Source organism: Amycolatopsis speibonae (assembly GCF_042647925.1).
Lineage (GTDB): Bacteria > Actinomycetota > Actinomycetes > Mycobacteriales > Pseudonocardiaceae > Amycolatopsis > Amycolatopsis speibonae.
Genome location: NZ_JBHRWK010000049.1, coordinates 1 through 55319, shown reverse-complemented (window position 1 = coordinate 55319; position 55319 = coordinate 1). Strand labels below are relative to the sequence as shown.

The window sequence follows — 55319 nt, the reverse complement described above, 5'->3', positions numbered from 1 at the left end:
GAGGCTCGTGAACAGCCCGCCGGGTTTGAGCAGCAGGACCACCATGAGGATCGCGAGTGCGGCGAGCGGCACCAGTTCCGCGCCGACGTAGCCGCTGACCAGGCTCAACGACAGACCGAGGACGACGCCGCCGACGACGGCGCCCACCGGGCTGTCCAGGCCGCCGAGCACCGCCGCCACGAATCCGTACACCACCACACCGTCCATATAGGACGGATGGACGAGTCCGCCGCCCGCGATCAGCAGGCCCGAAAGCGAACCGGCGAGCGCGGCCAGCGCCCAGCCGAGCGTCAGCATCCGCCCGACCCGCACTCCCAGCAGGCGCGCCACTTCCCGGTCGAAGGCCGCGGCCCGCATCCGCAGGCCCAGATCGGTACCGCGGAACAACAAGACGAGCCCGAGGAGCACGACACCGACGGCGGCGATGGTGAACACCCCGAATCCGGTCAGCGCGATCGTCGTACCGCCGACCTGGAACCCGGTGAGCCCGAACGGCGCCGGGAACGACCGGTATCGCGAGCCGAACACCAGCGCGGCCAGCGCGTGCAGCACGATGAACAACCCCAGGGTGAGGATCACGGCGTTGATCTCGGGTTTGCCGGAGACGAACCGGACCACGAAACGTTCCACCAGCGCGCCGAGTACCAGCCCCGAAAGCAGGGCGACGGTGAAACCGAGCCAGTACGACCAGCCCGCGTCGATCAGCACCAGCGCGACGTACGTGGTGATCATCGCCATCGGCGCCTGGGCGAAGTTCACGATCCGCGTCGCCCGCCAGATCAGCACCAGCGCCAGGGCGAACGCGGCGTAGACCACGCCCAGCGTCAGCCCGGTGAGCGCGGTGGTCAGCAGTTGCTGCACGAGGTTCCCTTTCAGAAGCCGAGGTAGGCGTGCCGCAGGTCGTCGTCCGCGACCAGGTCGGCCGCCGCCCGCCGGACGACGACCTCGCCGAGGTTGAGCACGACACCGTGGTCGGCGATGGACAGGGCGCTGCGCGCGTTCTGCTCGACCAGCACGACGGCCAGGCCTTCGTCGCGGACGAGCCCGCGCAGGAGGTCGAAGATCCGCGCCACGATCCGCGGTGCGAGGCCCAGCGACGGCTCGTCGAGCAGGAGCACCTTCGGCCGGGACAACAGCGCGCGGCCGATCACCAGCATTTGCCGCTCGCCGCCGGAAAGGACGTGCGCGAGCCCGCTCTTACGGTCGGCGAGAACCGGGAAGAGGTCGTAGATCCGCCGCAGCTGACGCGCTGTCGCACGGCTTCCCGAACCGAGGGCGCCGAGCCGCAGGTTCTCCTCGACGGTCAGTTCGGCCAGTACGCCACGGCCTTCGGGCACCTGCGCGAGGCCGAGCGCGGGTAGGTCCTCTGTGGACACTCGGGCCAGGTCGCGGCCCGCGAGCGAGACGCTGCCCGCCGTCGGCCGGACGAGCCCGGAAATAGCACGCAGCAAGGTGGTCTTTCCCGCGCCGTTCGCGCCGAGGACCGCGGTGATCTCACCGGGAGCGGCGGACAGGCTCACGGAATCGAGCGCGCGGACGGGGCCGTAGCTCACGGAGAGGTTTTCAACGGTCAGCACCGGCCACCTCCTCGCCGAGGTAGGCCGCCCGCACCGCCGGGTCCGCGCGGATCTCGTCCGGTGTGCCGCGGGCGATCACCTTGCCGAAGTCCAGTACGACGATCTCGTCGCACACCCCCATCACCAGATCCATGTGGTGTTCCACGAGCATCACCGACATACGTTCGGTCAGGCCGCGCACCAGCGTGCCGACGTCGGCGATCTCGGCCGCCGACAGCCCGCCCGCCGGTTCGTCCAGCAGCAGCAGATCCGGTTCGCCGACCAGGGCCCGTGCGAGCGCGACCCGTTTGCGGACCGGATAGGGCAGACCGGCGGGGTAACGGTGGGCGACGTCGGCGATGTCGAAGTCTTCGAGGTAGGCCATCGCGCGTTCGGTCAAGGCCTTCTCGTCTCGCGTCAGTCCCAGCATCGACGGCCAGAAGCCGGCCTTCGCATGCTTTCCCGCGCCGACGAGCACGTTGTCCAGCACGGTCATCCGGCCGAACAGGCCGAGTTCCTGCAGGCTCCGGGCGATGCCGAGGCCGGCGAGGTGATGCGGGCGCAGCCGCCGCAGTTCCGTGCCGCGCCAGGCCAGCGTGCCCGCGTCGGGCCGGACGAAACCGCACGCGACGTTGAAGAGCGTGGTCTTGCCCGCGCCGTTCGGGCCGATCACGCCGAGCACCTGACCCGGCTCGACGGTCAGGGAGACGCCGGACAGCGCGACGAGGCCACCGAAGGTCACCGACACGCCGGACATCTCGAAGGTCGACAGGGTCACGCAAGAACTCCCAACGGTGAAAGGGGGCCCGGCGCGGGTGCGCCGGGACCCGGTGGACTCAGGCGTGCGGGCAGGTGTCCCGGTAGTCGCTGATCGCCCGGTCGTCCGGGGCGGGGCAGAGGAACTGCTCGTAGCGGGTGTCGTTGTCCACGAACCGCTTCAGCCAGGAGATCGTGTACTTCGCCATGGTCGTGTTCGCCGTGTTCGGGAAGAAGTGGCTCGCGTTGCCCAGTTCCATGTACGCCTTCTCCGACGAAGCGGGAATGCTGGTGTAGAACGGGATCGCGTGCGAAGCCACCGGCGCGACCGCGTCGGCCTCGCCGCCGATGACGAACGTCGGCACCCGCAGCGAGGACCACGACTTCTGCGTGTTCCACGGCGCGAGCGGGACAGCGGCCTGCAGCGACGGCCGGTCCTGCGCGGCTTCGAGCGAACCGCCGCCACCCATCGAATGCCCGGCCACCGCCAGCCGGGAGGTGTCGATGCGGGAACGCACGGTGCTGCGCTGGGTCAGGTAGTCCAGTGCGGCCAGCAACTGATCGCCGCGGCTGCCAGGTTGGTCGTAGATCGTAGTGGTGTCGATGGTGAACACCACGAAGCCCTGGGACGCCAGCCGCGGGCCGATCCACGCGATGCTCGACTGGGTCGCGGTGTACCCCGGCGAGATGGCGACAGCGCCGAAGGTGCCCTGCGCGGTGCTGGTGGGGTAGTAGATGGTGCCGCCGCCGAAGCCGGTGACGGACACCCGCGAAACCGACGTCTCCGAGACCGCGAACGAGCCGCGGGAGGCCTCGATGCTGCTCTCCGTCGGGGCGGGGCCCCGTTCGTACGGGTTCTCGGCGGCATAGGCCGTCGGTGCGACAGCGAGTGCCGCGACGGTGGCCAGTCCACAAAGGATCCGGGTCGTACTACGCATGGTGCCCTCTCCGTTCGCCGGTGAACACGGTCCGTGGTGCTGGACTGTGGCAAACGGACGTACCGGGCTGCATCGGCGAAATCGCCAGTCTTCGTCCGCGGGCACCCTCGCCGGACCGGGCGCCCGTACGATCGGCGATCGTGAATCCCTCAGCCGAGGACCTGGTCCGCACCGCGGCGCGGTGGATCGAACGCGGCGTCCGCGTCGACACGTCCGCCTTCGCCCAGGACCTGGGCATTTCGCGCAGCACCCTGTTCCGCCGCGTCGGAAACCGGGAAGACCTGCTCGGTGATGCCCTCTACTACCTGTCCGAGCGCACCCTGACGGCCGCCGCGCGCACCTGGGAGCGCGATGAGGGCGACACGGTGCGCAACGCGGCCGGTGAACTGCGCTGTCTCGCGATCATGCGCGAGTACCGGTCCGTCCTCGCGGCGAGCGCCGGGTTCCGCCGCTTCCTCGACGACGAACCGGTGCTCGCGATCCGGCTGCTCACCGACCCGGACGGACGTGTCCAGCCGAGGGTGATCGCGGCGCACGTCGAGTTGCTGCGCCGCGACGTCGACGCCGGCGGTTTCGCGCCCGCGGTCGGCCTGGACAGCCTCTGTTACGCGATCGTCCGCTTGGGGGAGGCGTTCCTGTACTCGGACGTCCTCGCCTCCCGGACGCCGGATCTCGACGCGGCGTCGACGCTGCTCGGGGCACTCGTGGAAGGACGCGTACCGAGCAAGAGCTTGTGAAACACTTCCGCCTGGTGTTTCATCGAAAGGGATTTCGAGGAGGCGCCGATGCCTGTCCGGGACGCCGTGCACCCGCTGCGGGGCAGGGACGACCTCTTCGGCGGGCTGCGGTCGATCGCCGGGCGCGCCGTGTTCGTCCGCGGCACGGAAGGTCTCGGCAAATCAGCCCTGCTCACCGCGCTGTTCACCGCTCTGGGTGCCACGGACGACGTCCGCCTCGTCGGTGTCCGTGGCCTGCGGGCCGAGCGCGCGCTGCCCTATGGCGCGCTGCATCAGATGTTCGGCGGGCCGGTCTCCGGCGGCGCGGAGGCGTGGGATCGGCTCGGCAGCGTCTCGGCGCCGACGGTCTGCTGGGTCGACGACGCGCAGTGGGTCGATCCGGAATCGTTGGCGGCACTGGGTTTCGCGGCCCGGCGACTGGCCGGGGTCCCGGTCGGGATGGTGCTCGCGTCGCGATCCGGGTCCGACGAGTTCGATTCCGTCGAGCTGACGCCGTTGACCGATTCCGCCGCCGATCTGGTGCTGCGCGATCGCGGGGTGCCCGCCGGGATACGCCCGCAGCTGGTCGAACTGGGCGAGGGGAATCCGGCCGATCTGATCGCGCTTGCGGCTTCCCTGACCCCGGCGCAGGCGGCAGGGCGGGAGCCGGTGTCACCGATCCTCCAGGAGCGCCTGCCCCGCTACGCGGCCGAGCTGGACGCGATGCGCTTCGACGACCGCCTCCGGTTTCTCGCCGCCTGTATGGACTTTTCCGCGAGGAAGGCGACGTGGTACGCGGCGGCGTCACCGGCGGACCGCCGGGCGGCGCACGCGCGCCTGGCTTCCGTCGAGGAAGGGCCCGACGCTCTCTGGCATCGCGCGATGGCGGCCGCCGCCCCGTCCGCGCCCCTCTCCGACGCTCTCGCCACCGCACCGGCGGTGGATCACGCGGCCGCCGCGCGGCAGCTCGAACGCGCCGCCGCCCTGACCGCCGACCCGTCCGTGCGGGCGACCCGGCAGCTGGCCGCGGCGGACGCGGCCTGGCAGGCGGGCAGACCGGGGTGGGCTCGGCTGCTGCTGTCCAGGGTCGACGCCGAACCGGGCGCGGTGGCGTTGCTGCACGGGGAGATCGAGCTGCGCGACGGTGATCCCGCCGTCGCCACCCACGAACTCGGCACGGCGGCGGAACTGCTGCCCGATCCGGCCGCCGCGCTCCTGCTGGCCGGCGAGGCGCGGCGGCTCGGCGGCGACTTGCACGGCTACCGGGTCCTGGCGCGGACGGTCCCCGCCGGGGACGACCTGGCCTTCGCGCATTTCCGCGGCTTGACCTCGGTCTACGCCGGACGTCACGACGACGCCGTCGCTCCGCTGAAGGACGCCGTCGACAAGGGGATGGCCGACGGCGACGTCGCCGGAGCCGTCTGGGCCGCCGAAGCGGCCTTCGCCCGCGGGCAGGCGGAACGGGCGCACGAGTACGCGGCCGCGGCCGTGAGCCGCGCGCGACCCGGCGAACGGCACGCGGAACTGCCCTGGGCGTTGGTCTACCTGTCGCTCTCGGCCATCGCGCTCGACCGGATCCCGTGTGCGCGAGCGGCGTCCCGCGAAGGTTTGCGAGCGCCCCGAAACCTGCGGCTGGAGCACCTGACGTTGCTGGGGCTGGCCTCCGCGCTCCTCGGCGACCGCGTACCGGAACTGGACGAGGCGGCCGAAGGCATCGCCGAACGCGGTCTCGGCAGGCCCGCCGCGGTCGCGGCGTGGGCGAACGCCTGTCTGGACCTGGCCGAAGACCGGCCCGACGACGCGCTGAGCAGGCTCGAAGATCTCGCTTCCGGTGTTTCCGGCGACCAGCCGGTGATCCGCGTGCTGGCCACCCCGCAGCTCGTCGAGGCGGCGGTCTGTTCCGGGCGGCCCGAACGCGCGCGGGCCGCGCTGGCGGTGTTCGACCGCTGGACCCTGGCCGGTGCGGAGCCCTGCTGGCTCGCACTGAGCCACCGCTGCCACGCGCTGACCGCGCCGGATCCGGCGGTGGCGGAACGGCGTTTCCGGCTGGCCATCGAGGCACACCGGCGGGCGGGCGGCGCGGGGGAGCTCGCCAGGACGCGGTTCGCCTACGCCACCCTCCTGCGACGGCACCGACGGACGCGGGACGCGCGTGAACAGTTCCGGGATGCCTTGCGCGGCTTCGAAAACGTCGGCGCGACCCGGTTCGCCGAACGTGCCCGCGCCGGGCTGCGGGCGACCGGCGAGACCGTCGACGTGCCGCACCGGTCGCTGGCCGGGCTCACCCCGCAGCAGGACGCCATCACGAGGCTGGTGGCGTCGGGGGAGACGAACAAGGAGATCGCGCGGCGGCTGGTGATCAGTCATCGGACGGTGGATCACCACCTGCGGAACATCTTCACCGCGCTGGGCGTTCGGTCACGTGTCGAACTCGCCCGCCGCGTCGCGGCCGGTGAGTGAAGGCCTCCGGGAATAACCGGCGGGCCGACGGGGTCGTGCTGATCATGGACTTCGGTATCGCGACGTCAGTGACCGACGAGGGAATCCGGCCGCACGTGCTGGGAGCGGCGTTGGAGGAGAAGGGCTTCGACTCCCTCTACCTGCCCGAACACTCCCATATCCCGGTCAGCAGGGAGACCCCGTACCCCGCCGGTGAGCTGCCGCGAGGCGCGCTGCGCAACCTCGACCCGTTCATCGCGCTGACCGCCGCCGCGACGGTCACCTCGAATCTCCGGCTGGGCACCGCGGTCGCCCTGATGATCCAGCGCGACCTGTTCTACACGGCCAAGGAGATCGCCAGCCTCGACCTGCTCTCCGACGGACGGGTGATCTTCGGCGTCGGGGCGGGCTGGAACATCGAGGAGATGCGCAACCACGGCGTCGACCCGCGGACCCGTGGCGCGCTGTTGACCGAGCAACTCCAGGCGCTCAAGGAGATCTGGACCGAGGACGAGGCGGAGTTCCACGGCAAGCACATCGACTTCGACCCGGTCTACGCGTGGCCGAAGCCGGTGCGGAAACCGCATCCGCCGATCTACGTCGCCGGTCAGGGCCCCGCCGGGCTCAAACGGCTCGCCGAGCACGCCGACGGCTGGCTTCCGCATTTCGTGACGCCGCCCGAGGAACTGCGCCGCGTCCGGTCCTGGCTCGCCGACCAAGGCCGCGAAGACGTCCGGATCAGCGTGTTCGGCGCTCCGGCGGACCCCGACCTGCTGCGACGCCTCGCCGATGCCGGGGTCGACGAGGTCTCCCTCATCCTGCCGACGCTGCCCGAGGCGGAGACCTTGGAGCGCCTGGACGAACTGGCGAAGACCATCGAGCCGTTGCGCGCCTGACAACAGCCTCGTGAGTGGCGTCTGCGGTCGATCGCAGGTTCGGTCCGTGAAGGCCTCCTTGCCTACCCTGAAGGTAGGGAAGGAGGCCTTCACAGCGTTAGGCGCAATGAAGGGGGCCCAGGACCTCGTGAGTGGTAACGACGGTTAGAACCGTCCGTACCACTCACGAGGTGACGTCACGGGCAGGCGAGCACCGGGGCCTGCGGACGGCCACCGCCGTGCAGGTCGCTCAGCGGAATCCTGGCCAGGCCGAGGATCGCCTGCGCGGTCGCGCGCGAGGCGGTCGCCGGGTTGAGGCCGGTGGCGTCGTAGGCGATCGCGCCGCGGTCCGCTTCGGCACCGGTGCAGCCGGTCTGCAGCGACCGGAGGAATTCCCGCGCCTTGACCGCGGCGGCGGGACGGTGGCCTGCCAGCGCTTCGGCGGCGAGGCCGGTGCTGTTGGCGTTCGGAGCGTTTGTGCCGACGCCGAAGCCGCCGTTCGCGTGCTGCTTGGTGACCAGCCAGGAGGTGCCCTCGCCGGCGTTCACCGCGTCACCGGTGGCGCGCAAGGCCTGCACGACCATCGCGGTCGAGTCGACGTCGCTCGCGCAGGTCGCTTCGCCGAAGTTCAGCGGGAAGCCGCCGTCCGCGCACTGGGTGCCCGCGAGGAACGTCACGGCCGCCGCGGGGGCGCCGGCGGGGGTGCGGTCCAGCGCCAGCAGCGCGAGCGACTGCGAGAAGGCGTTGGAGTAGTCGCCGTATTCGGACCGGTCGGAGAACCGGCCGGACGGTGTGAGCAGCGAGAGCAGTCCCGCCTTGAGGTCGACGCCGCCGAACGACGCCGGGTTCTTGCCCCGGATCTGCGCGGCGAGCAGCAGCTTGGCGTGCGCGCCCGCGTAGGCCTCGGTGCCGCCGCCGACGTAGCCGGTGGTGATCTCCGGCTTCGCCAGCCAGGTGATCGCCTTGCCCGCGTTCGTGTCCGACACCCCGGCGGCGGCGAACGCGAAGATCGCGTCGATCGTCAGGCCCTGGTCGGGGAACTTCTGGCCGCCGAAGTCGGCCTCGAACCTTTCCCCGTCGGTCAGCTGCCTGGCGAGCCAGCCCGCGGCGGCGTCCGCCTTGTTGTGGGTGGCCGCGTTCGCCACGGGGGCGGCGACCAGCCCGATGCCGCACAGCATGGCGACAGTGAGGACCAAACGTCTCATGAGAACCCTTTCCCGCATTTCCTCGACAGGAGTCGGTGACACCGCGCGACGTGGGTGACCGGGCTCGCCTGGAGGGCATACCGTTGCGGGACAGCGCCGGACTCTCACCGGACTTCCCCCACGACCGCGCTGAATCGGACGACCCGAAGAATCTCATCCCGGACCGGCGCCGGGGTACCGCCGGGCGCGAGTGACGATGTGATCCTGGCAACCGACCTGGTCAGCGGTGCCTGCCGCAGGTAATCGGGTGTTAACCTCGGCGGGCTCGACAACTTCAACACCGCCGCCCGTGACGGGGAAGCCGGTCGAAATCCGGCGCTGTCGCGCAACCGTGGGCCCTTCACCAGGGCGAGCCGGGGTACCGCACGGGCGGATGAACCAACCAGAAGTCCGGACCACTGTCGCGATAAACAGGGGTGACTGCGGCGTCCCGCGCCTGTCCTCCGTCATGCCGCAAGGAGGAGCCATGCGCCGCGGGTACCTGGCCGCATCGGCGTTCGCCGTCAGCGTCGGCGTGGTCGCCGCGCTGCTCACCGGAACGGCGACGGCCGCGAACGACCCCGGCGCGGCGAAGTCGAACTCCCGCTGGCTCGCGACGAAGCTGAAGCCGGACGGCACGCTCGAGAACCCCAACGGCGGCGAACTGCCCGACCACGGCCTGATGATCGACGTGCTGTTCTCGATGTACGCGTCGGGTGACGGTGCGAAGGCCGAGCCGATCGCGAAGTTCCTCGACGACCAAGGCCACGCCACCGACTACTTCACCTGGGACGGTCTCGCCCCCGGTGCCGGGTACGACAAGGTCATCGTCGGCGGTGCCGCGGCCAAGACCCTGGTCGCCGCGCAGGTCTCCGGCCGGAACCCCCGGAACTTCGACGGCTACGACATGGTCGCCGAGACCCAGGGCGCGATCATGCGCAAGGGCCCGGACAAGGGCCGGGTCAGCGACTACTCGAAGGATCCCGACCTCGCCGGTTCGGTGAGCAACAACGCGAACATGTTCGGCCAGGCCCTCGGCGTCATCGGCCTCGCCGCGACCGGTGAGAACGACCAGCTCGCGATCGACAAGCTGCTGACCCAGCAGTGTTCCGAGGGCTACTTCCGCGTCTTCTTCGCCTACATCCCGACGAAGGAGACCGGCGACCACGTCACCCCGGACGGCCACAAGGTCTCGACCTGCGACGAGGGCAAACCGCTCGACCTCTCCCCGTCCGACGGCGACGCCACCGGTCTGGCCCTCTCGGCGATGCTGGCCGCGAAGAAGGCGGGCGCGGCCGGTCTCGACGCCCCGATCGCCAAGACCGTCGCTTGGCTCAAGGGGAACCAGACCCCAGGCGGCGGCTGGGGCGGCGGCGTCGGCACCGAAGCGCCGAACACCAACAGCACCGGCATGATCCTCCAGGGACTGGCCGACGCGGGCGGCGCGGACGCGGCGGTGGACAAGGGCGTGCGGTTCCTCAAAGCCGCGCAGGCGAACGCCGCGGCCGACTCCGGCAACAAACTCGCGGGCGACCTCGGCGCGATCGCCTACAACCCGGCTTCCTACGAGGCCGCTCGCGCTTCGGGCATCAGCGGGCTCGACACCTGGATCCGCGCGAGCGCCCAGGCTTCGCTCGGGTTGTCACAGGTCGGCTTCTACACGCTCGCGAAGGGCGGCGGCCTGCCGCCGACGAGCAGCGCCTCGGAAACACCGACCTCGACGTCGTCCGAACCGAGTACGACCACCGGCACACCGACCTCGACCACGAGCGACCCGGCGCCGACCAGCAGCACCACCACCACAACAACAACGACGACGACCACAACGACGACCACGACCACCACGACGACGTCGGTGACGCCGACGCCGGGCACGTCCTCGTCCCCGGCGACCAGCCCGCCCGCGCCCAGCACGGTCACCGTCACGAGCACCCCGCCCGCGGTCAAGCCCGAGCCGGGCAAGCCCGCGCCGAAGACCCCCGCACCGAAGACCGTGACGCCGAAACCCAAGAAGACCGTCACGCCGAGGGCGTCGACCGGCGCCCGTGTCCCGCCGCCGACCGCGATCGCCACCCCGGTCGCGATCCCGGACACGGCCAACGCGGCTTCCCGGCTCGGCGCGTACCTGACGAACCGGCTCGTCGGCGGCGACCACGTCGAGGTCACCGAGGACGGCAAGACCTACGTCGACTACGACGCGACAGCCGATCTCGTGCTGGCCTTGCGGGCGCTGGACGAGCAGCCGGACACGGTCGCCCGGGCGTCGAAGTTCCTGCTCACGCCGGAAGCCGTGCAGGCCTACGCCCACGGCGCGCCGTACGAGCAGAGCGGGGCCTCCTACGCCGGACCGCTCGCGAAACTCGTGCTCGTCGCCGAGTTCGCCAAAGCGGACATCGCCGGGCAGTTGCGCGCCGACCTGGTCAAGCTGCGTGGCGTGGACGGAAAGTTCACCGACGTCGGGGCCTTCGCCGACGCCGACGAGACCGTCGAGCGGCACGCCTGGGCGGTGCTCGCCACCGCCGCCGACCCTGGCCCCGCCGTCGAACTGCTCCTCTCGCGCCAGTGCGCCGACGGAACCTTCCCGAAGCACCTGGACACCGCGGAGTGCGGCTCCGGCGACCTCGCCGCGACGGCCGCCGCGGTCACCGCGCTGGCCGTCCGGTCGCACACCGACGCCGCGCCGTCGACCAAGCGGCCCGACGGCTGGACCGAGCGGCGCGTGTCGGCCTTCGTCTCGGCGGTGGGCGCGCTCGGCGTCCGGCCGACCGGCGAGGGCATGGTGACCGGTGAGGGGGGCGAGCCGGACGTCGTGCTCAGCGCCGCCGTCGCCGTCGCGCGGCAGACCGCCGGCCTCGACGCGAGCGGAACCGCGCGGTCGCTGGGCAAACTGGTCCAGCCCGACGGTGGTCTTGCCAAGGGAGCTGTCGCGGCGAGCGACGGGAAGACCGATTTCCCGACGAGCCTGGCCGCCGCGCAAGGGGTCGCGGGCCGCTCCTGGCTCACCGCCGCGGACTCGCCGCTTTCGCCCGCGATCCGGCTCCCGCTCACCGAGGCGAACGCCGCCGACGCCGTCTCCGGCGCACAGGTGCAAGCTGCCGCCGCCCAGTCCACCCGGCCCGCGTGGGTGCTCTGGGGACTCGTCGGCCTGGCCGGGATCCTGCTGGCCGCCGCGATCGTGCTCGTTCTCCTGCTTCGCCGTTCCATCAAGTCAAAGGGGGCAACACCATGAGAAAACTGCTCACCGTCACGTCCGTCCTCATCGGACTGATCGGGCTTTCCGCCGCACCCGCGAACGCGGTCGATCCCACCAAGGGCTACGCCGGGATCTGCGCCGGAAGCGACGCGCTCACCGGGACGACCGTCGTCGTCGACTTCCAGGAACTGGACGGCAACGGCGGGACCGCGGCGCCGACGATCACCCGCTGCTCGCCCAACGCGAGCCCGGGTACCGCCCGCACGGGGATCAAGGCGCTGCAGGACGCGGGGATCGCGGTCGCCGGAACCGCCCGCTGGGGCCTCGGTTTCGTCTGCCGCCTGGAAGGCCGTCCGGCCGCGACGGAGACCATCCCGCTGTCGAGCAACCCGAGCTACAAGGAGCCGTGCGTCAACACCCCGCCCGCCGGCGCGTACTGGGGTTACTGGCACGCCGACGGTTCCGGTACCACCTGGACCTACAGCAGCTTCGGAGCGCTCAACCGCACCGTCGTGCCCGGCGGGTTCGAAGGCTGGTCGTTCTCGCTGAACAAGTCGGCCTCGACCAACCCGGTTCCCGGTGTCACGCCGAGGAACCCGGCCATCCCGTGAGGAGGCTCCTCGGCGTGGTGGCGGCGATCTTCCTGATCGCCGCCACGGCGCCGTCCGCGCACGCGGTCGACCAGAGCAAGGGATATCCGGGGTTCTGCAAGGACGCCACCGGGGTGACCGTCGTCGTCGACTTCCAGAAGCTCGGCGGCACGACCATCGTGCGCTGCAATCCCCAGGCCACCCGCGGCACCGGACTGGACGCGCTCAAGGGCGCCGGTTTCCAGATCGCCGGGGTGCAGCGGTGGGGCGAGTCGTTCATCTGCCGGGTCGAGAACCGCCCTTCAGCGGCTGAGAACGTCCCGGTCACCGGCCGCGGGAACTACCGGGAGCTGTGCTTCGACACGCCCCCGGCGCAGGCCTACTGGTCCTACTGGCACGCCTCGAACAACTGCGCGTGGGACTACAGCCAGTGGGGCATCAAGAACCGTGACTTCATCCCCGGCGGTTTCGAGGGCTGGTCGTTCTCCCTGAACGCCACCGCCCAGACCAACCCGGTGCCGCGGGTCTCCGCCGTCCGGCCGGGCACCGAGGGCCAGCCCTGCGTGCCGCGCGAGGAGGCCAAGCCGGTCACCGACGATCCCAACGAGCGGCAGCAGCAACCGCAGGCGGGAAGCGGACAGCAGGCCGGCGACAGTCCTCAGCCGACGGAAGAGGCTCAAGCCGGAGAGGCGCCGGTCGCGGGGGCGAGTTCCGGAGCGTTGCCGCCGCCCAAGCCGCGTCCGAGCGCTTCGGCGAGGCCACAGGCGAAGGACCCGTCGATGAACGTCGCGTTCACCGGCGGCGAGAACGCCGAGGACGTCAACGCGGTGATCGAACGCGAGTCCGGCTCGAGTGATTGGGCGCCCTGGGCGGCCGGTGGCGCGGTCCTGGCGTTGTGCGTGGCAGGATTCCTGGTGGCACGCAGACGCAAACGCGCACAAGGAGCTTGATGACGTCCTACTTCCTGCCGCGCGACCTGCATCCGGCCGCGTGGTGGGTGTGGGCGCTGGGGCTCGCCGTCGCGGCGACCCGGACGACGAACCCGTGGCTGTTGCTGACCATCGTGGCCGTCGCGGGTTACGTCGTCGTGGCCCGGCGCAGTGAAGCGCCCTGGGCGCTGGCTTTCCGGCTCTACCTGTACCTCGGCGCGTTCATCGTCGCGATCCGCGTGTTCTTCCGCGTCGTCTTCGGTGGTGCCGAGGGCTCGACGATCCTCTTGAGGCTGCCCGAAATCCCGCTGCCGGAATGGGCGGCGGGTATCCGGCTCTTCGGCGACGTTTCCGCGGAATCGTTGCTGGGCGGGCTTTACGACGGGATGCGGCTGGCGGCGATGGTGATCTGCCTCGGCGCGGCCAACGCGCTGGCGAACCCGAAACGGCTGCTCAAGGCGATGCCGCCGGCGCTGTACGAGGTGGGCACCGCGGTGATCGTCGCGCTGTCGGTGTTCCCGCAGCTGGCCGAAAGCGTGCTGCGGGTCCGGCGCGCCCGCAAGCTGCGCGGCGGCTCGGGCAAGAAGAAGGTGCAGGCTCTGCACACCGTCCTCATCCCGGTGCTGGAGGACGCGCTTTCCCGTTCGCTGCAGCTCGCCGCGTCCATGGACTCCCGTGGTTACGGCCGCGCGGGACTGGTCGAGGCGCGGGCCCGGCTGATCACGGGAACGCTGATGATCGTCGGCCTGATCGGGGTCTGCGTCGGTGTCTACGCCACTTTGGACGGTTCGACACCCAGATATCTCGCCGCACCGGTGCTTTCCGTGGGACTCGTGGTCGGGCTGGTCGGGTTCTGGACGGCGGGCAAGCGGGTCCAGCGCACGCGCTACCGGCCGGACCGCTGGCAGCTGCCGGAGATCGTCGTCGCCGCGAGCGGGATCGCCGTCGCGGCCGTCCTGTTCGTGACGTCGGAGGTGAATCCGATGAACATGAACCCTTCGCTGATCACCCTGTCCTGGCCGTCGTTGTCGTGGGGGCCGTTGCTCGGGGTGCTGATCGGCGTGCTGCCCGCCTTCCTGACCCCGGTCCCCGAACCTCCGTACGCCGCGCTCGAAGAAGCAGCGCACGAAGAAGAAGTGCACGCATGATCGAACTGAATCAGGTCTCCTTCACCTACCACGGCCGCTCCGAACCGGTGCTGGCCGAGGTGACGCTGTCCATCGGTGAGGGCGAACTCGTGCTGTTCGCGGGCCAGACCGGCGCGGGCAAGTCGACGCTGCTCGGCACGATCAACGGCCTCGTCCCGCATTTCACCGGCGGTCACCTCGAAGGGACGGTCTCCGTCGACGGCGTCACGACGCGGTCCCGGCCCCCGCGCGAGTTCGCGCATCTGGTCGGCGTCGTCGGCCAGGACCCGCTGGCGGGCTTCGTCACCGACACCGTCGAGGACGAACTCGCGTACGGCATGGAGCAACTCGGCCTGAACCCGCAGGTGATGCGCCGCCGAGTGGAGGAGACCCTCGACCTCCTCGGCATCGCGGAACTGCGCAGGCGCGCGTTGCGGACGTTGTCCGGCGGGCAGCAGCAGCGGGTGGCGATCGGCTCGGTGCTGACCACTCATCCCAAGGTGCTCGTGCTGGACGAACCGACGTCGGCGCTGGACCCGACCGCGGCCGAGGAGGTGCTGGCGACGCTGGCCAGGCTGGTGGAGGACCTCGGCACGACGGTGCTGATGGCCGAGCACCGGATGGAACGCGTGATCCCGTTCGCCGACCGGATGATCTTCGTCCCGGGCACCGGGGTAGTGATCGACGGAACCCCGCCGGAAGTCCTGAAGGACATGCCCATCGCACCGCCGATCGTCCACTTGGGACGGCTGGCCGGCTGGGATCCGCTGCCGATGACGGTCCGGGACGCCCGGCGGCGCGCTTCGTCGCTGACGCTGGGGGCCCCGCTCGCGCGGGAAACGACCACGGGCGAGGAACTGCTGACCGCGTCCGGGGTCGTCGTGCGGTACGGGCCGAAGGTCGCGGTGCGGGAGGTCGACCTGACCCTGCGCGCCGGCGAGGTGCTGGCGATGATGGGGCGCAACGGTTCCGGCAAGTCGTCGCTGCTGTGGGCGGTGCAGGGATCCGGCCCCCGGCAAGGTGGCAAGGTCACCGTCGATGGCAAGGATCCGAAGACACTGGGCAGCGCCGCGGCGCGGAAACTCGTCGGCATGGTGCCGCAGACCGCGAGCGACCTGCTGTACCTGCAGACCGTCGCGGCGGAATGCGAGGCCGCCGACACGGAATCGGGCGCCCAGCCGGGTTACTGCCGAGGACTGCTCGACAGGCTCGCTCCGGGGATCGATTCCGCGTCGCATCCGCGTGACCTCTCGGAGGGTCAGCGGCTCGCGCTCGTGCTCGCGGTGCAGTTGTCGGCCGCGCCGCGGATCATGCTGCTGGACGAACCGACCCGCGGCCTCGACTACACCGCGAAGGCCGCGCTGGCACAGATGATCGCGGCGCTGACGGCCGAGGGCAGGGCGGTCGTCGTGGCCACCCACGACGTCGAGTTCGTCGCGACGATCGCGCACCGCGTGCTCGTTATGGCGGAGGGGGAGGTCGTCTCCGACGGCCCGACCGGTGAGGTGCTCGGCGGCTCCCCGGCGTTCGCCACCCAGGTCGCCAAGATCCTCGGCGAACCGTGGCTCACCGTCGACGACGTCCGCTCGGCGCTGCCGCAGGAGGTCCGGTGACCACGGCGCCGGCTGTCCGGCTGGGCGCGCGTTCGGCGACGGTGCTCGGCCTCGCGTCCCTGGCGGGGCTGATGATGTTCATCTGGCCGCTCCTGGTCCGCGTCGAACCGCAGTCGATGCAGCACGGCCCGGACGCGCCGTTCGTGTTCATCGGGATCCTGCCGATCCTGATCGTCATCGTGCTGGCCGAGATGTCCGAAGGGGGCATGGACTCCAAGGCCCTCGCGATGCTCGGCGTCCTCTCGGCGGTCAATGCCGCGATGCGCCCGCTCGGCGCGGGGACCGCGGGGATCGAGACCGTGTTCTTCCTGCTGGTGCTGGCCGGGCGGGTGCTCGGGCCCGGCTTCGGTTTCGTGCTGGGCTGTACGTCGCTGTTCGCTTCGGCGCTGCTGACCGCCGGGGTGGGACCGTGGCTGCCGTTCCAGATGATGTGCTCGGCCTGGATCGGGATGGGCGCGGGACTGCTGCCGCGCCGAGTCACCGGCAAGGCCGAGATCGCGATGCTGGTGGGCTACGGGATCTTCGTCGCGTACGTGTTCGGGTTCCTGATGAACCTGTGGTTCTGGCCGTTCATCACCGACGCCGAGGTGCCGTACCACGACGGGCACATCTCCTACGTTCCCGGCGCCCCGCTGCTGGAGAACCTGCACCGGTTCGCCGTCTTCACGCTGCTGACCTCGACGGCGGGCTGGGACACGGGGCGCGCGATCACCAACACGGTGGCGATCCTGGTGCTGGGGCCCGCCGTGCTCGCGACGTTGCGCCGCGCTTCGCGGAAGGCGTCCTACGGCGTGATCCCCTCGTTCACCGACGGCACGCCCCGCGTCTAGTCCTCTACTTGCGTGTGCGCACGTGGTACGCGACCGCGAACGCGACTCCCACGGCGACGATGATCGCGGCGAACACGGGATGCATGTCCTTCGAAAGGCTCTGCGCGCGTTCGGGGCCGATCGCCCAGAGTGCCAAGGGCGTGGCGTAGGCCGCGGTGAGAGCGACCGCGCCCCATCTGAGCGCCTTGAGCCTGGCGTCACGCAGGGTGCCGATCAGGACGAAGGCGACCGGGACGACGGCGAGCATCGCGAACTGGCCGAGGACCATGATCGGGACGGCCCAGGCCGAGATGATGACGGAGCGCGGGGCGCGGCGGACGGTGGTCTCACGATCGAGCGTCTGGGTGGACATCGTTTCCTCCTGAAAGTTTCGGGTGTGGTCAGCTGTGGGGATCAGCAGTGGGCTTCGGCGGTGGTCTTGAGGTCCTTCAGCCAGGCTTCGAGGCCCATGCCGAGGAACTGGGTCGAGGTCGGCACGTCGGCCTCGACCTGGGCGCCGGACCAGTTCTCCTCGGTACGGACGAGCACGCCGCCCTTGACCTCGGTGAAGTTCCAGACGTGGATCCCGTTGTCGATCCGGAGGCCCTCGCCGATCGCGGGGCCGCTCCAGCGGATGCACTTGCCGCGCTGGATCTGGTGGACGGTCGAGGTGATCGACAGCGTGGTGGCGGGGGTCGTGGCCGTGGCAGGCACCGGGGTGGTCCACCGGAAGCGCGAGTTCTTGTGGAGCGGGCCCCAATCCAGGCGCTGGTTGGTCAGCACCGGCTCCTGCCAGGACGGCCAGCGCTCGACGTCGGTCTGCAGCCGCCAGATCTTGCTCAGGGGAGCGTTGATCAGGGTCTCGGTCCGGTAGTGGATCGGGGCCTTCGTGTCGATGGTCTTGCCCTGGCAGGACAGCGGGGCGGGGGACGCGGTGGTGGCGGCCTGCGCGGGTGTCACGGCGCCGCCCAGCAGGCCGAGGGCCAGCGGGAGGGCGAGCGCGGCGGCGCGGGCGGCGGTGCGGCGGCGGGGCTTGGTGTCCGTCATGGTCCGGCTCCTCGGGTTGTTAGTGCTTGGTGCGATAGTTATAAGCTATAACCACAATGAGGTGAGTGTCAATAGGGAAAGTGATAGCCTCTAACTGAACGGCCAGGGAGGAGCGCTGATGGACACGGACGGGAAGACCTCGCGTGAGCGCTACCGGGCTCAGGTGTGCGGGGAGATCAAGCGGTACGCGTGGGAACAGCTGGCCACGACGGGCGTGTCCGCGTTGTCCCTCAACGCGATCGCCAAACACGTGGGCATGAGCGGTCCCGCGCTGTACCGGTACTTCCCCAGTCGCGACGACCTGATCACGGACCTCGTCCGCGACGCCTACCGGAGCCTCGCCGACGCCGTCCAAGCCGCCGGATCAGGCGGCCTGGCCGAAGTCGCCCACGCCATCAGGGAGTGGGCGCTGGCGGACCCGCAGCGCTACCTGTTCGTCTACGGCACGCCGATCCCCGGATACCGCGCGCCCGGTGACACCACGAAGATCTCGAACGAGATCATGGTTGTACTGCTCGAAGTCCACGCCGCGCTCCCGGACGACGGACGGGTCACGCCGTTCGGCGCGCATCTCGACGATCACCGCGAGTGGGCGGGCGGCCTGCCGGTGTCGTCCGAGGTCCTGCGCCGGGCCGTGACGTTCTGGACGCGGCTCCACGGCGTCCTTTCCCTTGAACTGGCCGGGCACTTCGCCGGCATGGGATTCGATCCCGCCGTGCTGTTCGCGGCCGAGTTGGACGACCTGCTGGCCTCGTGAGTGGCAAGTGTCGTTCTAACGACACAAAACACTCACGACCACCCCGACCCGTCGCTCACCGCCGCTTGGGTGACTTGCGGATGCCAGAGCCCAGTAAGTACCTGAGGCGCCAGTGGTCCGGACCACCGTGAGAATCCACAAAGGACGGTTCCCGCTGAGTGGGGCATCAGGGGCCGCTTTCCCGCTGTGGCGCCGTTTTCGGTGACCGTTGTGCTAGCTTCCGGGAATGCGCGGAGGATCCAAGGTTCCTTTCAGTCGTACGCTCGCGGTGATCGCCTCGATGCTCCTGGCCTCGCTGATCGGCCCCGGAGCCGTGGCGAACGCGGCCCCGTCGCGGCACGTCTGCGAATGCGCCACCCCGTCGATAGACCGGTTGCAGCAGTGGCTCGCCTCCGGTGAGGGCACCACGGTTCCGGCGACCGGCAGCCTGCTCGTCCGCGAACGCGGCGGGTACGCGGCGAAGGTGGCCTTCCTCAAGGCGGAATGGCACGTGGTCGTCGTCTGGCTGGGGAACAAGTTCGAAGCGCAGGCCGATCTCTCGAAGTCCGCCGGTTTCTGGATGACCTACAGCGCGACGGACGACCTCTACGTCCAGCTTCGCCCGGCTTCGCACTGGAGCGGCGGCGACAAGTGGCTGACCAAGGTGCCGTCGACCGGCGGGAAGATGGTCAAGAAGTTCTTCAGCTTCGCCCCCGACGCTTGGACGACGCTGCCCGAACTGGGCAAGCCCGACTACTCCTTCGCTTCGGCGCTGACCGAGGCGCGAGGTCTGGTCTTCGTCGGCAAGACGCCCAACAAACTCGACTTCCGCGGCCTCGCGATCGACCGCTATCAGCCGCCCTGTCTCTGAACACTTCTCGGTGGTTCACCTGTCCGGAGTGATCGCGATTGCGCACCGTGCCCGATTTGTCCTGTACGGTGAACTTTCAGCCGCCTCCGCACGACCGATCCGAGGAGTACCCCAGATGAGCCTGTTCGACTCGCTGAAGGAAAAGGCCGCCGAACTGCTGGGCGGCGCGGGCGACAAGGTCGGCGAACTGACCGGCGTCGACCTTTCCGGCGCCGCCGACCAGGTCACCCAGTCCGCCGGCGGACTGGCCGAGACCGGGCAGGGTCTCGCCGAGAACGCCACCGCCGCGGGTCAGGACGCCGTCGATTCGGCCACCGCGGCCGGTCAGGGTGCCGTCGACTCCGCCGGTGCCTTCGGTGACGCCGCCACCGGGCTGGCAGGCGGCGTGATCGACCCGAACGCCCGGGGCTGACCACCCCCGGAAACTCCCCGGTCCCGCGAAACCGCGCGGAACCGGGGATTTCGTCATTTCCGAGCAATGTGATCAGGGGCACTTTCCGGTCTGGCCCGCCGGCTCGCCGGTCCGCCGGGCAAGACGCCTCCCAGATCGTGTGAGAGCTGTCGAGGCAGACCAGCCCGGGTACTCCGGCGGGACGACGTCCGGGTTTCGGCATGACGATCTTCCGTTTTCCCTGTCCCGCACGGGGATTCTCGCCGGACAGGCGAAGCGGGCAACGGTTGTGGTAACCCGGTGACCGCCGGGAATCTCAGTTCGTGATCGTCAACCGACTGAGGCCGATCGGCCTGTGCGCCGCGCTCACCGTGCCCGCGCTCGTCCTGAGGTTCTCCGGTGCCGAACCGGGGGCGGTGGCCGGTCTGCTGCTGTTCGGCCTGGCCGTCGTCGCGGCGTCGTTCCTCCTCGCCTGGGCCGCGGAAGCCGCGCAGGTGGACATCTCCGGCGGGCTCGCGATCGCCGTGCTCGCCGTCATCGCGGTGCTCCCCGAGTACGCGGTGGACCTGTACTTCGCTTACACGGCGGGATCGGATCCCGAATACGTCGCCTACGCCGCGGCGAACATGACCGGCTCCAACCGGCTGCTGCTCGGTCTCGGCTGGTCGACCGTCGTGCTGATCGGGCTCGCCGTCGCGAAGAAACGCAGCGGTGCCACGGTCCGGGAGCTCGTCCTCGATTCGCCGTACCGGATCGAACTCGGTTTCCTCGCGATCGCCTCGATCGTAGCGTTCGTCATCCCCGGGACCGGGCAGATCTCGCTGGTCCTCGGCTTCGCACTGCTCGGGTTCTTCGTGTTCTACCTCTGGAAGGTCTCGCGCGCCGAGCCCGGCGAACCCGAACTGGTCGGCCCGGCGGCCACCCTCGGTGCGCTTTCCAAGCGGCCTCGCCGGATCCTGGTGACCGCGCTGTTCGTGTTCGCGGCAGTGGTGATCCTCGCCAGCGCGGAACCGTTCGCGCACAATCTGATCGCCGTCGGGACGGAACTGGGCATCGACCGGTTCCTGCTCGTGCAATGGCTCGCGCCGCTGGCGTCGGAGGCGCCCGAGTTCATCGTGGCGATCCTGTTCGCGCTCCGCGGCAAGGGCGACGCGGCGATCGGCACCCTGCTTTCCAGCAAGGTCAACCAATGGACGCTGCTCGTCGGCAGCCTGCCGATCGCCTACCTCTTCGGTGGCGGAGGGACCGCGCTGCACCTGGACTCCCGCCAGGTCGAGGAATTCCTCCTCACCGCCACCCAGACCCTGCTCGGCGTCTCCGCCCTGCTCGCGTTGCGTTTCCCGCGCTGGGCCGCCTGGACCCTGCTCGGCCTGTTCGCGGTGCAGTTCGCGCTGCCCGGCCAGACCGCGCGCTACGTGCTGTGCGGCGTCTACGCGGTCATCGCGATCGCCGCCCTGATCCGCAACCGCCGCCACCTCCTGCCGACCCTGGCCGCCCCGTTCCGCCGGGCCCCCTATACCTCCGGGAGTAGCCGCGAGGAGCGGATTTCGGCCTGAGGACAGAGGTTTCCGTGATTCTTCGCGCTTAGCGTCCAGGTATGACCAAGACAAGACGAACACTCGCCGCGGGTCTCACGATCGCGCTCTTGGCGAGCCTCGCACAGAGTCAACCGGCTTCCGGGGCGCAGCGGATCGGCTGGCACGACTGCCGGACCGGGCCGGACGACGCGACCGGGCAACGACTCGCGGCGGCCGGAGCGACCTGTGGTGAGGTCATCGTTCCGCTGGACCACGCCGATCCGGGCGGCCGGACCCTTTCGGTGGCCGTCGCACGCCGTGCCGCGACCGACCCCGCGCGACGCCTCGGCACCTTGGTGGTCAACACCGGCGGCCCCGGCCCGTCCCGTGACGGGGTGACCCTGCTGGCGCAAGGCCTGCCACCGGAGGTTCCGTCCGGAGCGCCTTCACTCGCGGCGCGGTACGACCTGGTCGGGATCGACCCGCGGTTCTTCGGGCTCAGCGCGCCGTTGGAATGCGGCTGGCCCACCGGGCGCTACCTGAACAGTGCCCAGCTGGCGAGTCCGGACAGGGCCTCCTTCGAACGCGGTGTGGCGGTCGCGCGGGATCTCGCGGCGCGGTGCGCCGGCCGGGGCGACCTCCTCGCGCACGCGTCCACCCGCGACATCGCGCGCGATCTGGACGTCGTGCGAGCCGCTCTCGGGGAACCGAAAATCTCTTACCTGGGCTGGTCTTTCGGCAGCCATCTCGGCGCGGTCTACCGTCAGCTCTTCCCTCGACGCGTCGAGCGGATCGTGCTCGACAGCGCCGCCGCTCCCGGGGCCGCCGGTCCGGCGCTCACCCGTGAAACCGCTCCGGCGGACGCCGCGGCCTTGCGTGACTGGGCACGCTGGGCGGCCGTCCGGGACGGCCGCTATCACCTCGGCGCCACCGCCGACGACGTGCTGGCCGGAGTGGACCGGATCGCCCGCGAACCGCTGCTGCTCGTCGGTGGCCACCGCGTCGACGCGGCGATGATCCCCGGGCTGCTGCTCACCGTCGACGACAGCGACGCGTTCTACGCGGAGTTCAGCGCCCAGGTCGTCGTGCTGCGCGATGCCGCGCGAGGTCTCACCGTCACACCGACACCCACGCAGGACTGGAAGCTTTCCCTGTACACCGACCCGAAGGTGGAGCCGTCGTTCGGGTTCAGCGCCACGGTCGCGAACCAGTGCGCGGACCGAGCCGCTTCCCGCGATCCCGAAAGCTACTACCGGGACATCCAGGCGCACCGGGCCGCCGAGCCCTTGTTCGGCCCGCTGGCGCGGCACATCACGCCCTGCGCGTTCTGGCCCGTCCGGCCGGCGGAGGCGCCCGTCGAGATCGGCGACGACCTTCCCGCGCTGCTCGTGGGGGCTTCAGGAGACCCGGTCACGCCGTATGCCGGACAACGGGCTCTGCGCCGCGCCTTGACGGGATCCCGCATGGTCACGCTGGACGGCGCCTTCCGGCACGGGGTCTATCTCTTCGACTCGGCGCCCTGCGTCACCGAAGTCGTCGAGTCGTACCTCCTCGGCGGCCCCTTGCCCCGGACCGACGTCACCTGTGCCCGTCACCGCTCGCCGGGCCGGACCACTCCCGCTTCGTAGGCGAGGACCACCGCCTGCACCCGGTCCCGCACCCGCAGTTTGGCGAGGATGTTGCCCACGTGGGTCTTCACCGTCCCCGGCGCGACCACCAGCCACTCGGCGATCTCGGCGTTGGACCAGCCGCGGGCCATCCCGGCCAGCACCTCCCGCTCGCGTCCGGTCAGCGTCTCCGCCGACCTGGCCGCGAGCGGGTCGAGCGGGGGCGCCAGCCGGTCCAGCAACCGGCGGGTGGTGGAGGGGGCGATCACCGCGTCCCCTTCGTGCACCGTCCGGAGCGCGGCCAGCAGTTCCTCCGGGGTGGCGTCCTTGAGCAGGAAACCGCTCGCTCCGGCCCGGATCGCGGCCAGCGCGTGCTCGTCGAGGTCGTACGTCGTGAGCATGACGACCTTCGGCGCGTCAGGCAGGGTGAGCACCCGTCGTGTGGCCTCGATGCCGTCGAGCACCGGCATCCGCACGTCCATCAGCACCAGGTCCGGCTTCAGGCGCTTGGTGTGCTCCACCGCGGCGAGACCGTCACCCGCCTCGCCGACCACGGTCAGGTCCGCCTGCGACTCGATGACCAGCCGGAACCCGGACCGGACCAGGATCTGATCGTCGGCCAGCAGGACACGGACCGGCTCCCCGGTCACGCCGGACCGTCCCGCAGGACACCGAGCGCCCGCCGGAGATCGCCCAGTGCCTGCCGGGCGCATTCGCCGATCGTGACCAGCGCGGACCGTCCGGCCTCGGGCGAGGTCGCGTACCGGCCACCGTCGGCCTGCGCGATCACCACCGCGAGCGAATGCGCGACGATGTCGTGCATCTCGCGGGAGATCCGGTTCCGCTCCGCGAGCACGGCGAGCTTCGCCTGTTGTTCGCGGTGGGCGATCCGCACCCGGCGCAGCGCCCCGGTCGCCCAGGCGGCCACCACCGTGCTGGCCAGGAAGGCGCCGACGAGCAGATGCGCTGTCGCGGACGACGGCAGCATCGGCCAGCTCAGCCCGCCCAGCACAGAGCCGGTGAGGCCGACCGCGAGCGTGACGCCGCCCGCCCACCGCGGTCCGTAGGCCGCCGCGGCGTGCACCGCCAGCGGTACGGCGAGGTCGGCGGGCAGGGCGCCGATGTCGTTCCGGATAGACAGCCACTGGACACCCGCGATTCCCAGCACCAACGCCGCGCACACACCGGCGTTGCGTCGCCGCGAAGCCAGCGGAAGTGCAAGGAGCAGGGAGAACAGGGTATAGACGGGATCGGCGTCGACGAGCAGTCCGAAAAGGACACAGCAGGCCGCGAGCAGCGACGCGGTCAGGACGTCGACGAGCGACTGATGTCCGCGCAGCCAGGAATCGAGTCGTTCACCGGGCACGCCGTCACCTTATGGCGGCGGGCCCGTCGCCACGTCGCCGTGTGGGCTGAAACCGGCTACGCCCGCCGGGCTAGCCCGAATGGAGCAAGAAAGCGAAAGCGGCCTGTTGGAAATGTCGTTCGTCCGATCCCCGCGGTCACGCTAATCTGGTGGAAACGACTTCATCTGCGGGGGAGCGGACATGGTCGGAATCTGGATAGCGCTCGGGGTACTGGTAGTGGTGATCGGCATCGCCGTGCTTACCGATCTGCGTGATCGGGGGCGAGGCGGGACCCGCAAGATCATGTTGCCGGGCTGGGCCTCCCGGCGCGCGGACTACACGGAGAACGATCTCGTCCACGGTCGCTGGACGGAGAAGCCGCCGCGTGAGCAGGACGAAGAACTCCAGCGCCGGTACAAGGGGAGCGACGAGTAGGCGCCTCTACGCGGCGGGCCTGCTCCAGCGCCACGCGGCGTGCAGGATGGCGATCAGGGCTTCGTCGTCGGCGAAAGTGGGTTCTTCTCCGACAGGGACCCACTTTCGGTCGACGATCTCGCCCTGCCGGCGGCACACCACGGAGATCCCGGGGTAGGACAGCTCCACGCGACCGTCGTCGGCCACGTGGCGGGGCTCCCAGCGCAGCTGGACAACGCGATCAGCGCTCATCGACCACAACTTTCCGTACTTGCGTACCGGGTAAGTCGTTTGTCGGGGCCCTGATGTTTCACGCGCCCCTGTGACGAGCACCGCCTTCGGTGCGGATTCCCGTGCGGGAATCGATTCTTCCGGTGAATTCCGCGGAAGAATGGTGTCACGCCAAAGGTGGTGACCCCGATCACAATGGCCTCTCGGATCGTGAGAACATGGGGCATTCGGCTGCCGGATCCCGGAGGGTGAATGCTCCGCAGAATGCGTCGCTGGCTCGAATTGCTCAGTCTCGGCGGTTTGGCGGTGGCCGGCTTCGCGGTCGGGATCGCGGAACAGCTCGGCCTGCTGGACAAGATCGCGCCGAAAGGCGTCACCACGCTGACCCTGATCATGGTCAGCGGTGTGGTCGTGGTGCTGCTCGTCGAGCTGACCCCGTTGCGCGCCTTGGAAGACATCCGCGATCGCCTCGCCGGTCTCGACATCGACACCATCGCCTCGACCCTCCGCCGTTCGCACTACGGCGGTGTGGTCGAAGTGCACAAACGGTTTCCGGACGACGCGTTCGCGGCACGCGTGGCGAAGGCCAAACAGGTGACGATCCTCAACACCTGGATCCCGAACCTGCAACTGCTGGAGCGGGAACTGGAGGCCGCGATCCTCGACCGTCGCGCCGAGGTGCGGATCATGCTGCTGCACCCGAACTCGATGCTGGTGGGGCTGCGGGAGGCGGCTCTGGGCCGGACCGACGGGGCGGGCAACGCCTTCGTGAGCACGGGGATCACGGACTGCCTGGAGACGCTGCACCGGCTGCACCGGCGGCTGGCCAGGCGCCAGGGCAACCTGAAGGTGCGGGTGTTCAACTCGCAGGCCTCGGTCTCGGTGTACCGGGCCGACGGGCGCTACCTGGTCAGCATGTTCCTGCACGGTCAGCTGGCGGTCAATTCGCCGCAGTTCGAGATCGAGGGCACGCACGACACCGTGCTCGGCGAGCAGATCCAGCGCGAGCTCGACACGTTGTGGGACATCGGCCGCGACGTCGACCTCGGCGACTGGAACCGAAGCATCGACATGATCCGTTTCTGAGCGAGTTCCGAGCAAGAGGTGTAGTGATGCGAGACCTTGACGAGTTCGAAGACGGTTTGATCGAGGGGTTCCGGAACCACCCGGCGCTGCGGGGCGTCACCGAACTCTCGCAGGAAGACCTGCAGACCATCCTGCTGCAGCGCCGCTTCCTGTCGCTGGCCTTCACGATGGCTTACGACCTGGCGATCGACCTGCTCACCGACGAACAGTCCGTCAGGATCGCCCGCGTCATCATCCGGGAGGAGTACCCGGACAGCTCTTCCCCCGGCAGCACGCCTTCGCACCGTGAGGACCTGATGGCGGACATCCTCGCCCTCGGCGTTCCCCGTGAGGCATTGGTGCGGTCCCGGCGGTCGCTGGCCACGACGGCCTGCGTCGACACCACCATGGAGCTGATCGCCTCGGCGGGCGACTCGAAGCACGCCGACGTCGAACTGCTGACGATCCTGCGGTTCTGGGGCGAGGTGCTGGTCTCCGTGGAGTACGGCGAACTGTGGCGCCGGATCGGCCCGGTGCTCGGTGACAAGTCCGTCTTCTACTACCCGCACCACGTGCACGACGCGAAGTCCCGCCCGCTCGCCGCCGCGTCCCCGCTCTCGCTCACGCATTCCGACCAGCTCGGGCTGCGGCTCGTGCAGCTGATCGGCTCGGACGAGGCGCGAGAGAGGTTCCGCGAGACGGAGATGGCCGTGGTGGCGGTCAAGACGGCCTTCTATGACCAGTTCAGAGCCTCGTGAGTGGCGATTCGGGTTCTGGCCGTCCTTGCCACTCGCCTGAAATCCGTGAAGGCCTCCTTGCCTACCTTCAGGGTAGGCAAGGAGGCCTTCACGGACCGAACCTGCGGTCAACCGTAGCCAGAATCCGGTAGGTGCCTAAGACGCCCTTGACTCTAACCCGAATCGCCACTCACGAGTCACTCGGCTACGAGACCGGAGAACCGGCCCAGCGTCTCCTCGCGCCCCAGCGCCTGTGTGATCGAGTGCAGGTCCGGGCTCCGGGTCGACCCCGTGATCGCGATCCGGATGATCTGTGAAGCCTCGCGAATGGAGCCGGGGAAGCCCTCGGGGTTCTTCTTGAGCTCCTTGGCGTTCTTCGCGAAGCCATGCTTCGCGGCGACGTCGCGGATCTGCTGGAACCACTCCTGGCCGTCGTCGAGCTGCTGGTAGTTCCCGACGAAGTCACGCACCACGGCCTGGACGACCTCGCGGTCGACACCGAGGGCGGTGATCCGCTCGTCGTCGGGGCCGGCGACGGCGGCGTGCAGCTGCGGGAAGAAGAAGCCGTAGACGGCGCGGAACTCGCTCCACTTCTTCAGGTCCTTGCGCGGGTTCTCGGCACCGTCGCGTTCGACGGCGAGCGCCCGGAGCGCCAGTTCCGGCTCGGCGTCGAGGACGGTGACCAGCGCGGGGTCGAAGCGCTCCGCCCACACGCGGACCTCTGCGAGGATCTCGGCGCCGGACAGCGTGGCGATGTGGTCGGCCGAGAGGTCGTCGAGCTTGACCAGGTCGACCAGCGGGCCGGCGACACCGCATTCGTCCAGGTTGATCGGCTCGGCCAGAGCCTGGTCGAGCGGCATCTCGGCGAGCCGTCCGTTGGCGAGGCCACGCAGGTAGTAGAGGACGGCCTTGGTGGGGTAGCCGGACTCGATGTAGAAGTCGACGCTCGCTTCCGGGTCCTTGCGCTTCGACAGCTTGCGCTTGCTGCCGCCCTCCTGCTTCATCAGCGGCGCGATGTGCGCGTAGGTGATCGGCTCGAAGGCGAGCGCGTCGAACAGCTGCTGGTGCACCGGCACCGACGAGATCCACTCGTCGCCGCGGATGACCAGGTTGACGCGCATGAGGTGGTCGTCGACGGCGTGCGCGAAGTGATACGTCGGCAGCCGCGGGCTCTGGTCGGAGCTCTTGAGGATGACGACGTCGTTGCGGTTGGCCTCGGCCTCCAGCGGGCCGCGGATCGCGTCGGTGAACCGGGCGCGGGCGCCGGTGTCGTCCGGCGCGCGGAACCGCACGACGTACGGGTCGCCGGCGTCGAGCTTGGCCTGGACGTCGGCGGGGGCGGCGTCGCGCCAGATGGCCCACGAGCCGTAGTAACCGGTCGGCAGCTTCGTCGCCTGCTGCCGGGCGGTGATCGCCGCCAGTTCGTCCTTGGTGGCGAAGTCGAGGTACGCGCGGCCTTCGCGGAGCAGGTGGCGCACGTAGGTCAGGTAGATCTGCTCGCGCTCGGACTGCTGGTACGGGCCGTAGTCGCCGCCGCGGTGGATGTCCTCGTCGGCGGCGAGGCCGAAGTAGGAGAAGCCGCGCTCGAACTGGTCGATGGCGCCTTCGACCTCGCGGGACCTGTCGGTGTCCTCGACCCGGACGAGGTAGCGGCCGCCGCTGCGGCGGGCGACGTCCTGGTCGATGGTGGCGACGTAGACGCCGCCGATGTGGACGAACCCGGTCGGCGAGGGGCCGAACCGCGTGACCCGGGCGCTCTCGGGGAGTTCGCGGGCGGGGTATCGCTGTTCCCAGTGCTCGGGCTCGGGCAGGTCGGCGGGGAAGAGGGCGTCGATGACTGCTCGGTCCAGCATGGTGGTTCAGATCTCCCGGCGTCGTGGTGCATGGCGGTTTTCGCCACCGAAGAGAATAGCCGTCCGGCCGCCGGGCCTGGTGAGGGCGGGTCCCGAAGCCGAATCGAGACGTGCTTTTCCGTCGGTGGTCCCCGGTAAAATGGGCTTGCCGGACATTCGGGGAGGAAATCGGTGACCACCGATAGCTCGCTTCGTGAAGAACCCCAGCTCACCATCAGACCGAAACCCTCGGCGTTCTTTCTGCGCCGCCGTTTTCTTCGCAGTTTCGGGCCCGCGCTCGCGCTCGCCGTGAGCGGGCTGATCTTCCTGCTCCTGAGCGGGACGATCGTGGTGCCCTTCGAACAGACACTGGTCCTGCGCGGCAAGATGTGTTCCTGTCCGGGGAGCCCGCCGCGGGTCTCGTCCGGCGGGCCAGGGCGGACCAGTGGACGGGCAGCGCGCGACAGCCGTTCACCAGCCCGATCGTCCTCGCGACGTATCGCCGTTACGCGGAAACGCCGGCGGGCAAAGGGATCGCGTCGAAACCACAGGGGCAGCAGGAGCCCTTGTACTACACGCTGGATACCGAGAAATTCATCGAGACCATGCGGCGGGGACAGACCTGGGACTCGCTGGGCGTCCGGGGTTTCGGCGCGGCGAACGGGAACCGGGTGCTCGCCCAGACCTCGAACATCTGCGACTCCAACTCGGGCGCGACGTACCTGATCCTGCTGGCCTTCCTGGAGAACGGCCGCCAGGTGCCGGTCGTCGATCCGCGCCCGGCCGGCGCGCCCGCCGGGCCACCGGGCCTCTCGGCCGCGCAGGTGCTGGCGAACCGGATCAAACCGCTCGTGGCGGCGCAGGGTTTCCCGTCGTCCGACCTGTCGGAGTCCTACGCGAACCAGGCCGAGGGCGACAAGCCGATCGTCGTCATCTACGAGCATCGGTATCTCGCCATGCAGCTGCGGGCCAAAGCGCAGAGCGGGCAGCCCGACCTCGATCGGGTCCTGCTGTACCCGAAGGACAACATCCTGACGAAACCCCAGTTCCTGGCCCTGAAGCCGGAAGCGGAACGGCTCGGCGAACTGATCACCTTCGACCCCGATCTCCAGCGTCGTGCGATGGAGCTCGGGTTCGGCGTCGCGACCCCGCGGGGAGCACGAAAAGCGCACGGCTGTACGACTTCCTCCGCGAACAGGGGTTGACGGCGCCCGAGATCGCGGACAACGACAGCACCACGCCGCTGCCGGACAACCTGGTGCTGGAGCAGATGATCAAGACCGTCGGGGACTGCCCGTGAAGCGGCTCCTCGCGGTCTTGTGCTGCCTGCTTCTGGTGGTGGCCGCTTGCACGAGCGGTAGCGAGAAGGTGAAGCTGCGGGTGCTGGCCAGTCCTGAACTCTCGGATCTCGGGCCGATCCTCGACGACCTTCGCGAGGAAACGGGAATCGAACTGGAAATGGATTTCCAGGGAACCGTCAACGAAAGCACGGCTCTCATCCCGGGGAGGGCCGCGCACGACCTCGCCTGGCTTTCCACCGACCGGTTCTTCCAGCTCGACTTCCGGCGGGCCGCGGACAAGGGGAGTGGCCACTGGCCACCAAGACCATGATCTCCCCGGTCGTCGTCGGATTGACGCCGGCCAAGGCGGCGGAACTGCGCCGCGGCGAACCGGACAGGAAGCTGTCCTGGGCGGATCTGGCGGACGCGGCGGCGAGTGGCGGGTTCCGGTTCGCGATGGCGGATCCGGCCAAGACGACCAGCGGGCTCACCTCACTCGTCGGGGTGGCGACGGCCGCCGCCGGCACCGGCGCCGCGCTGCGGCTGGAGGACGTGAAATGCGATAAACTCCAGGGCTTCCGCACCGGGCACACGCGTACGGCGGACACCTCGGCCGCGCTGGTCGACAGCTTCGCCGAACGCCAGGACGCCGACGCTCTCATCGGCTACGAGTCCACTTTGCTCACCCTCAACGCGAGCGGCAGGCTCAAGACGCCACTCGAACTGGTGTACCCGCGTGACGGCATCGTCCAGGCGGACTACCCGATCCTGCTGCTCGACCCGGCGAAACGGGAGGCCTACGACAAGGTCGTCTCGTGGGTCAAAAGCCCGGCGACGCAGAAGAAACTGATGGACAATACCCTTCGTACTCGACTTCTCCGGTTCGATGAAGGGGCGAGGATCGCCGCGCTCTGGGCGACCTTCGCCGGGCTGAGCGGCGGCCCGGACGGCGGGTTCGACCGCTTCTACCGCGGTGAGCGGCTCACGGTCCTCCGCTTCGGCGGGAAGATACTGGGGGACAAGGAGTTCACCGTCAACGGGCCCCGGGATCTCGACGCGCTGCGGGCCTTCATCGCCGCTGACGACTTCGATGGCAACACGGCTGTCTGGACGGCGCTCGGCGAGGCCTACACGAAGGCCGGCGCTCAGCGCAGGGCCGAACCCGATCGGGCCGTTTCGATCGTGCTGATGACCGACGGCGAGAGCAACACCGGCCCGGTTATCGACGAATTCCTGCGCACGCCAAGGGGTCCTGGCGTGCATACATACACCATCCGGTTCGGCGAGGCGAATCCCGCAGAACTGGGCCGGGCGGCCGCGGCCACCGGTGGCCGGATGGTCGACGCGAACACGACATCCCTGCTCGACGCCTTCAAGGAGATCCGTGGCTGCCGATAATCTGTGGTGGGAAGTCTGGGGAATGTGGCTCGCGGTCTGGGTGCTGACTGTCGCCGCCTTCCTCGTCGCGGCCGTCGTCTTCGTCAAACACTGGCGCCGCACGCGATCCGGCGGTGATCAGGGGATGATCCGGGGCATCGGCTTCTACCTGAACACGAAATCCGTGATGGGCCTCTACCAGTTGCATCGCTACAACGAGGCGCTGGAACAGGAGGTGGAGAAACGCCGGAGCCGGGGCCGCCGCTTCGGTGGATCGGGCGGATTCGGCCCGCTGCAAGGGGAATCGGAGCACACCGACACCGACGAGGAGTTCCGGCGGTACATCCGCAAGGCCGAGCCGATCACCGTGATCGGCATCGTGATGAAGGTGCTGGAGAAGCACCACGACATCATCTACGTCGACCTGGCGAAGCAGGAACTCGCCCACAATCGCGCGCTGGTCAAGGAACTCGGCTGGGCCGATGGTCCCGAGAGCACTCGCCAAGCCCAGACCCGGCTGCGGGGCGTCGAGGCGTTCGTCTCCGTCAAGGGCCTGTTCCGCAAACGCTCCCAGACCGATGCCGAGACGGTTTTCTACGCACCGTAAGGAAATCCGGACGATCCGGCGCGGAGCAGGCGGATCCGCTTCGCCTGCGTGACCAGTGATCTGCGGGACACCGTGCCCTCGGGTGCTTTCCGGGCACGGTGCCTCGGCAAGGTCGAGGACTGGGACCCCGAAACCGGCGAACTCGTCGTTCATCCCGTCGCCATCTTCAAGTGACGTTCCCTGCTCCACTTGGCGCAGTCGAAAGCCACGTCCCGCCCGTGGCGCTTCGCACTGTCGGCCGACAGGGGCGAACCTGCACGATTCCAGTATCCAACACCGCAGGTTCAGAGGGGATTTCCCATGAAGAACGTCGTTTCCGACGATGTCCGCCGCTTCTTCGCCGACTCCGGCATCGACGTCACCGCGGCCGGGCAGGCCGAAGTCGACGTCGTGATCGATCACTTCGACAACTGGAAGAACACGTCAAGCGGAGGTGCCTTCGGCTGCTTCACCGGCGCCTGCTGTCTCATGGCCTGAGTGGTCCGCGCAGAAGCAGCCGACGCCCTTCGCGATCCAGTCCTGGCCTTCCCATTCGGGGTGGCGTTCGATCATCAGCGCTTCGACCTCCGCGGCGATGATCTCTTCGGGGAGAGCCGAGTCGCGTCGCTTCCAGGTCTCGTCGCGCAGCAGTTCGAGGTACTCGCGGACGTCGGTCAGGATCCGGCGTCCGGAGACGTCGCCATGGCCTGGGACGACGATGTCCGGCCCGGTGGCGGCCAACCGGCGCAGGACTTCGATCCAGCGTCGTCCCGAGACGTCGGTGTCGTACGGCGGGAACCACGGGAAGATCGAGAACTGGCCCGCCTCGACCAGGTCCCCGGTGAACAGCACGCCCGCGTCGGGCACGGTCACCACCTGATCGCCCTTGCTGTGGGCGCGTCCGGTCGCCTCCAGCCAGACGACCCGTCCGCCGAGATCGAGGTCGTACGCGTCGTCGTAGACCAGGTCCGGGGCGATCAGCTCGACGCCGTCCAGGGCCCGGGCGACCGGCGTGCCGAGGCCGCGGAACATTTCGAGATAGCCCGGTCCTTTGTGGACCAGGTCCGCGGCCTGGGCACTGTTGACGAGATAGGTCGCCTCGTCCGCGAAAACCTGCGCGCCGAAAGCGTGCTCGGGGTGGAAATGCGTCGTGGTCAGATACAGCTTGCGGCCGCGAGCGTATTCGGCCGCGAAGGCGAGCACCTTTTCGGCGTTGCGAGGCCCCAGCCCGGTGTCGACGACGAGCACCGAGTGTTCGCCGCCGATGACCCCGATGTTGGGGACGAGGTCGACCCCGAGATTCGGGATCACCACGAGGTCGCGGGCGATTTCGCGGACCTTGCCGGTGTCGACGGCAGGCTCGTGGGTGAGTGGTTCGAAAGGCATGACCCCACTGTCGCGCCGCGTTCCGCCCGCCGTCCAAGACCGATCTCATCGGCCCGATACCGGCTGGGTATCATCGCTGGTGATGGAGCTACGTCTGCTGCGCTACTTCGTGACCGTCGCCGAGGAGAGACACTTCGGCCGGGCCGCCGCGCGGCTGCACATGACCCAGCCGCCGCTGAGCCGGGCCATCCGGCAGCTGGAGAACGACCTGGGGGTCGTCCTGCTGCTCCGCTCGGCCGCCGGCGTCGAGCCCACCGCGGCCGGGACCACCCTGTACGTCGAGGCCCGTACCCTGCTGGACCAGGCAGACCGCGCCCGCGCTCGCGTGACGGCGGCCGCGACGTTCACCGTCGGCACCCTCGCCGACGGAGCGGGGGAGGCGGGCAGCCGGCTGGCCGCGGCGTTCCGGCGGCGTCATCCCGAGGTCTCGATCCGGTTCCGCGAGGCGGATTTCACCGATCCCACCACCGGCCTGCGCGCCGGGCTGGCCGACGTCGCGCTGACCCGGTCGCCGTTCGACGAAACCGGGATCAGCGTCCGCGTCCTGCGCACCGATCCGGTCGGGCTCGTCCTGCGCGCCGGCGACCCGCTCGCCGGACGTGAGTCGCTCCGGCTGGCCGACGCCGCCGATCGGCCCTGGTTCCAGCTGCCGGAGGGGACGGATCCACTGTGGCGCGCGTATTGGAACGGGGCGGCGCCCCCTGGCGATCGGCCCGCCGGTCCGGTGGTGCGCACGGTCAGCGAATGCCTCCAAGCCGTCCTGTGGAACGGTTCCGCGGGCATCGCGCCGCTCGGGCACGCCCTTCCCGACGGGCTCACCTGGGTGCCCCTGTCCGACATGCCGCCGAGCCCGCTGGTCGTCGCGTGGGTGACCGGGCGGGAGAACCCGCTGATCCGTTCGTTCGCCAGGATCGCGGTGGAAAGTCACCGGTGAGGGGGTGTAGAACGGCCGGTCCCGGGGAATTCACCGGCATGCCGGACTCACTTTCAGAACCCGACGACGCGACCGTCGACGCCGTCGGAAAGCTGGTCGCCGCACTGGAAACGGTCGAGCAGGCACGGGGACATCTGTACGCCTTCCACCATCTGACGGGAAGCGCCGACTTCGCGCTCGACGAGGCCGCCGAGGCGCTCCGGAAGGCAGGGCACGCCGAGTGGGCCGAGCGGATCCGGACCGAGCTGATCGGGCTCAACGTGCTGCCGGAACGGTGGACCTTCCAGCTGATCGAGGAGTACGACGACGGCTACTACGCGGCCTTCCGCGGGATGACGCGGGAAGTCACCGGCGACCTGACCGGGGGACGGCGGCATCTGCACGAAGAACGGATCAAGCGGCGGCGCCGTACCGAGGGGCGGCCGGGGCACGAGATGGGCGAGCCCAGCACCTGAAGCTCAGAAGATCGACCAGCCGGTCAGCGTGGTGAACCGGTCCAGCGCCGCGACGCCCGCGACGGAGTTGCCGCGCGCGTCGAGCCCGGGGCTCCACACGCAGACCGCGCACCGGCCGGGGACGATCGCGACGATGCCGCCGCCGACGCCGCTCTTGCCGGGAAGTCCGACCCGGTAGGCGAATTCGCCCGCCGCGTCGTAGGTGCCGCAGGTCAGCATCACCGCGTTGACCCGCTTGGCCGCGCTCAGGTCGAGCAGTCTGGTGCCGTCGTTGCGAACGCCGTGGCGGGCGAGGAAGACCGCCGAGCGCGCGACGTCCCGGCAGTTCATCGCGATCGAGCACTGGCGTACGTACTGGTCGAGGACGGCGGGCACCGGCTGGCGCATGTTCCGGTAGGAGGCCATGAAGTACGCGAGCGCGCGGTTGCGGTCGGCGTGCCCGGCCTCCGACGCGGCGACCTCGCCGTCGATCCCGATGTCCATCCGGCCGCTTTCGTCGCGGAGAAACCGAAGCAGTGTTTCCGCCGCGTCGCCGTGATGCGCCAGTTCGTCGGTCACGACCAGCGCACCGGCGTTGATGAAGGGATTGCGGGGGATCCCGTCCTCGTTCTCCAGCTGCACCAGCGAGTTGAACGGGTTGCCGGACGGCTCGCGGCCCACCCGCGCCCAGACGCCGTCGCCGTGGGAGAGCGCGAGCGCCAGGGTGAAGACCTTCGACATGCTCTGGATCGAAAACGGCACTTCCCAGTCGCCGACCCCGTGCACCCCACCGTCCACTTCGGCCACCGCCATGCCGAACTGTCCGGGCGCGACCCTGGCCAGAGCGGGGATGTAGTCGGCGACGGCCCCGCGGCCGATCTCGGGCGCGACGTCGTCGGCGATCCGGTCCAGCAGCCCTGCGAGGTCCACGGCCGTAGCGTAGGAGGCCGTCCGCGCGCGCGAAGATCCGGGTTCGCGGGTGAATTTGTCAAATCGAAAAGGGAAATACCAGTAAAACCACCAGAGTGACGTCCCGCACACCTTAAGTCTTCCTTAGTACTGTTGGTGACGTGCCGCACACGCTCTAGCGTCTGGCAACCATGGATTCCTCGCTGCTCACCGAAAAAGGTGAAAGCTACTCAAAAGCGCTGGGCAACCGCCAAGTGCAGATGATCGCCATCGGCGGCGCGATCGGCGTCGGGCTGTTCCTCGGTGCCGGCGGCAAGCTCCACCAGGTCGGGCCGTCGCTGGTCCTGTCGTACGCGCTCTGCGGTATCGCCGCCTACTTCGTGATGCGCGCCCTCGGCGAACTCGTGCTGCACCAGCCGACTTCCGGCAGTTTCGTCACCTATGCCCGTAAGTTCATCGGGCCGTGGGCGGGTTTCGTCTCCGGCTGGATGTACTGGGTGAACTGGGCGATGACCGGAATCGCGGAGATCACCGCGGTCGCGATCTACGTGCACAAATGGCTGCCCGACGTGCCACAGTGGATCACCGCCCTGGTCGCGCTCGGCGTGCTGATCGTGGTGAACCTGCTTTCGGTGAAACTGTTCGGCGAGCTGGAGTTCTGGTTCTCGGTGGTCAAGGTGCTGGCCATCGTGGTCTTCCTGGTCACCGCCCTCGGGCTGGTGCTCACCAGCGCCGACATCGGCGGCACCACCGCCGGTGTGCACAACCTGACCGCCAACAACGGATTCTTCCCGGCGGGTATCGGCATCGCGCTGATGACGCTGCAGGCGGTCATCTTCGCGTACTCGGCGATCGAGGTCGTCGGCATCGCCGCCGGTGAGACCAAGGACGCGCGCAAGGTGCTGCCGAAGGCGATCAACGGTGTGGTCTGGCGGATCGGCGTGTTCTACGTGGGATCCGTGCTGCTGCTGGCGATGCTGCTGCCGTGGCCGTTCTACAACGGCGGGGAGAGCCCGTTCGTCACCGTCTTCACCCGCCTCGGGATCCCGGGTATCGGCGACGTGATGAACGCGGTCGTGCTCACCGCCGCGCTGTCGAGCGTCAACTCGGGGCTCTATTCCACCGGCCGTATCCTGCGCGCGCTGGCGGACAAGGGCGAGGCGCCGAAGTTCGTCGGCAAGATGAGCGGTCGTCAGGTGCCCTACGGCGGAATCCTGTTCACCTCGGTGGCTTACCTGCTGGGCGTGGTGCTCAACTACCTCGTGCCGAAGGACGCTTTCGACATCGCGATCGCGATCGCCTCGCTCGGCGTGATCACCACCTGGGCGACGCTGGTCTTCTGCCAGATGCGGTTGCGCCAGGCCGCGCTGCGCGGGGAGCTGGAACGGCCGTCCTACCGGATGCCGTGGGCGCCCTACAGCGGCTGGGCGACTCTGGGCTTCCTCGCGCTGGTCGTGGTGCTGATGGGCTTCTCCGACGGCGCCGAGAAGATCGCGTTCTACTCGATCCCGGTGCTGGCCGTGGTGCTGGCGGTCGGCTGGCGGATCGTGGGCAAACGGCAGCGGCAAGAGGTGGGCTGACTTCCCGCATTTCGTCCGCTAAATGCGACTTCGCATTTAGCGGACGAAATGCGTGGGTCAGCTGGACGTCGGGAAGTTGAAACCGGCGGCGGACTGCGGCCACCGCGTCGTGACGACCTTCGCCCGCGTGTAGAACCGGACGCCCGCCGGGCCGTGGATCGGGCTGTCCCCGATGAGGGAGTCCTTCCAGCCGCCGAAGGAGTAGTACGACATCGGCACCGGGATGGGCACGTTCACCCCGATCATCCCCACCTTCACCTCCCGCTGGAACCGCCGCGCGGCCTCTCCGCCGCCGGTGAAGACGGCGGTCCCGTTGCCGTAGGGGTTCGCGTTGATCAGCGCGATCGCCTCGTCCAGGGTGGCCACCCGCACGATCCCGAGCACCGGTCCGAAGATCTCCTCGCGGTAGGCGGCCATCCCGGCGGTCACGTTGTCCAAAAGGGATGGTCCGACGAAGAACCCGCCCTCGTGACCGGCGACGCGCAGGTCCCGGCCGTCGACCACCACGGTCGCGCCCTGCTCCGCACCCAGCGTGACGGAGTCGATCACGCGTTGCCGGGCGGCCTCGGTGACGACGGGACCCATGTCGTTGCAGTCGTCGTCGCCGGGCCCGACCTTGATCTCCGCCGCTTTGCGCTTGAGGATCTCCACCAGTCCGTCGCCCGCCGGACCGACGGCGACTCCGATGGAGATCGCCATGCACCGCTGCCCGGCGGAACCGAACGCGGCCGCCGTGAGGTGGTTCGCGGCGTATTCGAGGTCGGCGTCGGGCAGGACGACGGCGTGGTTCTTGGCCCCGCCCAGCGCCTGCACGCGTTTGCCGGTGGCCGTCGCGCGTTCGTGGACGTACTTGGCGATCGGGGTCGACCCGACGAACGACACGGCGGCGATACCCGGATGCTCCAGGATCGCGTCGACGGCGACCTTGTCCCCGTTGACCACGTTGAACACGCCTTCGGGAAGACCCGCCTCGGCGTACAGTTCGGCGACCAGCCGGGACGCGGACGGCACTCGCTCACTGGGCTTGAGCACGAACGTGTTGCCCGCCGCGATGGCGATCGGGTGCATCCACAGCGGGACCATGATCGGGAAGTTGAACGGCGTGATCCCGGCGACGACCCCGAGCGGCTGCCGGAAGTCGTGGACGTCCACGTCCCGCGAGACCTGGTCGGAGAAGCCGCCCTTCAGCGCGTCGGCGATGCCGCAGGCGTACTCGACGATCTCGCGGCCGCGGACGATCTCGCCGCGCGCGTCGTCGATCACCTTGCCGTGTTCGGAGGAGATGATCCGGGCGAGGTCGTCTTCGTGCTTCACCAGCAGCTCACGGAAGGCGAACATCACCTTGGTCCGCTGTGACAGCGACGAGTCGCCCCACGACTCGAACGCCTTGGCGGCGGCGGCCACCGCGGTGTCCACATCGGACGGTTCCGCGAGGAGCACCCGCGCCCGGGCCTGCCCCTCGGCCGGGTCGTACACCGGCGCGGTACGGGTCGAGCCCGCCGAGGTCGCGGTACCGTTGATCCAGTGGTCGATGGTCTTCACGCGTTGTCCTCCACGGGTGTTCACAACAGTCCGACAGCCGTGTCGACGGCCTTGGCGACGTCGCCGTCGTGCGGATAGAGCAGGGACCGGCCGACCACGAGGCCTTGCACGGTCGGGAGCGCGAGCGCCTGTTGCCAGGCGGCGAACGCGGCGTCGGGATCCTTGACCTCGCCGCCCAGCAGGACGGCGGGCAGCGTCGAGGCGGCCAGCACGCGCTCCATGTCCTTCACCACCGGGAGCTTCAGCCAGGTGTAGGCCGACGAACTGCCGAGAGCGGAGGCGATGGTGATGGAGCGGATCACGGCCTCGGGGGAGAGGTCGTTGCGCAGGCGGCCGTCGACCCAGTCGGCGAGAAAGGGTTCGACCATCGCGATCAGTTTCCGGCGGGAAAGGTCGTTGATCGCCTTCGCGGTGTTCTCCAGGGCGCTCGGCGTCGCCGGGTCGGTCAGGCAGATCCTGGTGAGCGTCTTGCCGCCGTCGAACCGCATCCGCTCGATCGTTTCGGCGTCGTAACAGGCGAACCGGTCGTCGATCTCGAAACTCGACCCCGCGAGGCCGGTGCGGTTCATCGAGCCGATGACGGTCTTGCCTTCGAGGACGCCGAGGAGCAGCAGATCGTCGATGATGTCCGGTGTCGCCAGCACGCCGGTGACGCCGGGCCGCTCCAGCGCCAGGCCGAGGCGGTCCAGCAGTTCGCCGCGGTCGGCCATCGCGAGCGGGTCGGCGCCGACGCCGTTCGCGCCGCGCGCCGGATGGTCCGCGGCGATGACCATCGCGCGGCCCTTGTCGTTGAACGGCGATTTCGCCCGGACCCGGGTGGCCGCGGCCGCCGCGATGGCCTCCGGATCGCGCACCCGCGCGGCGACTACCCGGCGTACTGTTTCGGACACCCTTTGTTCCTTCCAGCTCGCGTGGTCCCTCGACCATCGCAAGCACGCGGAGACTTTGTCAAGACATATGGACATAAGGTCATAGCGATCCGTCGCGGTAGGCTCCGCGCATGAAACCGTGGGCGCCCGGCGAGATCGTGGTGGATCCGAACGGCCCGGAACCGCTGTACTCCCAGGTCGCCAGGCAACTCGGCGCCGCGATCGAAGACGGCAGGCTGCCCAACGGCGCCAGGCTGGACAACGAGCTGGACCTGGCCGCGCGACTGCACCTTTCGCGGCCGACCATCCGCCAGGCGATCCAGTCGCTGGTCAACCAGGGGCTGCTCGTCCGCAAACGCGGTGTCGGTACCCAGGTCGTCCGCACCAAGGTCGCCCGCCCGCTGCGGTTGAGCAGCCTTTTCGACGATCTCAGCGAACTAGGCGACAAGCCGGAGTCCGTCGTCCTGATCAACCGGGTCGAGGCCGCGGACGACGAGGCGATCGAGCACCTCGAGACGCCGGGCCTGACCCACGTCCGGCGGCTGAAGCGAGTGCGCTCGACCGGCGGCGAACCGCTGGCGATCATGAACAATCACCTGCCCGACGGCATCATCGACCCGGCCGACGACGAATTACGGGACAGGGGGCTCTACCAGTTACTGCGCTCGGCGGGGGTCCGGCTGCACGCCGCCCAGCAGAACGTCGGCGCCCGGCAGGCGACCGAAGAGGACGCCGAACTGCTCGACGAGAAGCCCGGGGCGGCGCTGCTCACCATGCGGCGCACCACCTACGACGACTCCGGCAAGGTCGTGGAATACGGGTGGCACGTCTACCGGGCCTCGCGCTATTCCTTCAACCTCTCATTGACCAACGGCGTCTGACGGCGTGTCGTCGCGTTCCAGGTCGGACTCCAGCGCCGCGTACACCGAGGGACGGAACCGGCGCAGCCAGCCGGCGAGCGCGAGCCCGGCCAGCGCGACGATCAGGAGCAGCCACGGCAGGAGCGGGACGACGCCGTTGCTCGACCCGGCGAGCGTCGGGAAGTTGAGGATGGCCAGCGTCACGATGAGCCCGAGCCCCACCGCGCCCAGCCCGGGGGCGATCAGCGTCTTCACGATCCGGCGGTCCCGGGTCCGGCGGAAGTACACCAGGATCGCCACCGCCGCGAACAACTGCAGGGTGAGGATGCCGAGGGTGCCGAAGCCGGTCATGCTCGCGGTGAGGTCGGCGACCGGGTCGAGCCCGGAGAGCCGGAACGCCAGCGCCACCACCGAACCGAAGGCCAACTGGACGATCGAGGCGTAGCGCGGTGCGCCGTTGCGCGGACTGGTCTTGCCGAGCAGCCGCGGCAGCACGCCGACCCGCCCCAGCGCGTACAGGTACCGGGTGGCCGAATTGTGCAGCGCCAGCAGCGCCGCGAACAGGCTGATCACCAGGAGCAGCAACATCACCTTGGTCAGCGGGCCACCGAGATACTCCTGGGCGACCGAGAGCACGAGATCCCCGCTCGACAGGTGCGCGGCGGCCACGTCCTGCGCCTGCTCGGCGCCGATCGCGCTGACCACGGCCCAGGTCGTGAACGCGGCGAACACCCCGATGAACCCGATGGCGATGTAGGTCGCCTTCGGGATCGTCCGCTTGGGATCCTTGGCCTCCTCGCCGAACAGTGCCGTCGCCTCGAAACCGATGAAAGCGTTGGCAGCGAACAACAACGCCAGACCGCCGGCACCCTGGAACAGGACGGACGGGCTGAACGCGGCGAAGGATAAGCCGTGCCGGAACAGCACACTGAAGTCCATGATCAGCAAAATCGACACCTCGAGGATCAGCGAGACTCCCAGCACCTTCGCGCTGACCGCGATCCCCCGGCGACTGAGCAGCAGGACCAGCACGACCGAAAGCGCGCTCCAGAACAGCCAATCGAGCTTGAGTCCGAAGACGTCGTCGATCGCGGTGGAGGTGAAGAACCCGCTCGTGCCGATCGCGCCCGCCACGAAGCAGTTGTAGCCGAGCATCGCGACGAAACCGGCGACCAGACCCGGCGTCCGGCCCAACCCCTTGACCACGAAGGCGTAGAAGCCGCCCGCGCTGGTGAGCACCCGCGACATCTGCGCGTAGCCGACCGCGAACAACAGCAGGACGACCGTGGCCAGCAGGAACGCCGCGACCATCCCGCCGCCGTTCCCGACCGCGATGCCGATGGCCGCGATCACGATCATCCCGGTCAGCGGAGCGACCGCGGCGAGCACGAGGAACACGATGCCTGGCACGCCCAGGACGTTCTTGGCGAGCGACGTGTCGTCACGGCTCATTCGCTGCTCCTCGTCTCGGCTGGATCGCCAGTATGGGAGCGGCCGGGGGTGCGGGGTTTGCCTTTGCGTGCTCGGTGCTTGTTCGCCCGCGCCTGGGTCGTCGCCTGCAGGTGGAGCTGGTCTGGCGTGACCGTGACCGTGACCGTGACCGTGACCGTGACCGTGACCGTGACCGTGACCGTGATCTGGGCCTGGGTGTCTCTGCGTCTCTATGTCTCTGTCTCGTGAGTGGTAAGGACGGTTCTAACCATCCTTACCACTCATGACCCACCTGTTCCCGAGGCTTCTCTGCTGTATCTTTTGGCGCTTTTCTTTTCGTCCTTCACCTAAACGTGTGATGGAACATCTGTTCGACTGCGGGTAATGTTGATCTCGTGGCCAGCGACAGAACATCCCCGACGACACCCACCGCATGGTCACCGGCGCGTACACGCCCAGCTGGTCCGCCAGGGTGAGTCCTGCACACCCGAACTGGTCCGCGGCATCATGCGTGAACTGGGCTTGATGCCCTGCCAGCCACGTCCGTGGCGGCACAGCCTGACCGACTCCGATCCAGCCGCCCGGCAGATCCCCGACCTCGTAGCGCGGGATTTCACCGCGGACGCGCCCGGCGAGAAAATGATTGGCGATATCACCTATGTGCCGACGTGGGAAGGCTGGGTTTATCTCGCTACGGTCATTGATTGCCACACCAGGGCCGTCATCGGCTGGGCCATGGACGATAGCTACAAAACCCACTCATCGAGAACGCGATCCGCATGGCCGCACGAAACTGTACAATCGCGCCGGATGCGATCTTCCATTCCGATCGTGGCAGCAATTACACGTCAGCACGATTCGGCAAGACATTGAAAACGCTCACGATCCAGCAATCTGTCGGACGTACAGGAATCTGCTACGACAACAGCATGGCCGAATCGTTCTTCGCGACACTAAAGAACGAGCTTGTCCACCGCACGATTTATCCCACGTGCCAGCATGCCATGGCGGATATTGCACACTATATAGAATTACGCTACAATAGCCAACGTCTCCACTCGGGACTAGATTACAAGACCCCACACGAGGTCCACGCCGAGTATCTGAACCGACAGCTCGCAGCGTAAAATCAGCAACTAAGCAGCCTGTCCGGAAAACGCCAGGCCCCTCAACCTCAGGACATAGGCCGAAACCTGTGAATCCCCAGAACCGAGACGTTCAAGGTGGTCGTGGGTAGGTCGGCGGCCCTACGCGACGCTCGCTTCTGAGACACCGGCTGCGTTGGATGATCTGAAATCTACACAGTCCCGCGTGACCGGTCGCCGGAAACGTCCCTATTGCCACACGCCTCACCCTGGGTAACACGTCCCGCGCCCACCGGTCCCGCCGAGTGGTCCCTGGCCGGTGACGGATCGCGAGGGTGTCGCGTGAGGATCGAGGCCGTTCCGCTTGTCCGGTGACTGGTGAGTACCACGCCACCTTTGCCCGACCCCTCAATAGCCCTATTGCCGAAGCGCGGCAGGCGGCCTCGCCGTTCGCGTTTCGTCGGCTAATTGCTGCCCGTCTCCCGAAGACCCAGAGCCTCAACCACGGGCACCAGGAAAGGAAGGCCACCCGTGCGGCTTCTCCAGGATCTCGATGGTCGCCTGGTCGACCAGGAAATACTGCCCGCCGTCCTCGCGAGGGTTCGTGTAGGCCGCCGTCGCGACCAGGCGTTCGAAGTCGGCCATCACGGCGATGGGATAGCCGCCGTCGAAGACCTCGCCGTGCGCGGCTGTCGCGACGGTCCCGGTTTCGTACCAGGTCACGAAGTACTGGGCGGGACCGACGGCGAACACGCGCAGCGTCTTTTCCTTCTGCCGGACGCCGGTGAAGTCGCCGGACACGCCGGTCCAGATCATCGTCGTACTGTCCGCGTAGTGCTGCTCCAGCACGTTCCCCGAGCCGTAGTGGAAGTTCGCGCGCAGCCCGACGAGATCGTTGCTGAGCTGATGGGTGCCGGTCACGGGGAAGAAGCGGACATCGAGTTCCACGGGCTGAACCTCCGGAAGGATCGCTGTTTCCGAAGGTTTAGCACCGGGACCTTTCAGAATCGTTGTCCGGCAAGGCAATCCTGTTGTCGGAGAACGCGGGGCTCAGCCGAACATGCCGGGCTGGTAGTCGCCCGCCGGGGTCCCTGCGATGACGTTGAGCCGGTTGTAGGCGTTGATCGTGGCGACCAGGGAGATCAGGGCACCGATCTCGTCGTCGTTGTAGTGCTTGCGGACCTGGGCCCAGGTCTCCTCGCTGACACCGCCGTGAGCGTCGGAGATGCGGGTGCCTTCCTCGGTGAGCGCCAGTGCCGCGCGCTCCGCGTCGGTGAAGACGTTCGCTTCCCTCCAGGCGGCGACCAGGTTGAGACGCACCGAGGTCTCGCCGGCGTGTGCGGCGTCCTTGCTGTGCATGTCGGTGCAGAAGCCGCAGCCGTTGATCTGGCTGGCGCGCAGCTTCACCAGTTCCTGCGTGGAGTGCGGCAGCGAGGACTCCTCGATCGGGCGGCTCGCGGCGCCGAGGCGCTTGACGAACTTGGCGGCGACCTCGTTCTCGAACAGGTTGAAGCGCGCTTCCATGATCTTTCCCCTCCGTCGGTTCTGCACACATGACGATCGGGGAGGGGAGGTTGTGACAGCCTTCGAAGTGACGCCGGTCACCTGTGAAGGACGTCGGCGAGGATCTCCGCGCCGTCGACGACGCGGGGGCCCGGCCGGTTGAAGTGGGCCGGTCCGTCCAGGATGTGCACGGCGGGGATGTCGTCCCAGCCGGGCAGGCCGGTCAGCAGGTGTAGCTCCGCCTCGGTCCGTTCGGGCGGGAAGCCGCACGGGATGAGCAGCAGCACGTCGGGCCGTGCCTCGACGACGGTGTCCCACGGGATCGGGCGGGTGTGTTCGCCCGCGGCGGCCAGCAGCGGGATGCCACCGGCGGCTTCGATCTGCTCCGGGACCCAGTGCCCGGCGGGCCAGAGCGGATCGAGCCATTCGATGGCCGCCATCCGCGGGCGAGGCCGTCCCTCGACCCGGGCGCGAACAGCCGCCAGGCGTTCCTGAAGACGGCGAGTCTCAGCGGCCGCCCGTTCGGGGACGCCCAGCACCGTGCGGACGATGGAGGGCGACACCCAGGTCGTCAGCCTCGAACCGCGAACCCTGGGTGAGGATGACGTCGGGCCTGGCGGCGGAGAGCAGGTCGGCGTCGAGGGAGTACAGGCCCGAGCCGCGATGCTCGCCGCCGACGGCAGCCGAGATCTCCCGGCTCGACAGCACGTCGTGGTCGATCGCGCTGCTCGTCACCACCGGGACGTCATCCAGGGCGCCCGGCGGCCAGTCGCATTCGTGGGTCCGGCCGGTCAGTGATCCGAGGAGCCCGAGAGTCGCGACGAAGTCTGTCGCGGCCGGGAGCAGCGAGACGATTCGCATCCGTCCACGGTAGGCGACCGCCCTTCCTGCACATCTGCGCGGAACAATTGCGTGAAAGTGCGCTAACAGGGCATTGACGTTGCACAAAACTGCACCTAACGTGACAGCTACTGCGCACAACTGGCACGGATGGGGAGTTCATGAGCGGGACCTTCATGGCGGCGGAGATCGCGAGCCAGCCCGGACGGTGGCGGGACGCGGCGGCGCTGGCCTCGGCGAACAGTGAGCTGCTGCCGCCGCCGGGCGCGCGGGTCGCGATCGTCGGCTGCGGCACGTCGTGGTTCATCGGCCAGGCGTACGCCGTCCTTCGCGAGTCCGCGGGGCTCGGCGAAACCGACGCCTTCGCCGCGTCGGAGTTTCCGGAGGGCCGTGGCTACGACCACGTCGTGGCGCTGACCCGGTCGGGTACGACGACCGAGGTCCGCGCCCTGCTGGCGAAACTGAGGGGGAAGACGCCGACCATCGCGATCACCGGTGTTCCCCGCGAGATCGAGGACGCCGCGGACACGATCGTCGACCTGTCCGTCGTGGACGAACGCTCGGTCGTGCAGACCCGCTTCGCCACGACGGCGCTGGCGATGCTGCGCGCGCACCTCGGCGAGGATCTGACCGCGGTCGCCGACCAGGCCGAACGCGTGCTCGCCGAATTGCTGCCCGACGAACTTCTCGGCGCGGAGCAGTTCAGCTTCCTCGGCACCGGCTGGTCGGTGGGCATCGCGAACGAAGCGGCGCTCAAGTTCCGCGAAGCATGTCTACTGTGGACCGAGTCGTATCCGGCGTGGGACTACCGGCACGGACCGATCAGCATCAGTGAACCCGGCCGCGTGACCTGGATGTTCGGGCAGGCGCCGGAGGGCCTGGCCGACGACGTCGCCCGCGCGGGGGGCCTGTTCGTCGAGAGCGGCCTGGACCCGCTGGCCGACCTGGTCCGCGCGCAGCGCGTCGCCGGGGCGATCGCCGCCCGCAAGGGGCTCGACCCGGACAACCCCCGCAGTCTCACCCGTTCCGTCGTCCTGACCTGAGGCCGTCGTGATCGTCACCGTCACGCCGAACACCGCGCTGGACGTCACGTACACAGTGGACGATCTCCGGCCCGGTGGGGTGCACCGGGCGAGGGACGTGCGGCACCGGGCGGGCGGCAAGGGCGTCAACGTCGCCCGCGTGCTGCACACGCTCGGCGCCGACGTCCGCGCGATCCTCACGGCCGGCGGCGCGACGGGAGCCGCCGTCGAGGGTGACCTCGCGGCGGCGGGCATCCCCGCCGACATCGTGCCGATCGGCGGGGAAACCCGGCGCACCACCACGGTTCTTGCGGACGACGGATCGGTCACACTGCTGAACGAGCCCGGGCCGCGGCTGACCGAGGCCGAGTGGCAAACGCTTGCGGCGGCCGTCCGAACCCGGAAACCGGACGTGCTCGTCTGTTCGGGCAGCCTTCCGCCGGGCGCCGGGGGGTACGCCGGACTACTCGGTGACACACCGTCCATCTTGGACACTTCCGGCGAGGCGCTGCTCGCCGGGCTCGCCGCGAAGCCGTCGGTCGTCAAACCGAACGCCGACGAACTGCGCGAGGTCACCGGCCTGCGGGACCCGGTGGCCGCCGCGACCGAACTCCGCAGGGCCGGGGCGGGCGCCGTCGTCGTCTCGCTGGGCCCAGACGGGCTGCTGGCTGTCACCCCTTCCGGCACCTGGCACGCGGCACCGTCCACTGTGCTCACAGGCAACACCACCGGCGCGGGTGACGCCGTCGTCGCGGCGCTCGCGCTGGGCTTGAGCCGCGCCGAAGCCTGGCCGGACATCCTGCGCCGGGCCGTCGCGTTGTCCGGGGCGGCCGTGCTCGGCCCGCTCGCCGGGGACGTCGACCTCGCGCACTACCAAGCCGAACAGGGGCTGGTCGCCGTGCGCGCCCGCCCGGACCACCCGGACTAGGAGAACCGTCATGCCTCTGGCAGGAACCGGGGAGATCGTCGGAGCCGCCGCGGCGGCCCGGCACGGCTGCGGCGCGTTCAACGCGATCCAGCTCGAACACATCACCGCGATCATCGACGGGGCCGCCGCGGCGGAAGCGCCGGTGATCGTGCAGCTGAGCCAGAACGCCGTGAAGTACCACGGCTCGCTGGCGCCGGTCGGCACGGCGGCGCTCGCCGCGGCCAGAGGAGCCGGGACGCCGGTCGCGGTGCATCTCGACCACGCCGAATCGGCCGACCTCGTCCGTGAGGCCGTAGCGCTCGGGTTCGGCTCCGTCATGTTCGACGCGTCCAAACTGGACTACACCGACAACGTGCGCGCGACCCGCGAAGTCGCCGCGTACTGCCACGACCACGGAGTGTGGGTCGAGGCCGAACTCGGCGAGGTCGGGGGCAAGGACGGCGTCCACGCGCCCGGCGCGCGCACCGATCCGGACGAGGCCGCGGAGTTCGTGGCGTCCACCGGGATCGACGCGCTGGCGGTGGCCGTTGGCAGTTCGCACGCCATGCTCACCCGTGACGCCGCCTTGGACTTCGAGCTGATCGCGAGGCTCCGGGAACGGGTGCCGGTGCCGTTGGTGCTGCACGGCTCGTCGGGCGTGCCCGACGACGGGCTGGCCGAAGCGGTCCGAGCTGGGATGACGAAGATCAATATCGCCACCCAGCTCAACAAGGTGTTCACGGCGGCCGTCGCGGACGATTGGCGCGCGCATCCCGAGCGTGTCGACCCGCGGAAGTACCTCGGTGCCGGACGTGCCGCTGTCGCCGTCGAGGTGCGGCGGCTCTTGGGAGTGCTCAAGCTTGATCATGTTGAACCGGTCAAGGTGACGATTGAGCAGACTTTGCGCGATTGAGTGTTGACATGTGCGTGAAACCTCACAAAACTGCGCAAGAACAAGCAGAACTTGTGTGATCTTCGATCCAGGTGGTGGCGGATGCGGGTAGGCAAGCTCACGGCATTGACGGCAGGGGCGGCGCTCCTGCTCGCGGGATGCGGCGGCGGGGACGCGGCCGGAGGCACCGGCGAGAACGCGCTCCCGGGCGTCGACCAGTTCCTCAACGCGCCCTGTCCGGAAGCGGGGGTGAAACCCGCTACGGACAAGGAATTCACGTACTGGTCCATGTGGACGGCCGACGAGCCGCAGGGCAAGGTCCTGCAGAAGGCCTTCAAATGCTTCCAGGAGAAGACCGGCGTCAAGGTCGACGTGCAGTGGCTGGGCCGCAAGGCCTACACCCAGAACCTGGTGCCCGCGCTGAACACCGACGCCGTGCCGGACCTGTTCGACCAGGACGTCAGCAAGGTCGGCGCGGCGATCATGACGCCGGGCGGCACGCAGAGCGTCGACGACGTGTTCGCGATGAAGGTCGGCGAAGGCGACAAGACCGTCAAGGACGTGCTTTCGCCCAGCTCGTACGACTTCCCGCAGAACAAGGACCGCGAGGGCCACAACTTCATGGTCCCGTACACGATCCAGTCGAGCGCCTGGTGGTTCAACAAGGACACCGCCGGTGACGTCCAGCAGCCGAAGACGATGGACGAACTGATCGGCCTGTTCGACAAGGCCAAGACCGACGGCAAGTCCGCCATCAGTCTCGATGGCGACATCCCGTTCTACAACATGTACTTCTACACCCAGCTCGCCGAGCGGTACGTCGGCGCGGGCGGGCTCTACAAGGCGGCGACCGACAAGACCGGTCAGACGTGGAAGACCGAGCCCGGTTTCCTCAAGGCCGCCACCGAAACCGCGAAGCTGCCCAAGCACTTCATCGACGGCTGGGACGCGGCGAAGTTCCCGCAGGTGCAGCAGCGCTGGGCCGACGGCGACTCCCGCTTCCTCTACGTCGGCAGCTGGGCGCCGAGCGAGACCCGTGAGTACCTGGACAAGCAGGGCGCCGGGACCAAGATCAACTACGGCTCCTTCCAGTTCCCGATGCCGGCAGGCGCCACGCACGACACCGTCGAGCAGATGTCGATCGGTTTCTCGGTGACCAAGAAGGCCAAGCACGCCGAGGCGGCCAAGGCGTTCATCGCCTACTTCCTCAACAAGGACCTGCTTTCCGGGATCCCCGCGGTGGCCGACAACCTCGTGCCGCGCGCCGACCTCGCCGTGCCGGACGACCTCAAGCAGGTCAAGGCCGCGCTGGACGACCCGAAGAAGGAGCACGTCCTGCAGTACGACGGGATCGACGGCATCGCCGGCGGCAAGTGGCAGACCGACGTCTTCGACCCGGCCGACATCGCCCTGCTGAAGGGGCAGCTCACCCCGGAGCAGTTCGTGGACCAGCTCGCCGTCAAGGGCGCCGAATTCTGGAAGAACCAGGGCTGATGGCGACGGTCACGACGCCGACGACACCGTCGGCGAGGGCGGTGAAAGCCGGTGCTCACCTGAGTCGCAAGAAACGGCTGTTCTGGCCGTTCGCCGCGCCGGCGCTGGCGCTGTACCTGGCCTTCCTGGTGCTGCCGACGATCGCGACCGTGGTCCTGAGCTTCACCAGCTGGGCCGGGGCGGGGGACACGCCGAAACCCAACGGCGTCACCAACTACACGCAGATGGTGTCGAGCGACTCGTTCCAGTACGCGTTCGGCAACACGCTGATCTACGTGTTCCTGGGCGGGATCGGCACGTTCGCGCTGGCGTTCCTGTTCACCATGGTGCTGCGGGACATGAAGGGCGGGAAGACCGTCCGCGCCATCCTGTTCTTCCCGAACATCGTGGCGCCGGTGGCGCTGGGCATGTTCCTCGGCTTCGTCTTCAAGTACCAGCCGGGGAAACAGGGCCTGGCGAACTACGTGATGGAAAGCCTCGGCGCCGACGCGGCGAAGTTCCTCGCACCGTCCAATGTGACCGGGGTGGTGACGGCTTCGCTGATCTGGGCCAGTTCGGGCTTCTACATCACCATCCTGATGGCCGCGGTCGACCGCATCCCGCCGTACCTCTACGAGGACGCGGAACTGGGCGGCGCGTCGCCGTGGCAGAAGTTCAGGAACATCACGCTGCCGATGACCTGGGACGTCGTCGGTGTCGCCGGGGTGCTGTGGACGATCAACGCGCTCAAGATCTTCGAGCTGGTGTTCGTGCTGGCCGGGCCGGGCACCTACGCCCCGCCCAACGAGGCGTGGACGCTGGGGATCTACGTGTTCGACCGGACCTTCGGCTCGAACGGCACCCCGGACTTCGGTGCCGCCTGTGCCTGCGCGGTGGCGATGATCGCGCTGGTGTCCGTGCTCGTCGTCCTGCTCCGTCGTTTGATGCGCCGTGACGCGATCCAGTTCTGAGGGAGACCCCATGTCCGTCACCGACGTCGAGGCACCCGCCCGGCGAGCGGCGAAACCGGTGCGCAAGCCGCCACGCAAACCGCGTCCGGCGCCCGGCTCGAAACGGTTCAGCCCGTTGCGCGTCCTGGGTTCCACGATCGTGTGGCTGTTCACCGCCGGCAACATCCTGGTGCTGTACTGGCTGCTCACGGCGTCGTTCAAGACGCCGGTGGAGATCTTCACCAAGCCGTTCGCCCTGCCGTACCAGTGGTTCCACGTCGGCAAGCCGTTCCGGAACTTCATCTACGCCTGGAACAACGCCGGTTTCGGCGACGCCGTGCTCACCACGGTGGTCCTCGTCGGGCTGGCGACGGTCGTCACGGTCGCCGTCTCGGCGCCCTGCGCGTACGCCCTGACCAGGCTCGGTGTCCGCGGCGCCGGGCCGATGACCAACGTCGTCGCGATCGGGATGGGCGTGCCGTTCCAGACCGTGATCATCCCGCTGTTCGTGGTGCTCAGCAAGATCCACCTGGACAACGAGTACGGCCTGTTCGTGCTGTACGTGGCCCTGTCCATCCCGTTCACGGTGTTCTTGATGACCGGCTTCTTCCGGTCGCTGCCGGACGAACTGGAGGAGGCGGCCGCGCTCGACGGCGCGTCGCCGATGCGCACGTTCTTCTCGGTCATGCTGCCGCTGACGCGCGGCGGCATGATCACCGCGCTGACGCTGAACGCCATCGGCCTGTGGAACGAGACGCTGCTGGCGATCGTGTTCCTCAAGGACCAGGCGCATTTCACGCTCTCCCGCGCGCTCTTCACCTTCTACGGGGCCGCGAGCTACCAGTCGGAGTACGGCGGTCTGATCGCCGGTGTGGCGATCGTCGTGCTCCCGATGCTCGTGCTCTACCTCGTGCTCGCCCGCCGGATCATCACCGGCCTGACCCTCGGCGCCGGAAAGTAGGACCTGATGGCCACCGTGACCTTTTCCGACACCACCCGGTTCTACGCCGGGGTGGAACGCCCGGCCGTCGACGGCCTCGACCTCGAGGTCGCCGACGGCGAGTTCCTGGTGCTCGTCGGCCCGTCCGGCTGCGGGAAGTCGACCACGCTGCGGATGCTGGCCGGACTGGAAGGCGTCGACGACGGCTCCATCCACATCGGCGACCGCGACGTCACCGAACTGCCGCCGAAGGACCGGGACATCGCGATGGTGTTCCAGAACTACGCGCTCTACCCGCATATGACGGTGGGGGAAAACATCGGCTTCCACCTGAAGCTGGCGAAGATGCCCAAAGACGAACGCGAACGCAAGGTGCGCGAGGCCGCGGCCGTGCTCGACCTGACCGAGTACCTCGACCGCAAGCCCGCGAAGCTGTCCGGCGGTCAGCGGCAGCGGGTCGCGATGGGCCGGGCGATCGTGCGTGAGCCGAGTGTCTTCCTGATGGACGAGCCACTGTCCAATCTGGACGCCAAACTCCGCGTGCAGACCCGGACCCAGATCGCGTCGCTGCAGCGGCGGCTGGGCATCACCACGCTCTACGTCACGCACGATCAGGTCGAGGCGATGACGATGGGGGACAGGGTCGCCGTGCTGAAGGACGGGCTCCTGCAGCAGTGCGACACACCTGTCGGGCTGTTCGCCAAGCCGGTCAACGTTTTCGTCGCCGGGTTCATCGGCTCACCGGCGATGAACCTGCTGGAGACCACTGTGGACACCGATGGCGCAGTCGTCGGCGGCACGCGGCTGCCGCTGACCCCGGCGCAGCGATCGGCGCTGACCGGTCCCGGCATCGTCGTCGGCGTCCGGCCCGAGGGCTGGACGATCGGGGACGGCGGCTTCGAGGCCGTCGTCGAGGTCGTCGAGGAACTCGGCAGCGATCAGTACCTCTACTGCCGGGACGGCGACCGCGTGCTGACCGTGCGCACTCCGGGCATGGCCCCGTGGCAACGCGGTGAGCCGATTTCGCTGGCGCCGCAGCCGGGCGCGGTGCACCTGTTCGACGCCGCCACCGGCGATCGGCTCCCGGACGCATGACCCGCCTGTACCGCACCGGGCTGGTGCTCCCGGCCGCTGGGCTGGGGCCGGAGAACCCGCTGCCGCCGCTCCGGAAACCCGAAGCGGTGGCCAAGGTGTCCAATGTGGACGAGCTGCCGCCGGATCTGGCGGAGAACATCGGGTACGGCCGCCTGGACACCACGTTGCCGTGCCTGCTGCAGGACGGGTACACCCGGGAGCGCACGGAACGTGAGCTCCCGGCGGTGGTGCTGGAGAACGACCAGCTCCGCGCCACGGTGCTGCCGTCACTGGGCGGGCGGCTGTATTCGCTGGTCCACAAGCCGTCCGGCCGCGAACTGCTCTACCGCAACCCGGTGTTCCAGCCCGCGAACCTCGCGCTGCGGGACGCGTGGTTCGCCGGTGGCGTCGAGTGGAACCTCGGGAGCACCGGGCATACGACGCTGACCTGCGAGCCGATGTTCGCCGCGGAGATCGAGGGCCCGGACGGCACGCCGGTGCTGCGGCTCTGGGAGTGGGAACGCACTCGCGACCTGCCGTACCAGATCGACTTCTGGCTGCCCGCCGAATCGGATCAGCTGCTCGTGGCGGTGCGGGTGCGGAACCCGCATCCCTACGACGTCCCGGTGTACTGGTGGTCGAACATCGCGGTGCCGCAGAACGCGGGCACCCGCGTGCTGGCTCCGGCGGCCCAAGCCTGGCACTACGGCTATTCGGGACGGCTCGACCTGGTCGACGTCCCCGGCGAGCTGACCTACCCGGCCCGTGCCGAAGCCGCGGCGGACTACTTCTTCGAGGTGGCTGGAAGGCCGTGGGTCGCGGCCGTCGAGAGTGACGGGACCGGACTGGCCCAGCTGTCCACCGGGCGGCTGCGCGGGCGGAAGCTGTTCCTGTGGGGCGAGTCCGCCGGCGGACGTCGCTGGCAGGAGTGGCTGGCGCCCGAGGCAGGTGGCTACCTGGAGATCCAAGCCGGTCTGGCCCGCACCCAGCTGGAACACCTGCGGTTGCCGCCGGGGGAGAGCTGGGACTGGCTGGAGGCCTATGGTCCGGTCGCCGCGGATCCCGCGGCGGTGCACGGGGACGACTGGGCAGCGGCGCGCGAAGCGGTCGCCGCCGGTCTGCCGTCGGCCGAGACGCTGGACGAGTACCACGAAGCTTGGCGGAAGATCGCCGACGTCACGCCGGAATCCTTCCTGGCCACCGGTTCCGGCTGGGGAGCGCTGGAGAACCGGCGGGCGCCGATGTGCCTGCCCGGCACGCCTTTCCCGGACGATTCGCTGGGGCCGGACCAGGAACCGTGGCTCGCGCTGCTCGACGGGACACCGCCCGACGGGGACCCGCTCGCCGTGCCGCCACCGACGCTGGTGAACCGGTACTGGGCGGATCTCATGGAGTACGCCCCGAAGAACTGGCTGACCTGGTACCACCGCGGCGTCGCGCATTGGGCGGCCGGACGGCAGTCGGACGCGGTCCGCGCGTGGCGCGAGTCCGTTTCGGCGGACGAGAACCCTTGGGCGCTGCGGAATCTCGCGGTCGCCACGTCCGGGCACGAGGCCGCCTGGCTGTACCGCCGGGCGGTCACTCTCGCTCCGTCGCTGCGTCCGCTGATCGTGGAGGCCATCGCGGCGCAGCTCGCCGCAGGACTTCCGGAAGAGGCGAGCGCGTTGCTGGAAGGGCTTCCCGTGGAAGGGCGGATCGCGTTGCTGACCGCCCGCACCCGGCTCGCCCGAGGTGACCTCGCCGGGGCCAAGGCGGTCTACGACAACGGTTTCGAGGTCGCGAACATCAGGGAAGGGGAAACGTCTCTTTCGGACACCTGGGCGGCGGTTTCCGATGAACCGCTGCCGGAACACCACGACTTCCGGATGAAGTGAGCGGCCGGGCCACTCGACCGGCGTGCCGCTCGCGGCGGACAACCGCGATGCAGCATACTGCTCGAAACACTGGCCAACAGCGCAACGTTATGCGCGATAGGTCGCGGCGAGCTAGGAGGGGCGCGGATGGCCCGGCACGAACGGCTGAGCACCCTGCTGGACCTGCTGGGGCAGCGGGAGAAAATCGACGTCGAGGACGTGGCGGAGGAGCTGAACGTCTCCGCGGCCACGATCCGGCGCGACCTCGATCACCTGGCGGAGCAGCAGTTGCTCACCCGCACCCGGGGTGGCGCGGTGGCCAACGATCTCGCCTACGACCTGCCTTTGCGGTACAAGACCGCGCGGCATGTGCCCGAGAAGCAGCGGATCAGCGTCGCCGCGGCGTCGCTCGTGGCGCAGGGCATGGTGGTCGGCCTCAACGGCGGGACGACGACGGCCGGGGTCGCGCGTTCGCTGGCCACGCGGTCGGATCTGGCGAGCCTGCGTGATTCGCCGGGGCTGACGGTGGTCACCAACGCGCTGAACATCGCACACGAACTCGCGGTGCGGCCGCATGTGAAGATCGTGGTCACCGGCGGTGTCGCGCGCCCGCAGTCGTTCGAGCTCAGTGGTCCGCTGGCCACTCGCGTGCTCAGCGAACTGACGATCGACCTGCTGTTCCTCGGGGTCGACGCGTTCGACGCCGAGGCCGGCGCCTTCGCGCATCACGAGGGCGAGGCGAGTATCAACCGGCTGATGGTCGAGCGCGCGGAACGCGTCGTCGCCGTCGCCGACGGGTCGAAGCTGGGCCGCCGGGCGTTCGCGCGGATCTGCGCGACGACGCAGGTGCACGCCCTGGTCACGGATTCCAACGCCGATCCGAAGGCGCTGCGGGCCTTCGAGGCCGCCGGGGTCGAGGTCCAGGCCGTCTGACAGCTCGTCCAAGTACATGAAGGCCCCCTTCCTTGCGTCTAGTACTACAGCGGCAGTGAGGGATGTTTGTTGCGTTGTCGCTGGTAGTGGCTGTGGCGGGCGCGGGTTTGGTGGCGTCGTCGCCAGAGTGACCAGTGATC

The 55319-nt window shown here is 69.1% G+C and carries 58 protein-coding genes and 2 riboswitches (1 of these 60 running past the window's edge); of the genes, 38 read left to right on the top strand and 20 right to left on the bottom strand.

The window, feature by feature from the left end:
- The 4 genes from ACFOSH_RS28780 to ACFOSH_RS28765 form a co-directional block, all read right to left on the bottom strand.
- Positions 1 to 861, bottom strand: the 5' portion of a protein-coding gene (locus ACFOSH_RS28780) for a branched-chain amino acid ABC transporter permease (RefSeq protein ID WP_378242209.1). 18 nt of this gene lie to the left of the window's left edge; the window shows 861 of its 879 coding nt (coding positions 1–861); it begins with the start codon at positions 859 to 861; the stop codon falls past the left edge of the window.
- Between the two features lie 11 nt (positions 862 to 872).
- Entirely contained in the window at positions 873 to 1577 is a 705-nt protein-coding gene (locus ACFOSH_RS28775) for an ABC transporter ATP-binding protein (protein WP_378242208.1), read from the bottom strand.
- Positions 1564 to 2313, bottom strand: coding sequence for an ABC transporter ATP-binding protein (locus tag ACFOSH_RS28770; protein WP_378242240.1), 750 nt, complete (start codon positions 2311 to 2313; stop codon positions 1564 to 1566). The genes ACFOSH_RS28775 and ACFOSH_RS28770 overlap by 14 nt, the downstream gene beginning before the upstream one ends.
- Before the next feature lie 79 nt (positions 2314 to 2392).
- Positions 2393 to 3250, bottom strand: a complete 858-nt coding sequence (locus ACFOSH_RS28765; protein ID WP_378242207.1) for an alpha/beta hydrolase family protein — start codon at positions 3248 to 3250, stop codon at positions 2393 to 2395.
- A gap of 140 nt (positions 3251 to 3390) precedes the next feature.
- Between ACFOSH_RS28765 and ACFOSH_RS28760 the strand changes: the two genes are divergently transcribed.
- From ACFOSH_RS28760 to ACFOSH_RS28750, 3 genes are read left to right on the top strand one after another with little or no spacing between them, the layout of a single operon-like run.
- Positions 3391 to 3987, top strand: coding sequence for a QsdR family transcriptional regulator (locus ACFOSH_RS28760; RefSeq protein WP_378242206.1), 597 nt, complete (start codon positions 3391 to 3393; stop codon positions 3985 to 3987).
- Positions 3988 to 4035: 48 nt separating this feature from the next.
- The gene (locus ACFOSH_RS28755; protein WP_378242205.1) at positions 4036 to 6426 is read left to right on the top strand and encodes a helix-turn-helix transcriptional regulator; all 2391 of its coding nucleotides are present in this window, start codon (positions 4036 to 4038) and stop codon (positions 6424 to 6426) included.
- A gap of 44 nt (positions 6427 to 6470) precedes the next feature.
- Positions 6471 to 7301, top strand: a complete 831-nt coding sequence (locus ACFOSH_RS28750; protein ID WP_378242204.1) for an LLM class F420-dependent oxidoreductase — start codon at positions 6471 to 6473, stop codon at positions 7299 to 7301.
- A gap of 176 nt (positions 7302 to 7477) precedes the next feature.
- Here ACFOSH_RS28750 and ACFOSH_RS28745 read toward each other — a convergent pair whose 3' ends face one another.
- Positions 7478 to 8485: a prenyltransferase/squalene oxidase repeat-containing protein gene (locus tag ACFOSH_RS28745; RefSeq protein WP_378242203.1), complete on the bottom strand. Its 1008-nt coding sequence runs from the start codon at positions 8483 to 8485 to the stop codon at positions 7478 to 7480.
- Positions 8486 to 8517: 32 nt separating this feature from the next.
- Positions 8518 to 8644: riboswitch (cobalamin riboswitch) on the bottom strand.
- Between the two features lie 111 nt (positions 8645 to 8755).
- Positions 8756 to 8870, top strand: a riboswitch (cobalamin riboswitch).
- A gap of 81 nt (positions 8871 to 8951) precedes the next feature.
- On the opposite strand from ACFOSH_RS28745, the gene ACFOSH_RS28740 reads away from it, so the two are divergent.
- The 6 genes from ACFOSH_RS28740 to ACFOSH_RS28715 are packed head-to-tail and all read left to right on the top strand — an operon-like array spanning position 8952 to position 16746.
- Complete coding sequence (locus tag ACFOSH_RS28740; protein WP_378242202.1) at positions 8952 to 11693, top strand: hypothetical protein; 2742 nt, start codon at positions 8952 to 8954, stop codon at positions 11691 to 11693.
- Positions 11690 to 12268, top strand: coding sequence for a flagellar hook-length control protein FliK (locus ACFOSH_RS28735; protein ID WP_378242201.1), 579 nt, complete (start codon positions 11690 to 11692; stop codon positions 12266 to 12268). The genes ACFOSH_RS28740 and ACFOSH_RS28735 overlap by 4 nt, the downstream gene beginning before the upstream one ends.
- Complete coding sequence (locus ACFOSH_RS28730) at positions 12265 to 13197, top strand: ABC transporter substrate-binding protein (RefSeq protein WP_378242200.1); 933 nt, start codon at positions 12265 to 12267, stop codon at positions 13195 to 13197. The genes ACFOSH_RS28735 and ACFOSH_RS28730 overlap by 4 nt, the downstream gene beginning before the upstream one ends.
- The gene (locus tag ACFOSH_RS28725; protein ID WP_378242199.1) at positions 13197 to 14324 is read left to right on the top strand and encodes an energy-coupling factor transporter transmembrane component T; all 1128 of its coding nucleotides are present in this window, start codon (positions 13197 to 13199) and stop codon (positions 14322 to 14324) included. Before ACFOSH_RS28730 ends, ACFOSH_RS28725 begins: the two co-directional genes overlap by 1 nt.
- The gene (locus ACFOSH_RS28720; RefSeq protein ID WP_378242198.1) at positions 14321 to 15916 is read left to right on the top strand and encodes an ABC transporter ATP-binding protein; all 1596 of its coding nucleotides are present in this window, start codon (positions 14321 to 14323) and stop codon (positions 15914 to 15916) included. Before ACFOSH_RS28725 ends, ACFOSH_RS28720 begins: the two co-directional genes overlap by 4 nt.
- Positions 15913 to 16746 (top strand): ECF transporter S component, encoded by an 834-nt coding sequence (locus ACFOSH_RS28715; RefSeq protein WP_378242197.1) that lies wholly within the window; start codon positions 15913 to 15915, stop codon positions 16744 to 16746. Before ACFOSH_RS28720 ends, ACFOSH_RS28715 begins: the two co-directional genes overlap by 4 nt.
- A gap of 4 nt (positions 16747 to 16750) precedes the next feature.
- Here ACFOSH_RS28715 and ACFOSH_RS28710 read toward each other — a convergent pair whose 3' ends face one another.
- Positions 16751 to 17098 (bottom strand): hypothetical protein, encoded by a 348-nt coding sequence (locus ACFOSH_RS28710; protein ID WP_378242196.1) that lies wholly within the window; start codon positions 17096 to 17098, stop codon positions 16751 to 16753.
- Between the two features lie 41 nt (positions 17099 to 17139).
- Positions 17140 to 17772: an SRPBCC family protein gene (locus ACFOSH_RS28705; protein ID WP_378242195.1), complete on the bottom strand. Its 633-nt coding sequence runs from the start codon at positions 17770 to 17772 to the stop codon at positions 17140 to 17142.
- Positions 17773 to 17890: 118 nt separating this feature from the next.
- Between ACFOSH_RS28705 and ACFOSH_RS28700 the strand changes: the two genes are divergently transcribed.
- From ACFOSH_RS28700 to ACFOSH_RS28680, 5 genes are all read left to right on the top strand, one after another.
- Positions 17891 to 18529 carry a TetR/AcrR family transcriptional regulator gene (locus tag ACFOSH_RS28700; RefSeq protein ID WP_378242194.1) on the top strand — a complete coding sequence of 213 codons (639 nt, stop codon included), beginning with the start codon at positions 17891 to 17893 and terminating at the stop codon, positions 18527 to 18529.
- A 268-nt stretch (positions 18530 to 18797) separates the two neighbouring features.
- Positions 18798 to 19379 (top strand): hypothetical protein, encoded by a 582-nt coding sequence (locus tag ACFOSH_RS28695; RefSeq protein WP_378242239.1) that lies wholly within the window; start codon positions 18798 to 18800, stop codon positions 19377 to 19379.
- A gap of 115 nt (positions 19380 to 19494) precedes the next feature.
- Positions 19495 to 19791 carry a hypothetical protein gene (locus ACFOSH_RS28690; RefSeq protein WP_378242193.1) on the top strand — a complete coding sequence of 99 codons (297 nt, stop codon included), beginning with the start codon at positions 19495 to 19497 and terminating at the stop codon, positions 19789 to 19791.
- A gap of 302 nt (positions 19792 to 20093) precedes the next feature.
- Positions 20094 to 21326, top strand: a complete 1233-nt coding sequence (locus ACFOSH_RS28685; protein ID WP_378242192.1) for a sodium:proton exchanger — start codon at positions 20094 to 20096, stop codon at positions 21324 to 21326.
- Between the two features lie 41 nt (positions 21327 to 21367).
- Complete coding sequence (locus tag ACFOSH_RS28680; RefSeq protein WP_378242191.1) at positions 21368 to 22915, top strand: alpha/beta hydrolase; 1548 nt, start codon at positions 21368 to 21370, stop codon at positions 22913 to 22915.
- Here the strand turns inward: ACFOSH_RS28680 and ACFOSH_RS28675 are convergent.
- Both ACFOSH_RS28675 and ACFOSH_RS28670 read right to left on the bottom strand, forming a co-directional pair.
- Entirely contained in the window at positions 22879 to 23544 is a 666-nt protein-coding gene (locus ACFOSH_RS28675) for a response regulator (RefSeq protein WP_378242190.1), read from the bottom strand. The genes ACFOSH_RS28680 and ACFOSH_RS28675 overlap by 37 nt on opposite strands.
- Positions 23541 to 24260, bottom strand: coding sequence for a sensor histidine kinase (locus ACFOSH_RS28670; RefSeq protein WP_378242189.1), 720 nt, complete (start codon positions 24258 to 24260; stop codon positions 23541 to 23543). The genes ACFOSH_RS28675 and ACFOSH_RS28670 overlap by 4 nt, the downstream gene beginning before the upstream one ends.
- 181 nt (positions 24261 to 24441) lie before the next feature.
- Between ACFOSH_RS28670 and ACFOSH_RS28665 the strand changes: the two genes are divergently transcribed.
- Entirely contained in the window at positions 24442 to 24675 is a 234-nt protein-coding gene (locus tag ACFOSH_RS28665; protein WP_378242188.1) for a hypothetical protein, read from the top strand.
- 6 nt (positions 24676 to 24681) lie between these two features.
- On the opposite strand, the gene ACFOSH_RS28660 is transcribed toward ACFOSH_RS28665, so the two are convergent.
- The gene (locus tag ACFOSH_RS28660; RefSeq protein ID WP_378242187.1) at positions 24682 to 24906 is read right to left on the bottom strand and encodes a hypothetical protein; all 225 of its coding nucleotides are present in this window, start codon (positions 24904 to 24906) and stop codon (positions 24682 to 24684) included.
- 231 nt (positions 24907 to 25137) lie between these two features.
- On the opposite strand from ACFOSH_RS28660, the gene ACFOSH_RS28655 reads away from it, so the two are divergent.
- On the top strand, positions 25138 to 25971 hold the full coding sequence (locus tag ACFOSH_RS28655; protein WP_378242186.1) for a hypothetical protein: 834 nt from the start codon (positions 25138 to 25140) through the stop codon (positions 25969 to 25971).
- 26 nt (positions 25972 to 25997) lie between these two features.
- A complete protein-coding gene (locus ACFOSH_RS28650; protein ID WP_378242185.1) occupies positions 25998 to 26708 on the top strand; it encodes a hypothetical protein in 711 nt (236 codons plus the stop codon).
- 176 nt (positions 26709 to 26884) lie between these two features.
- Here ACFOSH_RS28650 and ACFOSH_RS28645 read toward each other — a convergent pair whose 3' ends face one another.
- Positions 26885 to 28540, bottom strand: a complete 1656-nt coding sequence (locus ACFOSH_RS28645; RefSeq protein ID WP_378242184.1) for a glutamate--tRNA ligase — start codon at positions 28538 to 28540, stop codon at positions 26885 to 26887.
- 368 nt (positions 28541 to 28908) lie between these two features.
- On the opposite strand from ACFOSH_RS28645, the gene ACFOSH_RS28640 reads away from it, so the two are divergent.
- From ACFOSH_RS28640 to ACFOSH_RS28615, 6 genes are all read left to right on the top strand, one after another.
- Positions 28909 to 29724 (top strand): hypothetical protein, encoded by an 816-nt coding sequence (locus ACFOSH_RS28640; RefSeq protein ID WP_378242183.1) that lies wholly within the window; start codon positions 28909 to 28911, stop codon positions 29722 to 29724.
- Between the two features lie 91 nt (positions 29725 to 29815).
- Entirely contained in the window at positions 29816 to 30130 is a 315-nt protein-coding gene (locus ACFOSH_RS28635) for a hypothetical protein (protein ID WP_378242182.1), read from the top strand.
- Positions 30127 to 31197 (top strand): vWA domain-containing protein, encoded by a 1071-nt coding sequence (locus tag ACFOSH_RS28630; protein ID WP_378242181.1) that lies wholly within the window; start codon positions 30127 to 30129, stop codon positions 31195 to 31197. The genes ACFOSH_RS28635 and ACFOSH_RS28630 overlap by 4 nt, the downstream gene beginning before the upstream one ends.
- Entirely contained in the window at positions 31184 to 31783 is a 600-nt protein-coding gene (locus ACFOSH_RS28625; protein ID WP_378242180.1) for a hypothetical protein, read from the top strand. Before ACFOSH_RS28630 ends, ACFOSH_RS28625 begins: the two co-directional genes overlap by 14 nt.
- Positions 31784 to 31831: 48 nt before the next feature.
- A complete protein-coding gene (locus tag ACFOSH_RS28620) occupies positions 31832 to 31957 on the top strand; it encodes a hypothetical protein (RefSeq protein ID WP_378242179.1) in 126 nt (41 codons plus the stop codon).
- Between the two features lie 126 nt (positions 31958 to 32083).
- A complete protein-coding gene (locus ACFOSH_RS28615) occupies positions 32084 to 32260 on the top strand; it encodes a hypothetical protein (protein WP_378242178.1) in 177 nt (58 codons plus the stop codon).
- Here ACFOSH_RS28615 and ACFOSH_RS28610 read toward each other — a convergent pair.
- Positions 32207 to 33148, bottom strand: coding sequence for an MBL fold metallo-hydrolase (locus ACFOSH_RS28610; RefSeq protein ID WP_378242177.1), 942 nt, complete (start codon positions 33146 to 33148; stop codon positions 32207 to 32209). The two genes, ACFOSH_RS28615 and ACFOSH_RS28610, sit on opposite strands and share 54 nt — an antisense overlap.
- Positions 33149 to 33230: 82 nt before the next feature.
- Between ACFOSH_RS28610 and ACFOSH_RS28605 the strand changes: the two genes are divergently transcribed.
- Entirely contained in the window at positions 33231 to 34082 is an 852-nt protein-coding gene (locus tag ACFOSH_RS28605; protein ID WP_378242176.1) for a LysR family transcriptional regulator, read from the top strand.
- Between the two features lie 38 nt (positions 34083 to 34120).
- Complete coding sequence (locus tag ACFOSH_RS28600) at positions 34121 to 34537, top strand: hypothetical protein (protein ID WP_378242175.1); 417 nt, start codon at positions 34121 to 34123, stop codon at positions 34535 to 34537.
- 3 nt (positions 34538 to 34540) lie between these two features.
- Here ACFOSH_RS28600 and ACFOSH_RS28595 read toward each other — a convergent pair whose 3' ends face one another.
- A complete protein-coding gene (locus ACFOSH_RS28595) occupies positions 34541 to 35446 on the bottom strand; it encodes a glutaminase (protein WP_378242174.1) in 906 nt (301 codons plus the stop codon).
- 170 nt (positions 35447 to 35616) lie between these two features.
- Between ACFOSH_RS28595 and ACFOSH_RS28590 the strand changes: the two genes are divergently transcribed.
- Complete coding sequence (locus ACFOSH_RS28590; RefSeq protein WP_378242173.1) at positions 35617 to 37005, top strand: amino acid permease; 1389 nt, start codon at positions 35617 to 35619, stop codon at positions 37003 to 37005.
- A 57-nt stretch (positions 37006 to 37062) separates the two neighbouring features.
- On the opposite strand, the gene ACFOSH_RS28585 is transcribed toward ACFOSH_RS28590, so the two are convergent.
- Together ACFOSH_RS28585 and ACFOSH_RS28580 are read right to left on the bottom strand one after the other, a co-directional pair.
- Entirely contained in the window at positions 37063 to 38547 is a 1485-nt protein-coding gene (locus tag ACFOSH_RS28585; RefSeq protein WP_378242172.1) for a CoA-acylating methylmalonate-semialdehyde dehydrogenase, read from the bottom strand.
- A 20-nt stretch (positions 38548 to 38567) separates the two neighbouring features.
- Positions 38568 to 39437, bottom strand: a complete 870-nt coding sequence (locus ACFOSH_RS28580; RefSeq protein ID WP_378242171.1) for a Cgl0159 family (beta/alpha)8-fold protein — start codon at positions 39435 to 39437, stop codon at positions 38568 to 38570.
- A gap of 110 nt (positions 39438 to 39547) precedes the next feature.
- On the opposite strand from ACFOSH_RS28580, the gene ACFOSH_RS28575 reads away from it, so the two are divergent.
- Complete coding sequence (locus tag ACFOSH_RS28575; RefSeq protein ID WP_378242170.1) at positions 39548 to 40297, top strand: GntR family transcriptional regulator; 750 nt, start codon at positions 39548 to 39550, stop codon at positions 40295 to 40297.
- Here the strand turns inward: ACFOSH_RS28575 and ACFOSH_RS28570 are convergent.
- A complete protein-coding gene (locus ACFOSH_RS28570; protein ID WP_378242169.1) occupies positions 40277 to 41728 on the bottom strand; it encodes an APC family permease in 1452 nt (483 codons plus the stop codon). The two genes, ACFOSH_RS28575 and ACFOSH_RS28570, sit on opposite strands and share 21 nt — an antisense overlap.
- A gap of 486 nt (positions 41729 to 42214) precedes the next feature.
- Here ACFOSH_RS28570 and ACFOSH_RS28565 point away from each other — a divergent pair, with 486 nt between their 5' ends.
- Positions 42215 to 42580, top strand: coding sequence for a DDE-type integrase/transposase/recombinase (locus tag ACFOSH_RS28565; RefSeq protein ID WP_378242168.1), 366 nt, complete (start codon positions 42215 to 42217; stop codon positions 42578 to 42580).
- Positions 42487 to 42834, top strand: coding sequence for an integrase core domain-containing protein (locus tag ACFOSH_RS28560; RefSeq protein WP_378242167.1), 348 nt, complete (start codon positions 42487 to 42489; stop codon positions 42832 to 42834). The genes ACFOSH_RS28565 and ACFOSH_RS28560 overlap by 94 nt, the downstream gene beginning before the upstream one ends.
- Positions 42835 to 43290: 456 nt before the next feature.
- On the opposite strand, the gene ACFOSH_RS28555 is transcribed toward ACFOSH_RS28560, so the two are convergent.
- The 4 genes from ACFOSH_RS28555 to ACFOSH_RS28540 all read right to left on the bottom strand — a co-directional run bounded on the left by ACFOSH_RS28555 (position 43291) and on the right by ACFOSH_RS28540 (position 45156).
- Positions 43291 to 43740, bottom strand: coding sequence for a MoaF C-terminal domain-containing protein (locus tag ACFOSH_RS28555; RefSeq protein ID WP_378242166.1), 450 nt, complete (start codon positions 43738 to 43740; stop codon positions 43291 to 43293).
- Positions 43741 to 43842: 102 nt separating this feature from the next.
- Positions 43843 to 44316 (bottom strand): carboxymuconolactone decarboxylase family protein, encoded by a 474-nt coding sequence (locus ACFOSH_RS28550; protein WP_378242165.1) that lies wholly within the window; start codon positions 44314 to 44316, stop codon positions 43843 to 43845.
- 77 nt (positions 44317 to 44393) lie between these two features.
- Positions 44394 to 44834 carry a hypothetical protein gene (locus ACFOSH_RS28545; protein WP_378242164.1) on the bottom strand — a complete coding sequence of 147 codons (441 nt, stop codon included), beginning with the start codon at positions 44832 to 44834 and terminating at the stop codon, positions 44394 to 44396.
- A complete protein-coding gene (locus ACFOSH_RS28540; RefSeq protein WP_378242163.1) occupies positions 44803 to 45156 on the bottom strand; it encodes a hypothetical protein in 354 nt (117 codons plus the stop codon). Before ACFOSH_RS28540 ends, ACFOSH_RS28545 begins: the two co-directional genes overlap by 32 nt.
- A 140-nt stretch (positions 45157 to 45296) precedes the next feature.
- On the opposite strand from ACFOSH_RS28540, the gene ACFOSH_RS28535 reads away from it, so the two are divergent.
- The 9 genes from ACFOSH_RS28535 (at position 45297) to ACFOSH_RS28495 (ending at position 55179) form a co-directional block, all read left to right on the top strand.
- Entirely contained in the window at positions 45297 to 46178 is an 882-nt protein-coding gene (locus ACFOSH_RS28535) for an SIS domain-containing protein (protein WP_378242162.1), read from the top strand.
- A 7-nt stretch (positions 46179 to 46185) separates the two neighbouring features.
- On the top strand, positions 46186 to 47085 hold the full coding sequence (locus ACFOSH_RS28530) for a 1-phosphofructokinase family hexose kinase (protein WP_378242161.1): 900 nt from the start codon (positions 46186 to 46188) through the stop codon (positions 47083 to 47085).
- 10 nt (positions 47086 to 47095) lie between these two features.
- Positions 47096 to 47977 carry a class II fructose-bisphosphate aldolase gene (locus ACFOSH_RS28525; RefSeq protein ID WP_378242160.1) on the top strand — a complete coding sequence of 294 codons (882 nt, stop codon included), beginning with the start codon at positions 47096 to 47098 and terminating at the stop codon, positions 47975 to 47977.
- An 81-nt stretch (positions 47978 to 48058) separates the two neighbouring features.
- Positions 48059 to 49450: an ABC transporter substrate-binding protein gene (locus ACFOSH_RS28520; protein ID WP_378242159.1), complete on the top strand. Its 1392-nt coding sequence runs from the start codon at positions 48059 to 48061 to the stop codon at positions 49448 to 49450.
- The gene (locus tag ACFOSH_RS28515; RefSeq protein ID WP_378242158.1) at positions 49450 to 50400 is read left to right on the top strand and encodes a carbohydrate ABC transporter permease; all 951 of its coding nucleotides are present in this window, start codon (positions 49450 to 49452) and stop codon (positions 50398 to 50400) included. The genes ACFOSH_RS28520 and ACFOSH_RS28515 overlap by 1 nt, the downstream gene beginning before the upstream one ends.
- A 10-nt stretch (positions 50401 to 50410) precedes the next feature.
- A complete protein-coding gene (locus tag ACFOSH_RS28510; RefSeq protein WP_378242157.1) occupies positions 50411 to 51340 on the top strand; it encodes a carbohydrate ABC transporter permease in 930 nt (309 codons plus the stop codon).
- A 6-nt stretch (positions 51341 to 51346) separates the two neighbouring features.
- The gene (locus ACFOSH_RS28505; RefSeq protein ID WP_378242156.1) at positions 51347 to 52414 is read left to right on the top strand and encodes an ABC transporter ATP-binding protein; all 1068 of its coding nucleotides are present in this window, start codon (positions 51347 to 51349) and stop codon (positions 52412 to 52414) included.
- Positions 52411 to 54267 carry a DUF5107 domain-containing protein gene (locus tag ACFOSH_RS28500; RefSeq protein WP_378242155.1) on the top strand — a complete coding sequence of 619 codons (1857 nt, stop codon included), beginning with the start codon at positions 52411 to 52413 and terminating at the stop codon, positions 54265 to 54267. Before ACFOSH_RS28505 ends, ACFOSH_RS28500 begins: the two co-directional genes overlap by 4 nt.
- Positions 54268 to 54393: 126 nt before the next feature.
- Positions 54394 to 55179 carry a DeoR/GlpR family DNA-binding transcription regulator gene (locus ACFOSH_RS28495; RefSeq protein ID WP_378242154.1) on the top strand — a complete coding sequence of 262 codons (786 nt, stop codon included), beginning with the start codon at positions 54394 to 54396 and terminating at the stop codon, positions 55177 to 55179.
- Positions 55180 to 55319 lie beyond the last annotated feature (140 nt).

Excerpts from the sequence above, each read along its gene's own strand:
- ACFOSH_RS28770 (WP_378242240.1), bottom strand. The coding sequence starts at position 2,313 with ATGTCCGGCGTGTCGGTGACCTTCGGTGGCCTCGTCGCGCTGTCCGGC.
- ACFOSH_RS28765 (WP_378242207.1), bottom strand. The coding sequence starts at position 3,250 with ATGCGTAGTACGACCCGGATCCTTTGTGGACTGGCCACCGTCGCGGCA.
- ACFOSH_RS28755 (WP_378242205.1), top strand. The coding sequence starts at position 4,036 with ATGCCTGTCCGGGACGCCGTGCACCCGCTGCGGGGCAGGGACGACCTC.
- ACFOSH_RS28750 (WP_378242204.1), top strand. The coding sequence starts at position 6,471 with ATGGACTTCGGTATCGCGACGTCAGTGACCGACGAGGGAATCCGGCCG.
- ACFOSH_RS28745 (WP_378242203.1), bottom strand. The coding sequence starts at position 8,485 with ATGAGACGTTTGGTCCTCACTGTCGCCATGCTGTGCGGCATCGGGCTG.
- ACFOSH_RS28740 (WP_378242202.1), top strand. The coding sequence starts at position 8,952 with ATGCGCCGCGGGTACCTGGCCGCATCGGCGTTCGCCGTCAGCGTCGGC.
- ACFOSH_RS28735 (WP_378242201.1), top strand. The coding sequence starts at position 11,690 with ATGAGAAAACTGCTCACCGTCACGTCCGTCCTCATCGGACTGATCGGG.
- ACFOSH_RS28725 (WP_378242199.1), top strand. The coding sequence starts at position 13,197 with ATGACGTCCTACTTCCTGCCGCGCGACCTGCATCCGGCCGCGTGGTGG.
- ACFOSH_RS28720 (WP_378242198.1), top strand. The coding sequence starts at position 14,321 with ATGATCGAACTGAATCAGGTCTCCTTCACCTACCACGGCCGCTCCGAA.
- ACFOSH_RS28710 (WP_378242196.1), bottom strand. The coding sequence starts at position 17,098 with ATGTCCACCCAGACGCTCGATCGTGAGACCACCGTCCGCCGCGCCCCG.
- ACFOSH_RS28705 (WP_378242195.1), bottom strand. The coding sequence starts at position 17,772 with ATGACGGACACCAAGCCCCGCCGCCGCACCGCCGCCCGCGCCGCCGCG.
- ACFOSH_RS28700 (WP_378242194.1), top strand. The coding sequence starts at position 17,891 with ATGGACACGGACGGGAAGACCTCGCGTGAGCGCTACCGGGCTCAGGTG.
- ACFOSH_RS28690 (WP_378242193.1), top strand. The coding sequence starts at position 19,495 with ATGAGCCTGTTCGACTCGCTGAAGGAAAAGGCCGCCGAACTGCTGGGC.
- ACFOSH_RS28680 (WP_378242191.1), top strand. The coding sequence starts at position 21,368 with ATGACCAAGACAAGACGAACACTCGCCGCGGGTCTCACGATCGCGCTC.
- ACFOSH_RS28665 (WP_378242188.1), top strand. The coding sequence starts at position 24,442 with ATGGTCGGAATCTGGATAGCGCTCGGGGTACTGGTAGTGGTGATCGGC.
- ACFOSH_RS28660 (WP_378242187.1), bottom strand. The coding sequence starts at position 24,906 with ATGAGCGCTGATCGCGTTGTCCAGCTGCGCTGGGAGCCCCGCCACGTG.
- ACFOSH_RS28655 (WP_378242186.1), top strand. The coding sequence starts at position 25,138 with ATGCTCCGCAGAATGCGTCGCTGGCTCGAATTGCTCAGTCTCGGCGGT.
- ACFOSH_RS28650 (WP_378242185.1), top strand. The coding sequence starts at position 25,998 with ATGCGAGACCTTGACGAGTTCGAAGACGGTTTGATCGAGGGGTTCCGG.
- ACFOSH_RS28645 (WP_378242184.1), bottom strand. The coding sequence starts at position 28,540 with ATGCTGGACCGAGCAGTCATCGACGCCCTCTTCCCCGCCGACCTGCCC.
- ACFOSH_RS28630 (WP_378242181.1), top strand. The coding sequence starts at position 30,127 with ATGATCTCCCCGGTCGTCGTCGGATTGACGCCGGCCAAGGCGGCGGAA.
- ACFOSH_RS28615 (WP_378242178.1), top strand. The coding sequence starts at position 32,084 with ATGAAGAACGTCGTTTCCGACGATGTCCGCCGCTTCTTCGCCGACTCC.
- ACFOSH_RS28610 (WP_378242177.1), bottom strand. The coding sequence starts at position 33,148 with ATGCCTTTCGAACCACTCACCCACGAGCCTGCCGTCGACACCGGCAAG.
- ACFOSH_RS28605 (WP_378242176.1), top strand. The coding sequence starts at position 33,231 with ATGGAGCTACGTCTGCTGCGCTACTTCGTGACCGTCGCCGAGGAGAGA.
- ACFOSH_RS28600 (WP_378242175.1), top strand. The coding sequence starts at position 34,121 with ATGCCGGACTCACTTTCAGAACCCGACGACGCGACCGTCGACGCCGTC.
- ACFOSH_RS28590 (WP_378242173.1), top strand. The coding sequence starts at position 35,617 with ATGGATTCCTCGCTGCTCACCGAAAAAGGTGAAAGCTACTCAAAAGCG.
- ACFOSH_RS28575 (WP_378242170.1), top strand. The coding sequence starts at position 39,548 with ATGAAACCGTGGGCGCCCGGCGAGATCGTGGTGGATCCGAACGGCCCG.
- ACFOSH_RS28570 (WP_378242169.1), bottom strand. The coding sequence starts at position 41,728 with ATGAGCCGTGACGACACGTCGCTCGCCAAGAACGTCCTGGGCGTGCCA.
- ACFOSH_RS28565 (WP_378242168.1), top strand. The coding sequence starts at position 42,215 with ATGCGTGAACTGGGCTTGATGCCCTGCCAGCCACGTCCGTGGCGGCAC.
- ACFOSH_RS28560 (WP_378242167.1), top strand. The coding sequence starts at position 42,487 with ATGGCCGCACGAAACTGTACAATCGCGCCGGATGCGATCTTCCATTCC.
- ACFOSH_RS28550 (WP_378242165.1), bottom strand. The coding sequence starts at position 44,316 with ATGGAAGCGCGCTTCAACCTGTTCGAGAACGAGGTCGCCGCCAAGTTC.
- ACFOSH_RS28540 (WP_378242163.1), bottom strand. The coding sequence starts at position 45,156 with ATGCGAATCGTCTCGCTGCTCCCGGCCGCGACAGACTTCGTCGCGACT.
- ACFOSH_RS28535 (WP_378242162.1), top strand. The coding sequence starts at position 45,297 with ATGAGCGGGACCTTCATGGCGGCGGAGATCGCGAGCCAGCCCGGACGG.
- ACFOSH_RS28525 (WP_378242160.1), top strand. The coding sequence starts at position 47,096 with ATGCCTCTGGCAGGAACCGGGGAGATCGTCGGAGCCGCCGCGGCGGCC.
- ACFOSH_RS28520 (WP_378242159.1), top strand. The coding sequence starts at position 48,059 with ATGCGGGTAGGCAAGCTCACGGCATTGACGGCAGGGGCGGCGCTCCTG.
- ACFOSH_RS28515 (WP_378242158.1), top strand. The coding sequence starts at position 49,450 with ATGGCGACGGTCACGACGCCGACGACACCGTCGGCGAGGGCGGTGAAA.
- ACFOSH_RS28510 (WP_378242157.1), top strand. The coding sequence starts at position 50,411 with ATGTCCGTCACCGACGTCGAGGCACCCGCCCGGCGAGCGGCGAAACCG.
- ACFOSH_RS28505 (WP_378242156.1), top strand. The coding sequence starts at position 51,347 with ATGGCCACCGTGACCTTTTCCGACACCACCCGGTTCTACGCCGGGGTG.
- ACFOSH_RS28500 (WP_378242155.1), top strand. The coding sequence starts at position 52,411 with ATGACCCGCCTGTACCGCACCGGGCTGGTGCTCCCGGCCGCTGGGCTG.
- ACFOSH_RS28495 (WP_378242154.1), top strand. The coding sequence starts at position 54,394 with ATGGCCCGGCACGAACGGCTGAGCACCCTGCTGGACCTGCTGGGGCAG.